The 57671-nt window shown below is 53.3% G+C and carries 47 protein-coding genes (1 of these 47 running past the window's edge); 19 read left to right on the forward strand and 28 right to left on the reverse strand.

The features are described from left to right. Window positions 1-743 precede the first annotated feature (743 nt). The 4 genes from FUA23_RS13435 to FUA23_RS13450 all read right to left on the reverse strand — a co-directional run bounded on the left by FUA23_RS13435 (window position 744) and on the right by FUA23_RS13450 (window position 6192). A complete protein-coding gene (locus tag FUA23_RS13435; protein ID WP_147931266.1) occupies window positions 744-2441 on the reverse strand; it encodes a SulP family inorganic anion transporter in 1698 nt (565 codons plus the stop codon). Between the two features lie 107 nt (window positions 2442-2548). After that, entirely contained in the window at window positions 2549-3931 is a 1383-nt protein-coding gene (locus tag FUA23_RS13440; protein ID WP_147931267.1) for an MBL fold metallo-hydrolase, read from the reverse strand. 168 nt (window positions 3932-4099) lie between these two features. After that, window positions 4100-4888, reverse strand: coding sequence for an MBL fold metallo-hydrolase (locus tag FUA23_RS13445; protein WP_147931268.1), 789 nt, complete (start codon window positions 4886-4888; stop codon window positions 4100-4102). A gap of 311 nt (window positions 4889-5199) precedes the next feature. Further along, on the reverse strand, window positions 5200-6192 hold the full coding sequence (locus FUA23_RS13450) for an AAA family ATPase (protein ID WP_147931269.1): 993 nt from the start codon (window positions 6190-6192) through the stop codon (window positions 5200-5202). Window positions 6193-6501: 309 nt separating this feature from the next. Between FUA23_RS13450 and FUA23_RS13455 the strand changes: the two genes are divergently transcribed. Continuing rightward, complete coding sequence (locus FUA23_RS13455; RefSeq protein WP_147931270.1) at window positions 6502-7611, forward strand: ferredoxin--NADP reductase; 1110 nt, start codon at window positions 6502-6504, stop codon at window positions 7609-7611. Between the two features lie 195 nt (window positions 7612-7806). Next, window positions 7807-9984, forward strand: coding sequence for a PD40 domain-containing protein (locus tag FUA23_RS13460; protein ID WP_147931271.1), 2178 nt, complete (start codon window positions 7807-7809; stop codon window positions 9982-9984). Window positions 9985-10003: 19 nt separating this feature from the next. Here FUA23_RS13460 and FUA23_RS13465 read toward each other — a convergent pair whose 3' ends face one another. Then, entirely contained in the window at window positions 10004-10498 is a 495-nt protein-coding gene (locus FUA23_RS13465; protein ID WP_147931272.1) for a hypothetical protein, read from the reverse strand. A gap of 162 nt (window positions 10499-10660) precedes the next feature. Between FUA23_RS13465 and FUA23_RS13470 the strand changes: the two genes are divergently transcribed. Further along, entirely contained in the window at window positions 10661-10951 is a 291-nt protein-coding gene (locus tag FUA23_RS13470) for a hypothetical protein (protein ID WP_147931273.1), read from the forward strand. Window positions 10952-11083: 132 nt separating this feature from the next. Here the strand turns inward: FUA23_RS13470 and FUA23_RS13475 are convergent, their stop codons facing one another. The 4 genes from FUA23_RS13475 to FUA23_RS13490 form a co-directional block, all read right to left on the reverse strand. Then, complete coding sequence (locus FUA23_RS13475) at window positions 11084-11410, reverse strand: HesB/IscA family protein (protein ID WP_147931345.1); 327 nt, start codon at window positions 11408-11410, stop codon at window positions 11084-11086. Between the two features lie 81 nt (window positions 11411-11491). Next, the gene (gene iscU, locus FUA23_RS13480; protein WP_147931274.1) at window positions 11492-11905 is read right to left on the reverse strand and encodes a Fe-S cluster assembly scaffold IscU; all 414 of its coding nucleotides are present in this window, start codon (window positions 11903-11905) and stop codon (window positions 11492-11494) included. A gap of 73 nt (window positions 11906-11978) precedes the next feature. Then, the gene (locus tag FUA23_RS13485; RefSeq protein ID WP_147931275.1) at window positions 11979-13199 is read right to left on the reverse strand and encodes an IscS subfamily cysteine desulfurase; all 1221 of its coding nucleotides are present in this window, start codon (window positions 13197-13199) and stop codon (window positions 11979-11981) included. Between the two features lie 204 nt (window positions 13200-13403). Further along, the gene (locus FUA23_RS13490; protein WP_147931276.1) at window positions 13404-14156 is read right to left on the reverse strand and encodes a DJ-1/PfpI family protein; all 753 of its coding nucleotides are present in this window, start codon (window positions 14154-14156) and stop codon (window positions 13404-13406) included. Window positions 14157-14381: 225 nt separating this feature from the next. Here FUA23_RS13490 and FUA23_RS13495 point away from each other — a divergent pair, with 225 nt between their 5' ends. Next, window positions 14382-14744 (forward strand): nuclear transport factor 2 family protein, encoded by a 363-nt coding sequence (locus tag FUA23_RS13495; protein WP_147931277.1) that lies wholly within the window; start codon window positions 14382-14384, stop codon window positions 14742-14744. Between the two features lie 83 nt (window positions 14745-14827). Here FUA23_RS13495 and FUA23_RS13500 read toward each other — a convergent pair whose 3' ends face one another. Then, the gene (locus FUA23_RS13500; RefSeq protein WP_147931278.1) at window positions 14828-19672 is read right to left on the reverse strand and encodes a T9SS type B sorting domain-containing protein; all 4845 of its coding nucleotides are present in this window, start codon (window positions 19670-19672) and stop codon (window positions 14828-14830) included. A 642-nt stretch (window positions 19673-20314) separates the two neighbouring features. Continuing rightward, the gene (locus FUA23_RS13505) at window positions 20315-21574 is read right to left on the reverse strand and encodes a 3-phosphoshikimate 1-carboxyvinyltransferase (protein ID WP_147931279.1); all 1260 of its coding nucleotides are present in this window, start codon (window positions 21572-21574) and stop codon (window positions 20315-20317) included. A 201-nt stretch (window positions 21575-21775) separates the two neighbouring features. On the opposite strand from FUA23_RS13505, the gene corA reads away from it, so the two are divergent. From corA to FUA23_RS13535, 6 genes are all read left to right on the forward strand, one after another. Beyond that, window positions 21776-22861 (forward strand): magnesium/cobalt transporter CorA, encoded by a 1086-nt coding sequence (corA, locus tag FUA23_RS13510; RefSeq protein WP_147931280.1) that lies wholly within the window; start codon window positions 21776-21778, stop codon window positions 22859-22861. 158 nt (window positions 22862-23019) lie between these two features. Then, a complete protein-coding gene (locus tag FUA23_RS13515) occupies window positions 23020-23964 on the forward strand; it encodes a hypothetical protein (protein WP_147931281.1) in 945 nt (314 codons plus the stop codon). 129 nt (window positions 23965-24093) lie between these two features. Continuing rightward, window positions 24094-25050, forward strand: a complete 957-nt coding sequence (locus FUA23_RS13520) for an acetyl-CoA carboxylase carboxyltransferase subunit alpha (protein ID WP_147931282.1) — start codon at window positions 24094-24096, stop codon at window positions 25048-25050. Beyond that, complete coding sequence (locus tag FUA23_RS13525) at window positions 25050-25592, forward strand: DUF6913 domain-containing protein (RefSeq protein WP_147931283.1); 543 nt, start codon at window positions 25050-25052, stop codon at window positions 25590-25592. Before FUA23_RS13520 ends, FUA23_RS13525 begins: the two co-directional genes overlap by 1 nt. Further along, window positions 25582-26487 carry a 4-hydroxy-tetrahydrodipicolinate synthase gene (dapA, locus tag FUA23_RS13530; protein ID WP_147931284.1) on the forward strand — a complete coding sequence of 302 codons (906 nt, stop codon included), beginning with the start codon at window positions 25582-25584 and terminating at the stop codon, window positions 26485-26487. The genes FUA23_RS13525 and dapA overlap by 11 nt, the downstream gene beginning before the upstream one ends. Window positions 26488-26750: 263 nt before the next feature. Then, window positions 26751-29282, forward strand: a complete 2532-nt coding sequence (locus tag FUA23_RS13535) for an AsmA-like C-terminal region-containing protein (protein ID WP_147931285.1) — start codon at window positions 26751-26753, stop codon at window positions 29280-29282. 66 nt (window positions 29283-29348) lie between these two features. Here the strand turns inward: FUA23_RS13535 and FUA23_RS13540 are convergent, their stop codons facing one another. The 3 genes from FUA23_RS13540 to porZ form a co-directional block, all read right to left on the reverse strand. Further along, window positions 29349-29621, reverse strand: coding sequence for a hypothetical protein (locus FUA23_RS13540; RefSeq protein WP_147931286.1), 273 nt, complete (start codon window positions 29619-29621; stop codon window positions 29349-29351). Continuing rightward, on the reverse strand, window positions 29618-30100 hold the full coding sequence (locus tag FUA23_RS13545; RefSeq protein WP_147931287.1) for a hypothetical protein: 483 nt from the start codon (window positions 30098-30100) through the stop codon (window positions 29618-29620). The genes FUA23_RS13540 and FUA23_RS13545 overlap by 4 nt, the downstream gene beginning before the upstream one ends. Before the next feature lie 116 nt (window positions 30101-30216). Next, on the reverse strand, window positions 30217-32598 hold the full coding sequence (gene porZ / locus FUA23_RS13550; RefSeq protein ID WP_147931288.1) for a type IX secretion system anionic LPS delivery protein PorZ: 2382 nt from the start codon (window positions 32596-32598) through the stop codon (window positions 30217-30219). A 254-nt stretch (window positions 32599-32852) separates the two neighbouring features. Between porZ and FUA23_RS13555 the strand changes: the two genes are divergently transcribed. After that, the gene (locus FUA23_RS13555; protein ID WP_246144219.1) at window positions 32853-33917 is read left to right on the forward strand and encodes a VWA domain-containing protein; all 1065 of its coding nucleotides are present in this window, start codon (window positions 32853-32855) and stop codon (window positions 33915-33917) included. A gap of 81 nt (window positions 33918-33998) precedes the next feature. On the opposite strand, the gene FUA23_RS13560 is transcribed toward FUA23_RS13555, so the two are convergent. Both FUA23_RS13560 and FUA23_RS13565 read right to left on the reverse strand, forming a co-directional pair. Next, a complete protein-coding gene (locus tag FUA23_RS13560) occupies window positions 33999-34460 on the reverse strand; it encodes a hypothetical protein (protein WP_147931290.1) in 462 nt (153 codons plus the stop codon). Window positions 34461-34755: 295 nt separating this feature from the next. Beyond that, complete coding sequence (locus tag FUA23_RS13565; RefSeq protein ID WP_147931291.1) at window positions 34756-35244, reverse strand: hypothetical protein; 489 nt, start codon at window positions 35242-35244, stop codon at window positions 34756-34758. Window positions 35245-35384: 140 nt separating this feature from the next. On the opposite strand from FUA23_RS13565, the gene FUA23_RS13570 reads away from it, so the two are divergent. From FUA23_RS13570 to FUA23_RS13580, 3 genes are all read left to right on the forward strand, one after another. Further along, a complete protein-coding gene (locus FUA23_RS13570; protein WP_147931292.1) occupies window positions 35385-36731 on the forward strand; it encodes a TrkH family potassium uptake protein in 1347 nt (448 codons plus the stop codon). Window positions 36732-36793: 62 nt separating this feature from the next. Continuing rightward, window positions 36794-38041, forward strand: a complete 1248-nt coding sequence (locus FUA23_RS13575; RefSeq protein ID WP_147931293.1) for a dipeptidase — start codon at window positions 36794-36796, stop codon at window positions 38039-38041. Between the two features lie 102 nt (window positions 38042-38143). Continuing rightward, window positions 38144-38359, forward strand: coding sequence for a hypothetical protein (locus FUA23_RS13580; protein ID WP_147931294.1), 216 nt, complete (start codon window positions 38144-38146; stop codon window positions 38357-38359). A 17-nt stretch (window positions 38360-38376) separates the two neighbouring features. On the opposite strand, the gene FUA23_RS13585 is transcribed toward FUA23_RS13580, so the two are convergent. The 3 genes from FUA23_RS13585 to FUA23_RS22315 are packed head-to-tail and all read right to left on the reverse strand — an operon-like array spanning window position 38377 to window position 40982. After that, window positions 38377-38829, reverse strand: coding sequence for a ribonuclease P protein component (locus FUA23_RS13585; protein ID WP_147931295.1), 453 nt, complete (start codon window positions 38827-38829; stop codon window positions 38377-38379). After that, window positions 38819-40297 (reverse strand): DUF1499 domain-containing protein, encoded by a 1479-nt coding sequence (locus tag FUA23_RS13590; protein ID WP_147931296.1) that lies wholly within the window; start codon window positions 40295-40297, stop codon window positions 38819-38821. The genes FUA23_RS13585 and FUA23_RS13590 overlap by 11 nt, the downstream gene beginning before the upstream one ends. Beyond that, the gene (locus FUA23_RS22315; RefSeq protein ID WP_187271021.1) at window positions 40290-40982 is read right to left on the reverse strand and encodes a hypothetical protein; all 693 of its coding nucleotides are present in this window, start codon (window positions 40980-40982) and stop codon (window positions 40290-40292) included. Before FUA23_RS22315 ends, FUA23_RS13590 begins: the two co-directional genes overlap by 8 nt. Window positions 40983-41153: 171 nt before the next feature. Here FUA23_RS22315 and FUA23_RS13605 point away from each other — a divergent pair, with 171 nt between their 5' ends. Beyond that, window positions 41154-41738, forward strand: coding sequence for a thymidine kinase (locus tag FUA23_RS13605; RefSeq protein WP_147931299.1), 585 nt, complete (start codon window positions 41154-41156; stop codon window positions 41736-41738). A gap of 145 nt (window positions 41739-41883) precedes the next feature. Here the strand turns inward: FUA23_RS13605 and FUA23_RS13610 are convergent, their stop codons facing one another. The 8 genes from FUA23_RS13610 to secA all read right to left on the reverse strand — a co-directional run bounded on the left by FUA23_RS13610 (window position 41884) and on the right by secA (window position 51515). After that, window positions 41884-42378, reverse strand: coding sequence for a hypothetical protein (locus FUA23_RS13610; protein WP_147931300.1), 495 nt, complete (start codon window positions 42376-42378; stop codon window positions 41884-41886). Window positions 42379-42627: 249 nt separating this feature from the next. Next, window positions 42628-43800: a DUF4097 family beta strand repeat-containing protein gene (locus tag FUA23_RS13615; RefSeq protein WP_187271022.1), complete on the reverse strand. Its 1173-nt coding sequence runs from the start codon at window positions 43798-43800 to the stop codon at window positions 42628-42630. Then, window positions 43790-44512, reverse strand: a complete 723-nt coding sequence (locus FUA23_RS22320) for an anti-sigma factor (protein WP_187271023.1) — start codon at window positions 44510-44512, stop codon at window positions 43790-43792. Before FUA23_RS22320 ends, FUA23_RS13615 begins: the two co-directional genes overlap by 11 nt. A 7-nt stretch (window positions 44513-44519) precedes the next feature. After that, entirely contained in the window at window positions 44520-45083 is a 564-nt protein-coding gene (locus FUA23_RS13620) for an RNA polymerase sigma factor (protein ID WP_147931302.1), read from the reverse strand. 173 nt (window positions 45084-45256) lie between these two features. Next, window positions 45257-46663 carry a rod shape-determining protein RodA gene (rodA, locus tag FUA23_RS13625; protein WP_147931303.1) on the reverse strand — a complete coding sequence of 469 codons (1407 nt, stop codon included), beginning with the start codon at window positions 46661-46663 and terminating at the stop codon, window positions 45257-45259. A 90-nt stretch (window positions 46664-46753) separates the two neighbouring features. Next, window positions 46754-47158 carry an SPOR domain-containing protein gene (locus tag FUA23_RS13630; RefSeq protein WP_147931304.1) on the reverse strand — a complete coding sequence of 135 codons (405 nt, stop codon included), beginning with the start codon at window positions 47156-47158 and terminating at the stop codon, window positions 46754-46756. A gap of 17 nt (window positions 47159-47175) precedes the next feature. Then, entirely contained in the window at window positions 47176-47808 is a 633-nt protein-coding gene (gene deoC, locus FUA23_RS13635) for a deoxyribose-phosphate aldolase (protein ID WP_147931305.1), read from the reverse strand. A 389-nt stretch (window positions 47809-48197) separates the two neighbouring features. Further along, window positions 48198-51515: a preprotein translocase subunit SecA gene (secA, locus tag FUA23_RS13640; protein ID WP_147931306.1), complete on the reverse strand. Its 3318-nt coding sequence runs from the start codon at window positions 51513-51515 to the stop codon at window positions 48198-48200. A gap of 690 nt (window positions 51516-52205) precedes the next feature. Here secA and FUA23_RS13645 point away from each other — a divergent pair. Continuing rightward, window positions 52206-53033, forward strand: a complete 828-nt coding sequence (locus FUA23_RS13645; RefSeq protein ID WP_147931307.1) for an NAD(P)-binding domain-containing protein — start codon at window positions 52206-52208, stop codon at window positions 53031-53033. Window positions 53034-53426: 393 nt separating this feature from the next. Continuing rightward, window positions 53427-55637 (forward strand): DUF5916 domain-containing protein, encoded by a 2211-nt coding sequence (locus tag FUA23_RS13650; protein ID WP_147931308.1) that lies wholly within the window; start codon window positions 53427-53429, stop codon window positions 55635-55637. Between the two features lie 126 nt (window positions 55638-55763). Here FUA23_RS13650 and trmB read toward each other — a convergent pair whose 3' ends face one another. Further along, complete coding sequence (gene trmB, locus FUA23_RS13655; RefSeq protein WP_147931309.1) at window positions 55764-56510, reverse strand: tRNA (guanosine(46)-N7)-methyltransferase TrmB; 747 nt, start codon at window positions 56508-56510, stop codon at window positions 55764-55766. Window positions 56511-56632: 122 nt separating this feature from the next. On the opposite strand from trmB, the gene FUA23_RS13660 reads away from it, so the two are divergent. Both FUA23_RS13660 and FUA23_RS13665 read left to right on the forward strand, forming a co-directional pair. Beyond that, window positions 56633-57466: an SDR family oxidoreductase gene (locus FUA23_RS13660; protein WP_147931310.1), complete on the forward strand. Its 834-nt coding sequence runs from the start codon at window positions 56633-56635 to the stop codon at window positions 57464-57466. 145 nt (window positions 57467-57611) lie between these two features. Beyond that, window positions 57612-57671: the beginning of a hypothetical protein gene (locus FUA23_RS13665; RefSeq protein WP_147931311.1), read on the forward strand. Its footprint extends 600 nt past the window's final position; only the first 60 of its 660 coding nucleotides appear in the window; the start codon lies at window positions 57612-57614; its stop codon lies off the right edge, out of view.

Here is a 57671-nt window from a genome sequence, read left to right on the forward strand (position 1 = left end):
TGAGTACCGGTACGCACCAGCCACAGAATGGCATCAAGTACATCCCGGAGTTGATGTTTTGTCTTGCGGTTGATTGGTAGATAATCTTTAACTTCGTTCCACTGGCTGTCAGTCAACCGAGTCCACTGCTTGGTCATATTTGTAGTGTTTAGCGACTTACAAGATACGACTGACAGCCTTTATATCTAAATTTTCATAATTTTAGACACGCTCTTAATAATATTTCTTATCAAGTACCAGAGAGCAATAACTCGCCATTAGATAAAAGAAAGAAGTATCTGACAGGTCGAATAGATGAACTGGTGAGTGACCTTGATGACATAATGCCAAAAGTACGCCCACTTTTTACTTATATGACAATATTTAGAAGTTTAGGACTTTACTCATTTTATCTGGTCATAGTTACTAGTGGAGTCTTTTTTTCGATTAAACTATCAGTATTTTTAATTGGATTGATTGTTATTGGTTATATGATCAAATTTGGAATCCGCCTATTGAGTTCATCGATTATTAAGAACGCTACGACGAAGTATAGCCAAGTTCTAAAAAAATAATACACACAACACTTAAAGCTCAAAGGCAGCCCTGACGCAGTCGGGCCTGCCGTTGCGCTTTTGGACTAACCCGCCATCCCACGATCCGGCCCTATGGGCATTGAACCAGTTGGAGATGGCAGTCTTGTGGGTGTAGCGGCCGAGGTATTCTGCACGCTTTTCCCAAACCACTTTGGTTCAGGTATATCCTCACCCATGCTGCACCGCCGGCAGGTCCCAGCCCCGGTCGTCTCTGTTTCCGGAGATGTGGTTCAGTGCACTCTGGATGGAAAGGAAATGGCGCTCGGCGCCCATTCGCTCCATCAGTCCGCACTGGTAGAGCTTGTCCCGGACCGGGCCGATCATGCCGCAGAAGTACAACTCAACGCCCTGCTTTTCGAGCATATCCAGAAAACCGGTAAGTACGAAGATGCCGGAAGTGTCGATGTCGTTGATGGTGTGCCCATCCAGAATAACAGCCCTGAGGCTGTTCCCTTTTTCCTGCACTTTGACTTCCATCTGATCCCGGAAATATTCGGCGTTACCGAAGTAAAGCTCGGCATCGAAACGGACGATCAGAATCCCCGCTTCCGCCTCAGCTCCTTCAAACCGTTGAATATTGCGGAAAGCATTGGTGCCGGGAATCCGGCCCAACTCCGCCAGGTGCGGCCGCGCCGCACGCCAGAACACGAAGAACAACGAAAGCAAGACTCCCCCGGCGATACCGTACTGCAGTCCGGCAAATAAGGTGAAAAAGAAGGTGATCAATAGTGTGGAAAGCTCCTTCGGCGCGAGGTGGTAAAGCCGCTTCATCTCCGCAAGATCGAAAAGGTTTCGGACGGAGAAAATGATGATCGCCGCCAGTACGGATACCGGGAGGTAGTAGAACCAAGGGGTAAGGAAGAGTAATACCGCAAGCAGCAGTACCACCGCAGTAACGTTGCTCAGGGCAGTTTTACCACCGGCACCTTCCACCACCGCAGAACGGCTGAAACTGGCTGATGTAGGAATGGCAAGAAAGAAACTTCCCGCAATTTTGCTGAGGCCTAAGGCCATCAGTTCCCGGTTCGGGCTCACCCGGTAGTAGCCGTGTTTATGAACGAAAGCCTTGCCGATCGACAAGGTTTCCACGAAGCTGATAAGCGCCATTACCAGCGCCACGGGGGCCAACTGGCGCAGGGTGGCAGCATCTACGCCGGGGAGGGTAAACTGAGGGAGGCCCGGAGGGATATCTTCCAACGTCTTTACACCCCATCCTTTGCCCATAAAGCTGACCAGCAGAGTAGCAAGGATGAGCAGAACCAACATAACGGGGAATTTGGCCGGTAGCCACCGTTTTGCCGCAAAGAGCAACAGCAGTGTACCCAGGCCAAGCATTGCGGAAGGAAGGTGAAATTCAGACAGTCCATCCCAGAGCGAAAGCACGGTTTGGTGAAGGTACCCGCCACCCGCTGTTTCTATTCCCAGTAAAGTATCTACCTGGCTGACAATGATGAGTACCGCTGCGGCAGAGACGAATCCCGAAAGCACCGGTCGGCTGAGTAAACTGACAATCCCGCCCAGCCTAAGCAAACCGAAGGCAAGTTGAAGTACACCCGTTAGCCCGGCCAGAACAATGACGTAGCCGAGGTACTCCGCCGTAAATGGTTCGGCAATGCCACTAATCCCGTTCAGGCACAACAAAGAAGCCAGAGCTGTAGGGCCAACACTGACGTGCGGAGTCGTGGCGAGCAAGGCGTAGACGAGCATCGGAACCAGCGCAGCATATAAACCATAAACAGGGTCAACGCCCGCCAGAAGACCGTAGGCCATCGCCTGCGGAATGAGCAAAATCCCCAGAGTAAGACCAGCGGTAAGGTCCGGCAACAGTCCGGTTTTGACATAATTTGGAGGGGAGGCGAACCACATAGAATCAATGTCCGGGGCAAAGCACAATCGGCCTGCTCTGATGAGTAATGTGCCAGGCACATCTTTAATTAAGTCGTAAGCAGGGAGAAGATACTGCTGATGCCAGACTATTCCGCTTCGAGCGCTAAAATATCAGCCACCTTGTCTTGTACATTCACCACTTTGTCGTAGCCACGCGACTTCAGTAAGCTCGTGGCGATGGTTGACCGGTAGCCACTTCCGCAGTGAATGTAAACGGTTTTGTCTTTGCTTATTTCATCCATCCGTGCGTTGAATTCGGAGAGGGGAAGATTAACGGCGGTGCTGAGGTGTCCATTGGCAAATTCTGTCGGTTTGCGGGCATCAATGATGCTTTTGGCTGCTCCGAAGGAAAGGGCATCGCCAAAGGTGTCGGCCTTGATCGTTGCGATGCTGTCTACTTCGCCGCCGTAAGCTTTCCACGCAGTAATGCCGCCATCGAGGTAGCCCAGTGTATTGTCGTATCCCACCCGACTGAGGCGTTCCACAGCTTCGGCTTCGCGACCAGCATCGGTGACCAGGAGGATGGGCTGACTAAGGTCAGGGATCATTTCTCCCGCCCAGGGAGCGAAGCTCCCGTCGAGACCGATGAAAATACTGTTCGGGACAAAACCCGCAACGAAGTCCTCCTTGCTGCGTACGTCCAGAATCAGCGGGCGTTCGGCGTTGGCGACCCGCTCAAAATCGGCAGGTGACAGGGCAACGTTGCCGGTTTTCATCACTTGGGTAAAAGATTCGTAGCCTTCTTTATTCATCCGCACATTCTCTCCGAAGTAGGCCGGGGGCGGCAGCAGGCCTTCGGTGACCTCCTGGATGAATTCTTCGCGCGTCATGTCGGCGCGCAGGGCGTAGTTGGTTTCCTTTTGGTTGCCAAGGGTGTCCTGTGTTTCGCTGCTCATCTTTTTGCCGCAGGCAGAGCCTGCGCCGTGGGCCGGGTAAACGATAACGTCGTTAGGGAGTACCATGATTTTGCGGCGCAAACTTTCGTAGAGAAGCCCGGCAAGGTCTTCCATTGTCAGGGCTCCTTTCTTCTGGGCAAGGTCTGGCCGGCCAACATCGCCGATGAAAAGCGTGTCGCCGGAGAAAATAGCCTCCGGTGTTCCCTTTTCATCGAGCAAAAGGTAGGTCGTACTCTCCAGCGTATGCCCGGGAGTGTGCAAAGCACGGATAGTGAGTTTACCTACTTTGAATTCCTCGCCGTCGGTGGCCTCGTATTTCTCGTAACCGGTCTTAGCGCCTGGTCCGTAAACGATGGTAGCTCCGGTTTTTTCCGCAAGATCCAGGTGCCCGCTGACGAAGTCGGCGTGAAAGTGGGTCTCAAAGATGTACTTGATGGTCGCTCCGTCTTTAGCAGCTCGTTCCAGGTAAGGAGCCGGGCTGCGCAGAGGGTCTACGATAGCAGCCTCTCCGTCACTTTCAATGTAATAAGCGCCCTGGGCAAGGCATCCGGTATAAATTTGGTCGATGGTCATACAGCGAAGGTAGTGTTATATGATGGTTTGTTCATGTAACGTCGTTGGTAGCGACTGAGTTGAGGCTCTGGCGCATCACTGGATGGTGCTGAAGAAAGTGCATTCTTCGGGTCTGAAGAGAGAACCGCAAGAGGAGACCGTAACTGTACGATAATTCATTAACCGGTTTTACTTATACCAGTCCAGTACTCGCACTTCGATGCTTTTATCGCCTTCGTTTACCATCGCAGCGAATTTTTCGGTATCCATGAAAGTACCGTCTTTATTACGGTAATGGAAAGGGTATACGACGCGAGGCTTGAAGTCGAGCACAGCATCGGCAGCATCCGCCATAGTCATGGTGTAGGGGAGGTTCATACAGACGAACGCAAAGTCGATGTCGTTCAGCGCTCTCATTTCTTTGATCGGGCCGGTATCTCCGCTGAAGTAGTAGCGTTCGTTGCCGAGTTCGATAACGTAACCATTGAAGTCGCCCGGAGGGTGTGGTGCTGATTCTGATTCAGGAAGGTTGTAAGCTGCGAGGGCGTTGATGTTGATATCACCGCGCGCAGCATCGTCTCCGTTGGCGAGGGTGGTTATTTTTGCGAAGCCGAATTCTTCAGCTTGTGAGGTGACGGCCTCGGGGCCAAAGAGCTCCGCTTTGCTCAGGTCGAGTGCAGAAAGAACCTCTTTATTGAAGTGATCGCCGTGGGTATGGGTGATCAGAACCATATCCGGAGCCGGGAAACCATCGAACTTCCCGGGCTTGTCGTACGGGTCGATGAAGATGGTTTTGCCACCGTACTCCAGTACTACAGCGGAGTGGAAAACAGGCGTCATTTTTACCGCCGATTGTTCGGCGGGTTTAGTCATCGGCTCTTTAGCTTCCGTATCCGGAGCTTCAGCGGTCGAAGAAGGGGCTGGCTCTCCACAGGAAAAAAAGGCAAGGGCCAGGAGAAGTAGCAAAAGGTTGCGCATAACTTGTTGGTTTGGTATTGCTGTAACCCGGTGGCTCCCTTCTGGTTCGGACCGGAAAGTTGGGATCGTGTATTTGCAGTGTATCAGCACCCGTTAACATATACCTAAGTCAAATTGGTTGGGTATATCTTCTGCCTCCTGGGGCTCGGTTTTGGCCGAAAGACACGACTCAGCAGCTGCAACAATGTCAAAAAAAAACTTCATTTTGCACCTGCGTGCGCGCCAGAAGTGTTGCTTTGAGAATAGGAGACCAACGAACCAACAAGCAGTAGCCCCCAAAAGACCAACGATCCAACAAACCAATCCCCCCTTTACGGCACCTCCACCACATTCAGGACCCGTGCAATAATATCCTCCTGCCGAATGTTCTCGGCTTCGGCTTCGTACGAAAGGCCGATCCGGTGGCGAAGCACGTCTTCGCAGACGGCGCGGACGTCTTCCGGCGTCACGTAACCACGGCGCTCCAGGAAGGCATTGGCCTTTGCCGCCAGGGCGAGGTTGATGCTTGCACGCGGGCTGCCGCCAAAGGTGATGAGCGGTTTTAGATCGGTCAGGCGGTAGGCTTCGGGTTCGCGGGTGGCGAAGACGATGTCGATGATGTAGCGCTCAATTTTATCGTCCATATAAATCTTACGGACGCTGTCGCGGGCTTTCAGGATCTCGGCGGTGGTCGCTACCGGGGTCACTTTTTCGAAGCCTTTGGCCAGGTTGCGGCGCATGATTTCGCGCTCGTCTTCCCGGGTGGGGTAGCCGATGGTGCACTTGAGCATGAAACGGTCGGTCTGCGCCTCGGGCAGGGGATAAGTGCCTTCCTGCTCGATGGGGTTCTGGGTGGCGAGAACGAGGAAGGGCTCTTCCAGTTTAAAGGTCTCGTCACCAATAGTAACCTGCCGTTCCTGCATCGCTTCCAAAAGCGCCGACTGCACTTTGGCGGGCGCACGGTTGATCTCATCCGCCAACACGAAGTTTGCGAAAACGGGCCCTTTACGCACGGTGAAATCGTTGACGCTCTGATTGTAGATCATCGTACCAACGATGTCGGCCGGCAGCAGGTCGGGCGTGAACTGGATGCGACTGAAGTCGGCCGAAATCGTTTTGGCCAGCGTATTGATCGCCAGCGTCTTCGCCAATCCGGGCAAGCCTTCCAGCAAAATGTGTCCACGGCTCAGCAGGCCCAGCAGCAAGCGGTCGATCATGTACTGCTGCCCCACAATCACCTTCGCGGTTTCCTTGCGGATGCGGTCCACTACTTCGCTGTCAATTCTTATCTGTTCGTTCAGGGCTTCAATGTCGATGCTGGCCATGGGCGGGGTTGTTAGTCTTTAGTTAGTTGGGGGCCGCTAAGATAGGAAAGCTGTTTGGAAGTCCACTGCCTTGCAACCAATTGCCTGATTGATTGTATGACTGCTGAACATTTTCGGGCGCGGACGCAGGTGCCAAAGCGGGTTTCCTGAAGAAGGGACTAAGCACTTCTTTTTAAAAGCCCCGGCGCGAGGCCGGGCAAAAAATGTTCTCTAAGATTCCTATTCCCGTCAAAACACGCGCTTACAACGATCAAAAAAGAGCAAAAGCCCTCCGAATTTACGACTTTTGCGGCCAGTAAAAAATCTATCATGAGTCAACCGACCTTCCACTCCCTGACGATCAGTTCCATTCAGCCGGAAACGGACAAGGCGATCACCGTCTCGTTTAAGCCCGCTGCCGCCGACGCCGGACACTTCAAATTTCTCGCGGGCCAGTACCTGACGCTGAAGTTTGTGGTCCACGGTAAGGAAGAGCGCCGTGCCTACAGCATGTGCTCCGCACCGCAGGACGATGAGATCGCAGTAACGGTAAAGCGCGTGAAAGGAGGGGTGGTAAGTAACCACATCGCCGACAACCTCAAAGTAGGAGATGTGGTCGAAGTTATGCCCCCGCAGGGCCGCTTCCTCGTGAAACCCGATCCCGCTGCCCGGCGTGATTACTACCTCTTTGGCGCGGGTAGCGGAATTACACCGCTGATGTCGATCATCCGCACTTTGCTCGAAGAAGAACCAAAATCCCGCATCCACCTGCTCTACGGCAACCGCGACGAAAAAAATATCATCTTCGAAGAGCAACTGAACGAATTGGCCCGGCGTCACGAAGGTCAGTTCTTTGTACAGCATACCTTATCGCGCCCCGTTAAGCACAAGGCTGGCGGCCTGAGAGGGCTGTTCGGTGGTGGGAAAACCACCTGGCAGGGAGCTAAAGGCCGGGTCGATATCGCTGCTGTGCAGCGCTTCATTCAGGATAATCCCGGTGCTGTTGACGACAAGAACTATTACATCTGCGGTCCTGGTGAGATGATCGATAATGTGGAACAGGCACTACTGGGCCTCGGTATGAAGAAGGCGGATATTCACTCTGAGCGCTTCCTCTCTGCCAACGCTGCCCAGAAAAAAGCTGCTGCAGATACACCGGTTGCCGGTGGTAAGGTTGTAGCGAAGATAAGTGGCAAGGAAGTCACGGTTGATCTGAAACCAGGCCAGACCATTCTCGACGGCCTGCTGGAATCGGGAGCAACTCCTGCTTACAGCTGCCTGGCGGGAGCCTGTAGTACCTGCATGGCAAAGGTGACAAAGGGAGGAGTTAAAATGGAGGTTTGCTTCGCACTCGACGATGATGAAATCGCCGACGGCTACATCCTCGCCTGTCAGGCTCACCCCACTACCGAGGAAGTTTACGTCGAATTCGAGAGCTAATAAGACCGTTGGTGCGAAATTATGGCTACTGAATAACCTCTCGTTATGTCCGGAAACCGGACATAAATGCTAACTTTAATACTACTCTAACTCGCTAAGGGACAACTTAGAACTGAGGTAATACGTAATTAAAATGACCCCGAAAGATGACATTAGTCTCCCGACGGCGTCTAAAGAGTAGCCAGAAGTCATTCCATGCCAAATCTCAACCACACGATATCGCTGATTTTTCTGATTTTTATGACGTGTTCTGGGCTCGGAGCACAGGTAATGATCAGCCAGCAAGGGCTGGAGGCCCCACAGGAAAAAGACCCTGTACTACGTGCCGACGGACAGGTGTTGTTCTTTACCCGCCCGAACTTCGAAAATAATAAGGGAACGGATAATGCGGCAGATATCTGGATCACGAACCGTAATGCTGACGGAAGCTGGGGCCGGGCCCTCAACCCGGGCTCTCCGATAAATTCGTTCGCCCATGATCGTGCTCTGGCTATCAGCCCCGATGGCAACCGCCTGGCTGTGCTTCGGACGGGAGCAGTAAGTTATATCGATTTGCTTGAAACCAGCGGGCGTAACTGGAGGGTGCTGGATACCTGGACCCTTCCTGATGATGTCGCTCCCCGCTATGACCTTACTTTTGACCCTAACGGCCAGCAACTGATCTACAGCGCATATGATCAGGGCAACCTCAATCTCTTTCGCAGAGAAGCTCTGCCAAATGGCCTGTGGGCCAGCCCCGAAGCAATCAAGGAACTGAACGGCCCGGGAAACGAAACGGGCCCGAATCTTGCCGCCGATGGCCGGACGCTGTACTTTCAGCGTGATGGAAACCGGTGGTTCAACCAGACATCGCCGGGCGGGCAGCCCCGGCCCGTAGCCATACCGGGAAGCGTCACCCAGTTTTCTCCTGCTCTGAACGGCCGTCAGATTATAGCCGTCGTCAAAGTGGGTTCTGCCGGTGATCATCTTCAGCTTTTATCTGCCGAGGCCGCTGACCTGCCCCCGGCAGGTGAGGTCGTTCTCGGGCAACTTCACGCGCCGCCTCCACTGGGCGAAGACCTGAGCCGTATTACCCTGAATACCGGAGAATCACTAAGCGTTCGCCCCGACATCCTCCAGCGTTATGCTGTGTTTCTGAGAACTGACGAAAGCCTCGTTGGCGCTGCTGCCGGAGGACAAACCTCTACGGGGGAGTTGGCGACGACCCAGGGTGTTCGCTCTCCTGCTTCCGACCGGAGCCGTATCGAGGCGGGCATCGCCCGCCGTCAGCGGGAACTGGATCGTCTCGATCGTGATCGCAGAAAGTTCGACCTCGTAGCTCCGAAAACGGAGGATCCGGAACTGGCGGCCTTGCGGAGCCAGTACCGGGAGGTTAGCGGAGATACCCTGCCACCGGCAACAACCGCTAAAGGAACCGATACCCGCTACGCTGCGGAGTTGAGCGAGCTGGAACGCATGAAGGCCAAATTCCGTCGCCAGCAAAACGAGAAACTGGAACAGCGCAACAGAGGAAGTCACAACTGGTCGGCGAAAGGAACAACACCTCAACCAGCCACTGCTGCTCCGGAGGTTCCCTCCATTGGCGATAGTTACCGCCCAATCGACCCCGCTGGGGTCGCAGCGGCGCGCGAACGGGCTTATCAGGACAGCTTACGGCTTGCCGCCGAAATACGGGCTGGCCTGCAGCGCGACAAGAGCCCCCGCGTCTACGAACGGGATACCTGGGAAAACGAAGTCCGGCAGGGCTTACCCCGCAAGGAGCCTCTTTCCCCCGCAGAAGTAACACGACTGGACGCTGACTATCAGCGCAAACTCTCGGAACTCGAAGCGCTACGCGCTGAGTTGCACCGGCTGGATGGTACAACGCCCACCAATACGCAACCTGCGGTTTCTGCTCCTCCGACGGGACAGCGCTGGTCCGCTAAGGGAGACCCGTACAACCGCACTGCCACTCCTCAGTCTTACGGACAACCATCGGCAGGAACAACGAGCCAACGTACAGCGCCGAATCAGTACAGTGCTGCCGCGTCAGGCAGCTATAACTCCGGAGCTGCCACCACCAAACCCGGAGGAGCGCCAATGCCGGCTGGTATCAGCTTTATCCCTAATACCGCCTATCCGGATAGCCGCGGCTATACAGGGCTTGATCAGTTAATGGGGCTTATTCAGCAGTCGACCTCGGTACTCGAGATACGCGTACATACGCCACTCGACCTCGATCCGCGGGCCGCTCAACTCCTGAGCGAAGAGCGGGCGACGACCATCCGGAATTTTCTGAACAGTAAAGGAATCCCCGCCGCCAACTATAAAGTAATCGGTTTCGGTAACAACATTACCGGGCAGCAGGGAGAGCGAGTCGAAGTCGTTCGGTAATCAGCAATGTCCGCCTGCTTTAAAGCTCAACAATTTTACCCGAAGGGGTGAGCTGAAAGCGCCGTGCCGTGCTGGAGCTGGCTTTGTATTCGTATTCGCCATCTGCGTTCGCCTGGCCACTGACCTGGTATATCATCAGGCTTTCGTTAAGGACCGCCTGGGTCTGGGTGACCTCTTCACCATCGTAGCTCACGCCGGCAATAACCTTACGATCAATCAACTCCTGAGTCTTAAGATTGAATGTAGCCAGGGTGTAATGGTACTGAAGCAAGTCTGCCCGCCAGTAGACGATCCCCGCATATTCTTTGTTTTCAGGCAGTCGTAAGCAGGCTACAAACTCAGTCAGTTCATCCGCCATTCCCGGTTCGATCGGGAGCAAAAACTCAGCAATCAGCGCAGGAGGTAGCGGTGGGGTTTCCCGGCTGATGGTACGGACGGTATCCTCGCTGAAGGTTAAAGGCAATTCAATATCAGGGAATTGTTCCAGAAAATAGTTGAAAGTTGGCTGAGACATTACTTTATTGGTTTAGGAGAGAACGCTTAAGCAGAGAAAAGGATATATGTTTTCCTCCCGATCGGTTGTTCTTTAGAAACGTCGGGCCGGAAAGTTGAAATCTTCTCAGGATCGGTCATTCGCTTATCTTTACCCTCCAGCTATTTTCAATGTCAACTGTTTATGCTCCACAAAGCCCGCTTCGTCGCTTACGTCAATTTGGTTATCTTCTTCCTGTTGATCATGTTTACCCTCGCTCCGGGAATTTTGCCCACTTTCGTGGGGAATTCATCCGTGAGTATGTTCAGTGGTCTTTTCTTGTTGGTGATGTTGGTGTGGGGAACAATCAATGCCTTCCGGTTTTTCCGGAAGCCGGAACTGAGCGGATGGGATAAGCTTTTTCTGCTGCTGGCACCGGTTAACCTCACCTACCTGCTGGTCGTTTTCGGAGTACTGTATTCGATGTCGTACTGAAAACGTCCGGTGCAATTCCGACCGGATAGCCGTAACGAAGAACGCCTCCGATCAAGCAAACCGAAGGCGTTCTCTGTAGATTTAACTCAGCACTTCTCCGAAGCGGGAAGCAGAGTAAAGTCGGGAGGATTACTATACCGCAAAACTTTCTCCACACCCGCACTCACGGCTGGCGTTGGGGTTGTTGAACGCGAAACCGTTACCATTCAAACCTCCGTTGAACTCCAGGGTAGAGTTGCAGAGGTAAAGGAAAGATTTCAGGTCGCAAACAACAGTTTCTCCGTTGTCTTCGAAAACCTGGTCTTTTTCCTTCAACTCATTGTCGAAGTCAAGTTGGTAAGACAGGCCGGAACAGCCACCACTGGTAATAGTGGCGCGCAGGAAGTAATCCGGCGTGAAGCCTTTTGCTTCACGAATGTTGGCTAATCTTTGTTTAGCGCTGTCAGCAACGTAGAGCATAGTATTATCGTCTTGTGGTTGGGTAATTCCTGCGAGCCGATAGTCTGCGACCGTCGACTTGCAGGAATACACGACCAGTGATTAGTGTGCTTCGAGTACCGCTGTAACTTCCAGGCCGTTCTTTTCCTGGTAGTCCTTGATGGCGCTTTTAATGGCGTCTTCAGCAAGTACAGAGCAGTGAATTTTTACGGGGGGAAGAGCGAGTTCCTCAACGATGGCCATGTTGTCGATAGCTAATGCTTCGTCAACACTTTTGCCCTTGAGCCACTCAGTAGCGAGGCTTGAACTGGCGATTGCAGAACCACAACCGAAGGTCTTGAACTTGGCGTCCGTGATCTTCTGTGTTTCGGGGTCTACCTGGATCTGGAGACGCATTACGTCGCCACACTCAGGAGCACCAACGAGACCGGTTCCTACACCAGCATTAGCTTTGTCAAGGGTACCGACGTTACGAGGGTTCTTGAAGTGATCGAGGAGTTTTTCGCTGTAAGCCATGGCTTTGTATTTTTCTTAGTTGTGATTTGTTAGTTTGATAACACCTTGAGGGTTAAGGTGGTTGCAAGCTGTATTAATGCTCAGACCATTCGATGGCGTCGATGTCCACACCTTCCTTGTACATTTCCCAGATGGGGCTGAGTTCACGCATGTGGTTAACTCCCTCTGCGACCTGCTTGATGGTCTCGTCAATGTCTTCTTCTGTCGTGAACCGACCAAGAGAGAAACGGAGGCTGGAGTGAGCAAGGTCATCACCAAGGCCAAGGGCTACCAGTACGTAGCTGGGCTCGAGGCTGGCCGAGGTACAGGCAGATCCGGAACTCAGGGCGATGTTCTGGTTGAAGGTCATCATCAGTCCTTCACCTTCAACGTGCTTGAAGCTGATGTTGGTAACGTGTGGCATCCGGTGCTCCTGGCTACCATTGACGTAAGATTCTTCGAGAACGTCCATCAGACCTTTCTGCAACTTGTCGCGCAGTTTGCTCAGGCGGGCGGCATCTTCGTGCATTTCCTCTTTAGCGATGGCTGCGGCCTTGCCGAAGCCAACAATACCGGGAACGTTAAGCGTACCTGAACGCATGCCGCGTTCGTGTCCGCCACCGTCCATCTGGCTGGTAACCTTTACCCGTGGGTTCTTGCGGTTCACAAACAGTGCACCAACACCTTTGGGGCCGTACATCTTGTGGCTCGTGAAGGCCATCAGGTGAACACCGGTTGCTTTGGGGTCTACCGGAATCTTACCTACCGCCTGGGTAGCATCGGACATGAAGAGTACACCGTGCTTCGCACAGATTTCACCAATCTCTTTCATCGGCTGAATTACGCCGGTCTCGTTGTTGGCCCACATGATGGAAACGAGGATCGTCTTATCGGTGATGGCCGCCTCAAGTGCTTCGAGGCTGATGAGTCCTTCGCTGTCAACTTCGAGGTAAGTAACCTCTCCGCCCTTCTTTTCTACCTTCTTACAAGCATCGAGTACAGCTTTGTGCTCGGTGGTTGCAGTGATGATGTGATTGCCTTTGCGGGCGTACATCTCGAAAACACCTTTGATGGCCAGGTTGTCGGATTCAGTAGCACCAGAGGTGAAAATGATCTCACGGGGGTCAACGTTGATGAGGTCCGCAATCTGCTCACGAGCAGTATCCACGGCGCCTTCAGCGACCCAACCCGCAGGGTGGTTACGGCTGGCGGCGTTGCCGGGGTTCTCGTAGAAATATGGGATCATCGTCTCTACAACCCGGGGGTCCGTTGGTGTAGTAGCGTTGTTGTCGAGGTAAATGAGGCGTTGGCTCATGCTTGGATATATTTTCGTCTTACTTTAAGAGGCGCAAAGATAACACTTCGGTGTCGCTTTAGTTTTCGTCTAAACAACTGAGTTCGTGAGTAGCTGAACCACATACCGGAACAGCAAGAAGGGGATACACCCGGTAAGAAGAATAACTAAAGGACTAAAACGGCAGACACGAGCCGTAATGCTCTTGCTCCCCGGTATTTCTATTTACTGTTTTATGACCGTGTGGGGAACATCCGCCAGGTTCCAGTCGATCACCAGCCCGCCCGCCAGAGAGCGGGCAATGCTGTCTCCGTAAAGGTGCTCGGCCAGGTAAAGGGCCGCTTCAAATGATTTGGCTCCGCCAGCACTAGTGATGTACTTGCCGTCGTGTACGAACAGCACATCTTTACGGACGTCGAGGTGGGGGAACTTTGCGCGCATAGCATCGATGTCGCTGGGGAAAGTGGTGCTCACTCTACCGTCCAGAAGCCCGGCGGCAGCCAGTACGAAAGCCCCGTCGCAATGGCTGGTCACAAACTGTGCCTGCTTATCCGTCTGCCGGACGAAGTCAAGAAGTTCTTCGTTTTCCAAATCGGTGTCGAGGTGATGCTCGGCGCTGGGAACTACCAGTATGTCAATTCGGGGCAGGCTGTCCGTCAGGTATGCCACGTCAGGGAGAATTCGTAAACCCTCGAAAGTAGTAACTACGTCATGAGTGGCAGCAACCGTAAATGTCCGCATCGGACGAATACCATCACGAAAAATAGTGTGCTGGAAGATGTCATAAGGGGCCGTAAGTTCCGTGTTGTAGACGCCATCCATAATCAGTAGGGCAACGTTGTACACTTTTTCGTCCGGATCACTCAACTCCGAAGCAATACCCACCGGGGGTAACGCCGCGTGCTGTTTTTCTTCGGCCGGTTCTCCTGATCCGCAAGCTGTAATAAATAAAAAGGTAAGGAGTATAGTGTAGCGCATACCGCAAAGGTCGGGTAAAAAGCGGGCTTTGCCGTTCAACCGTTCATTGTACCTGCGCCAGCGCCCGGTAAATACTCACCCGGAACTAACAGGGCGCGAACGCAGGTGCAGGCAAGGTCGAAATGCTGTGTTTTAAAGTTTGAATAAAGTAAATTTTTTAAATAAAATGTTTTGTGTTTTAACATCGTATAGCTTAACTTTGGTGACACATAAAACACACCCATTATGACTACCCAGCAAGTTGCCGACCGTTTGGTCGAATTGTGCCGCAGCGGCCAGTTCGATCAGTGTTACCACGAATTGTTTGCCCCCGATGCTGACGCTTACGAGATGCCCGGTTTCCCTATGAATGCTCACACCAAAGGCGTTGAAGCCCTGCTCGCAAAGTCAAAAAGCTTTGCCGAGCAAACCGTGGAAATGCACGGCTTCTCTGTCTCCGATCCTCTCGTACAGGGAAATACCTTTGCCGTTGGCATGACGATCGACCGGACGGACAAAGAGCGGGGGCGCAGCAAAGAAGAAGAAATCTGCGCCTATGTCGTGAAAGACGGCAAAATCACCAGCGAGCATTTCATCTACGCGATGTAACGTAACCGTTCCGTGATAAAAGAGAATGGCCCGGACTGCAAAGTCCGGGCCATTCTCTTTTATCACTTTTTGGTGTCTGGGTTTTAACGCAACACCGTCACGTCTCCCCGGTAAGTCAGGGTAACATCATCCAGAAACTCTACCTCGATAACGTAGACGAACACCGCCGGGTTAACGGGTTTCCCGTTTTGCCCAGTTCCGTCCCATAGCTGGATTCCATCCAGGCAGTTGGGTTCAAAGCCGTCGTTGGAGTAAACGACACCTCCCCACCGGTCAAATATCTGTACGGAGTTTACCCTCTGTACACCCTGACAGGCGAAGATGCGGAAGTCTTCGTTTCGGCCGTCACGGTTAGGGCTGAATACGTTCGGGATGTAGACATTCCGGTTGGCGTCTACTTCGACGAAAATGTCTGCGAAGGCCTGGCAACCATTAGCGTTGGTGGCGAAGAAACGGTAGTCACGGCTTTCAAGCGGATAGATTAGTGGGCTGCGGACCGTATCGGAACTCAGGAACTCACCCGGTGTCCAGAGGTAATCGTACACATCACCAGCGGGGCTGATGAGCGGGTTAAGACGCGTGAGACTGTCTCCCAGCTCAATCACAATTTCGTCCTGCAGGTCGATCAGGATCTGAGGGGGCTGGTTAACGCTGAAGGTTTGTTCTGCGGAGCAGCCGACACTGTCGAAAACGGTCACTACCACTTCGCCGGCAAAGGCTGTTCCCGTTAAGCCTACGGGCACCCGGAAACCGTCGTTGTTAACGGAGAAGGTGAAATCATCGATGCTGTTGGATGTGCCTCCAAAAGCAGTGTCGATCAGTACCGGAGTGGTTTCCCCGAAACATAAAGGCTCTTCGATGGGTAATACCGTGAAAATGATAGCTTCGGGCTCACCGATAATGTAGGTGAGGCTGTCCTGACAGCCTTCCACGTCGGTTACCGTCACGCTGTAAGCGCCGGGAGAGAGGTCACTCGCTACAAATTCATCAGGACCAGCTACGTTGCCCGACCAGCTGTAAGGGTTTACTGCCAGGTCGTTATTGTTGACGCTACTCACAAAAACGCTGATCTGGCCGTTCATATCTCCTGCACAGCGTACTGTCTCCGTGGTGGTCACGGGATCTACGGAAAGAGTGAGTGGGTCAGGTTGGGCGATGCTGAAGGTCTGAACTCCGGGAGAACATCCGTTGGCATCCATTACGTCTACCGTGTAGGCGGTGCCCGCAGCGAGGCCGTCAACCATGTTGTCGGTATCGGTGGATACCGACCAGTCATATGTGTAGCCCGGCGTACCGCCCGTAACGTTCAGGGTTGCGGCGCCATCGGTAAGGCCATTACAGCTTACGGCATCGGTCAGTAATTCAACTTCAAATTCATCGGGGCTGCGGATGGTGTCAGTGAACGATTCGGTACACACCAGATCGGTAACCCGAACGGTAACTGGCCCGCGGGGCAGGCCGGTTTCTGTCGCCATCGTGGTCTGGAAGGCCGCGGTACCGCTGGTGAAGAGGAAGTCGAAATCACCCGTTGTACCGTCCTCGTACATCGCGGTAAAGGTGGCCGTTCCGTCCATAATCATATCGTCAGGGCAGCTTACGGGGGTAAGGTCCCACTGTCCGGTAATCCGTGGTGGATCAACGAGGGTAAAGGTTGTATCAAAAGGAGGCTGACAGCCATTACCGTCGGTAATGGTTACGGTGTAGGTCCCGGCGGTTAAGTTGGTGAAGGCTGGGTTGGTGGTTGGCGCTCCGAAAGGATCGGTAGACCAAACGTAATTGTAGGTGCCATCGGCGTTGGCTGTGCCTCCGCCGGGGGTGAGGAAGATGCTGCCGTTGGCGTCATCCGGACATTGGGGGTTGTTGACGGTGAAGGCATCGAGGAAAACTTCCCCGGGGCTGACTACACTTCCGATGGCCTGCGCGATACAACTGTTGGAGGTGATCACTTCCACTACGTAGTCTCCCACGGGCAGGTTGTTCTGGGTAGACAAGCCTGAGGCCACGGGAGTACCCAGGGTGCCGTCAGGGTTGAGGTTGTACCAGGTGATGGATGTGATAGTCTCTCCGGTGGGGGGAGTTGCCATCACGGTCAGCATTCCGTCGTTGTCGCCCGGACAGGAGATAAAGCTCGTGTCGATCACGCTCAGTTCTGCGCCGGCCGGAGCATTGATGCGGAAGTCTATCGTATCCATACATCCGTTGGCATCGGTAACGAAAAGGACGTAGTTGGTATCGGCACTCAGGCCGCCAAGTGAATTGCCGGGGGTAATGGTGTCCAGCGGCATATCAAGGCTGTCGTTTACGAAGCGGTACTCGTAGGGCATGGTGCCGCCGGAAACGGAAGCCATTACGGTACCGTCGCTACCGGTAGTACAGGTTTCGTTGGTAATGGTAAGGTTCTCGTCGATCTCTAGCTCAAGAGGCTGGAATACATCGAAAGTATCGATCGCTTCACAACCCAGGGCTGGGTCCTGATCATCGAGTACTACTACATAACGTCCTTCGGCGAGGCCGGTAAATTCGAAAGGAACCGTGTTGTCAACGATGGTTTGGGTAGCAACAACTACCGTTCCGAATTCGTCCAGCAAGGTTACTTCGTAGGGGAGAATCGGGGCGGAACCGGTAGCTGTGCCATTTACGCGGATAACACCGTCGTCGGCGTTGAAACAGGTGATGGAGTCTACTTCGGATACGATGATCAACTCTTTTTGAGCATCGACGACAAAGTTGGCAGTGTCCCGGCATCCACGCGCATCTTCTACGATAACGGCGTATTCGTCGGGGATAAGTGTGTTGCGGGTAGATGTCGTAGCGTCATCGTCAGTCCCTAGTGCTCCGCCCCACATAAAGTCGTAGGGCCCCGTGCCGCCGTCGGCACTGATGGTGATGATACCGTCAGGAGTATTGGTACAGGTCGCACTGCTTACGGCGTCGTCCGGGTTGTCTGGGCGTACCCGGACGTCAGAAGGTTGGTTGAGGTTGCCCCGGTCATCACTCGTGCAGCCATTGGGAGAAGTAACCGTTACGGAATATTGGCCAGAAACAAGCCCCATGCGGACATCGCCGGTTTCCGGGCTGTTTTCCCATACAAATTCGTAGCCGTCAGCTATTGGGTCCGTTATTTCAACGCCGTTGTTGAAAACTGCGGCGCGAACTGAGCCATCGGAAAAGCCATTACAACTCGGGGTCGATTCTACTACTACATTGACGGTAATGGCAAGGCCGGCCTCTACCTCGATTGTGTCAATTACAACGGAGCCATCAGCTGCTTCCACCATTATGGCGTATTCCGCATCCTGAAGGCCGTTGAATTCTGCGGTAGCAGGGTTGCCGGTCCGTGTCTGCGCGCCGCTGAAAAGCGCCTCGGGTACCGGAGCAATACGACGAATAGAGAAAATGTAAGGGTCGTCTCCGCCCAGAGCTTCGGCGATAATGCTGCCGTCGTTGAAGCCATCACAGTTTTCGTTATCTCGGGTAAGGCTAACCAGAAAAGCCTTATCGGTCACCACAATGCTTCCGGAGTTTACGATGAGGTCTCCGTTCTCCGAAGGAGCTCGGGTGTATTCTGCAGCCGGGTCAATGTTGGTCAGGGTACTGCGGTCACCGAGATTTCCGGTGATGGTAAAGCAGGCTGTAAACACAACTTCTCCGGCCGGAATGGTTGCTCCCGTTCCCGTGAAATCGGAATACACAATCTGCACTTCACCCGCTGGCTGAACCGGAGGTCCAGTAAACGCAATTGCCGAAGGCAGGTTGGGGTGGAAGTTGCTGAGGTTGTCGAACTGAAGAACTGCAGGGTCGAAGCCCATTCTGAACTGGAAGCCCGCAATGTCAACAAAGTTTTCGGCGGTAACATCTACACAAACCTGCTGGCCGGGGAGTCCCTGCTCCTGGCCGATGTTGAACACGAGGGGAAGCGGACAACCCATTGGGTGGTCTACGTTTACGTTGCTCACCAGGCTGCAGCCAACGCCGTCGTCGTCGATAGAAATCCGGTAGATGCCCGCAGTAGGAACCTGGTAAGTGATGGGTTCGTTGTGGCGAATCTGGCTGGGAGGTGTAAGTACCACACCCCGCTCGCCGGTAGCAGCGTGTACAATGCTGATATTGTAGCCCGTTCCGCCACGGAGCTCCGGAGCGCCGCCACGAATCTCAAACGTACCGATACAGCCCGACGGCGAAGCGTCGAGGTTAGAAAGGGTGATGGGGTTGAGGTAGGCAACGGTGAAGGCCTGATCGGTGGAAACATTAACGCATGATCCTACGGGGCTTCCTTCGTAGACGGCTTCGCCGGTAGTAGCGTTTACGTCGTCAAACGTGATGGGGGCCAACGTAAGAACCTGAGGTGTAGGCTCGGCCATCGCGTTGGGGAAAAGGCCGGGGATGGTGAACCCTCCCACATTGTCGTTGGCAACGGTAAGGGTGTAGTTGCCGGTTTGGTAGCCCGCTGGAACCGCAATGGCCAGGTCGTCGAATGGGTTGAGGCCGTTGTCTGCCACACACGCGTCATCACGAATGTCGGTGAGGAGGGGACCGGTGACGGAGGGGGCACAGTTGTAGAAAGCGTAGCCCACACCCGGAGTAGTTGCAGTGTTGGGGTCTCCGGTAAGATCTTGTGAGCCACCAACAAGGCTTACGGTGAACTGATCGTCAGCACAAAGGAAAATGGTGTCGGGCCGTGCTGAATAGGGGCGGACATCAGAAGTGGTGAGGTTATCTCCAAAACTGGTGCTTTGCATCATGAAGCCCGAGAACTGATTGATGTCTCCTGCGTCATTGCAGTCCATCTTTTGCCAGGAGGGCCGGAGGTCATCCACTTTAGGCGCCGTAATGCTAACCGGTCGTTGGGCCAGCAGGCCGAGCGGTGCCAGCAGGCAGGCAATGAAACAGACTACAAGAAAAGAACGGAGCGAGGAACCGTGATGCATACCAGGACAAATTCTAAGCGAAACGCCTCATGGGTGAGAGGCAGGGAGACATGTTAACGAAAGGGCTTTTTGGTAGCAACCAAAAAGGACCGCAAAGGTACAACCACTAAGGAACGTAAGGAACAAGGTAGAAAGTGCGGAAAGGACCTGTTAAAAAAAAAGGTCCGTGACGTTGCACCGTCCGGACCTTATATTGTAGCTTTCTAACTACTTTGTAATAACTGGAATCTAGGGCGCTGAGCGCCGTAATAAAAACCTTTCAGGAGGCGGCGAAAAACCAACAATTCGCAGGCCTCAATATAGAACACGCTTTTTGGAAAAACACGAGGGAGAAAGTTGCACCTTTCCCCTTCGGTATGTCAAAGGTAGGGTGGGGTGGGGGGGAGGTCCTACCCCATATTTATGGGGTGGGGCCAAAAAGCGAGTAACTACGGGGCTTTTTTTGCAAAACACATCCCGAAAGGCAGTAAACATGAGCCACCATCTGGCGCTGGCGCAGGTGCAGGCATCGTTTTTTGAGGAAGCAGCCCAGGAGCCACCCGGTAACCGGGGGCCGGAGCACAAAGGCATCGATACTCCGGCCGGGAACGAAACAGGACGAGTGCCGCCAGCACTCTGCCACGGTTTAGGTTGGACAGACCACTACACTTCCTCGACAACAAATCCCAGCTTGGCGAAGTCAGTGTAAAAATCGGGGTAGCTCTTGCCTACTACTTCGGGATCTTCGATCCGGATGGGGTGCAGCAGCGCCAGCGGAGCCAGGGCCATCGCCATGCGGTGATCGTGGTAAGTCATGAAGGTGGGTGTTCCCGCTGCGGAGAAATCTGCTTTGCCTTCCTGGCCGAAGAACTGCTGGCCTTCGGTAGCTCCGCTGAGATGGGCGGGGATCTTGTAGAGCGCAATGGTGAGTTTGCCCATTTCGGTTTGCATCGCTTTCACCCGGTCGGTTTCCTTGATGAACAGTGTTTGCAGGCCGCTGTACAGTCCCTGGACGCCAAGTCCGGCACAAGTGGCCATCAGCGTCTGGGCAATGTCTGGGCACTCCACGAAGTCCTGTTCGAAAAAAGGAGGTACCGCTGCGTCCGCCGGCTTCGTGATCCGGAGGCCGGTATCGTTGTAGGTTGTTGTTACCCCGAAGCGTTCGTAAAGGCTGGCCACCACCGAGTCGCCCTGGACACTCTCGGCAAAAAGGCCGTCGATCTGGAGGTCTGCTTCGCCGGCAAGGGCCGCAAGACCATAATAGTAACTGGCCGCAGACCAGTCGGCCTCGACGGTGAATTCGCGGGCCTGGTAGGCCTGGGGAGCAACCACGATGGTTTGGCCTTCCCAGCTACTGGTTACGCCGAAGTGCGCCATCAGGGAAAGGGTCATCTTGATGTACGGAACCGAAACGATGTTGCCCTCGAGGCTGAGCCGCAGCCCGTTGGGCAGCGTGGGGGCCAGCATAAGAAGGCAGGAGATGTACTGGCTGCTGGTATCGGCAGCAATGGTAAGTTCGCTTGCCTGGTCGAGTTCAGAGTAACCGATGCGCAGTGGTGGATAGCCTTCTTTTTCGGTGTATTCGATATCGGCCCCCAGTTGACGAAGCGCATCAACAAGGATGCCGATGGGGCGCTCCTTCATTCTTTTACTGCCGGTGAGGACCTGATGGCCAGGGCGCCGGCTGAGGTAGCCGGTAAGGAACCGGAAGGTGGTACCCGCCGGTCCGGCATCGAGTACTTCTTCTTCGCTGGCGAGTAATCTTTCCAGCCGGACGGTGTCGTCTGCGGCGGCAAGCCGGTGAATAGGAAAAGACGTTCCGGTAAGCGCCCTGATGATGAGCGCGCGGTTGGCGATAGATTTGGAGCCAGTAAGTTCGATGTGGCCTTTGAGCGGGGTGCCTGGGTGGCTTAGTTGGTACATGCTGTATATATTAGGTTCAAAGGTAGCCAGAGCGAACCTCTTGGTGGTATTCCAACTTATCAGTTAACGACGACGCCCAACCCGTTTTGCTTTCCCAAAAGCCTTACTTTGCACCCGCGTCCGCGCCGGAATGAAGGACGTTAAAGGAACTTTTGCCGGTACCTTTATTCTTTCCCCTTTCATTCATTACCCCTCTGAGTCATGCGAATAGCAAAAGTTCTCCGTTCCCAGACCGATAAAATCGGCTTCACCCGCAGGACCGCCGGTGCCGCCCCCGGAACGCTGGTGTACACCGGCCGGCAGGAAATGGAAGAGGTACACGTGCATCTGACGCATTACGACAGTGATGTTTTCAATTTCGTCACCTCAGTAGATTCGATTCCAGAGGACAACGCTCCGGGTAAGGTGACCTGGTTCGATGTGCGGGGGCTCCACCGCGTGGAGCTTATCGAAAAGCTGGGGACTGCTTACGGTATGCACCCACTCTCGCTGGAAGATGTACTGGATGTGAACCAGCGCCCTCAGATGGAGGGCTACAAAGATGGAATCCTGCTGCAGCTGAAAGCCTTCGCTTTTGAAAAAGAAACCAGAGAACTGAGCATCGAACAAGTCTCTATTTACCTGACCGACGAGACGGTAATCACTTTCCAGGAAGATGCCGGCGACCTTTTTGAACCCGTACGGAAACGGCTGGAGATGGGTAATGGCCGCATTCGTAGCAAAGGACCCGATTACCTTACCTACGCCCTAGTGGATAACATTGTTGATAAATACTTCACGGTGCTGGACCAGATTGAGGAGACGCTGGACGAACTGGAAGATATCATCATCAAAGATCCTCAGATAGAAACCAAATCGAAAATACACGACCTGCGGCTTGCGCTGTTGACCATGCGTAAGTCTACCAGCCCGACCCGGGAGTTGGCCGGCCGGCTCGGTGACACAGAGCACCGGTTGGTAAGCGAGGATACTCAGTTCTACGTAAGGGACCTAAAAGATCACATAATTCAGATCACCGATCTGGTGGAAACTTACCGGGATGTAACCAACGGCCTTTACGACCTCTACGTCAGTGAAATTAGTTTCCGAATGAACAGCGTGATGCAAACGCTTACGGTCGTTTCTACTATTTTTATTCCGTTAGGATTTCTGGCTGGCATATTCGGGATGAACTTTGTCTACATCCCCGGCCTGGACAACCCCTACGGCTATTACATTCTCTGGGGGGTGATGGGCCTCATTACCGGGGCGGCATTGATGTGGTTCCGGAGCAAAAAATGGATTTAGAAAGCAAATAGCCTGGTCGTTTCACCGAGCAAAGAAATGCGGGTAATCCTCCTCAAATTGACCCCAGTAGACCCCATTGTGCATTTTGCAGCCCGTAGTGGAGCGATCATTTCTCGCATAAATGCGTTCTTTACCACGAAAACCAACAATAAGCGAAAATGAATAAGAAGTCCTTAACGATCGTAGCCGTTCTCTTAGCCCTCCTTTTTCTGGGCTCTCTGGCCTGGGGAATCAGCCGTAACAGCGCAGCCGGCGACCTGACGGTAGCGAACGAAAAGATATCTGCCGAAGCCGAACAACTCAGCATCCTCCGGGCTAAGCTCGAAGCAGAGGTAGATAGCCTGGGAACAGCTTACGAATCTGCCGTAGCCGATAAGGAAAGCCTGCAGGGCCAGCTGACCGAAGCTCAGGCGACGGCAAAAGCCGCACTCTACGATATGCGCAAAGCGCAAAAATCACGTAAGAACGACAATGATGTCGCTTACCAGATGCGTCTTCAGATCGAAGACCTCATCAATGCCCGTGCCAACCTGGAAACCAGACTGGCCGAAGTCGAGCAGGAACTGACGACCCTTCGTAAAGAGAACGTGACCCTCCGTCAGGACCTTTCCACAACCAAAACCGAAGCATATAACTACGCCAAAAAAAGTGAAAACCTGGAGTCTATGACTCAAAGCATGGAAAAGCAAATCAACGCTATGACTCTGGGGGCTTTCAAAGCAACAGCAATTCAGGTAGATATGTACCGGGGCAATAAAGGAACAAAAGTTACCGCCGATGCAAGTCGCGTAAAACGACTGGCCGTAAGTTTCGATCTCACCGATGTGCCGGACAAATACCTCGGTGTGCGCCCGATCTATCTCGTTTTATCTGACCAATCCGGAACACCGGTTACTTCAGAAAACCCCGTTCGGGCCAAAGCCATCGTTAATGGCGCGGCCATGGACATCATCGCGCTGGAAGGCCGTGATGTAAACCTCGAAAAGAACCAACGCCTCAGCTTTACCCACGATCTGGACGTAAAACTCGACGCAGGAGCTTACCGCGCGCAATTGTTTACGGACATCGGATTGTTGGGAGCAGCGAGTGTTAATCTCCGCTAACACCCAAGACGTAGATCGCTAAAAACCAGGGAGCTGCAATTTTATATGCTGCTTCCTGGTTTTTGGTTTCCGGGCGTGTGGTTTCTAGTTTCTATCTTTGCCCCCCGTCTCTCAAAAACCAAGCACTAAATGGTATTTCTAGAATTTGAGCGCCCATTAGAGGAACTCTACGACAAGCTGGAGAAAGTTCGCGAAGTAGCGGAAGACGGGGTGGTGGACATGTCGGAGACGATCCTGGATTTGGAATCGCGCATTAAGCAGACCCGTAAAGACATATATGGCAACCTCACTGGTTGGCAACGTGTACAACTTAGTCGCCACCCGGAACGCCCCTACAGCCTTTACTACATCGAGCAAATGTGCCGCAAGTTTGTGGAGCTTCACGGAGACCGCTACTACGGCGACGACAAAGCCATCGTTGGTGGCATCGGTAACATGGACGGGCAAACCGTCGTGATTATCGGCCACCAAAAGGGCGTTAACACTAAAATGAGGCAGTACCGTAATTTCGGTATGGCCAACCCGGAAGGCTACCGCAAGGCGCTTCGCCTGATGAAGATTGCGGAACGCTTCAACTTCCCCGTCGTTTGTCTTATCGACACCCCGGGCGCTTACCCGGGTATCGAGGCCGAAGAACGTGGGCAGGCCGAGGCCATCGCGCGCAATCTCTTCGAGATGGCGCAACTGCGGGTTCCGATCGTGTGCGCGGTTATCGGTGAAGGAGCATCCGGCGGTGCCATCGGCATTGGCCTGGGTGACCACGTGATGATGCTCGAAAATACCTGGTATTCCGTCATCAGCCCCGAAAGCTGCAGCTCTATCCTTTGGCGCAGCTGGGATTACAAAGAACAGGCCGCCGATGCACTGAAACTGACGGCAGAAGATATGCTCGGGTTCGGTATCATCGACGAAATAGTCAAAGAGCCGCAGGGCGGCGCACATTCCGGCCGCAAGGAAATGGCCAAGAGCCTGAAAAAGCAACTTAAAAAGGCTATCGCAGCTCTTCAGGCCAAGGACATTGATCAGGTCATCGAAGAACGAATCGACAAGTACTCCAGGATCGGCCAGGTCGAAAGAGCCAAATAATGGGTTTTCTCTCCGACATAAAGGATCGTTTTTTTGACCGTCGCCTGCAGGCCGAAGCAAAGAAACCACGTAAAGATTCTGCTGGTGGAACGGTTCATCCTTCTTCTGCCAAAGACATTACTGTACTCTTCCTGGCCGATTCGGCCGAAGACCGAAAGGCCGTGGATAAGTGGAGAGATGCCAACGCAAAGTCTGGCCGTAAAATCAAAGTCGTCGGCTATTTCGACCTCGAGGTCGGCTCTACCAGTTTCGATTTTACCACCATCTCCGTCAAAGACCTTAACTGGTACGGTGTCCCCCGTGGCGAAGAAGTGACACGTTTCCAGGCCGAACCAACCGAGTTGTTGCTGCGCCTTGGTCCTACCGAACACAAAATTCTCGACTTCCTGGCCGCAACAAAGTCTGCGGGCCTGAAAGTAGGACCCTTCTCCGGAGGGGACCACCATCCATACCAATTGCAGTACGATGCACGAAACAGCCCCAAACTGAGGGATCAGTTCGAGGCCATCGCGCAAATTTTTAGCTATACGAATGCTCACTAATCTTCCCCAATTCAGCGGTACGGGCGTTGCGCTCATCACTCCCTTCACGGCCGATCTGTCAGTCGACTATCCGGCACTTGGCGATATCATCGACTACGTCATTACTGGCGGAGTAGACTACGTTGTCTGCCTCGGTACCACCGGAGAGGCCATTACCCTGAGCGCTAAAGAGTGCCGTGAAATTCTCGACTTCACGATCCGCCACGTAGACGGACGCGTCCCGATCGTAGCGGGCTTTTTCGGAGGCAACTACACCGAAAAACTGGAGGAAAGGATTAAAGGCTATAATTTCGACGGGGTCGCGGGCATCATGTCCAGCAGCCCGGCTTACAGCAAGCCCCCGCAGTCGGGGATTTACCAGCACTTCATGCGGGTCGCCGACGCAAGCGACCTGCCGGTTATTATTTATAACGTACCGGGACGGACCAGCAGCAATGTTCTGCCCGAGACTATCCTCAAACTGGCCGAAAACCACGAAAACTTTGCCGCGGTAAAAGAGGCTAGTGGCAAGATTGAACAGTCGGTAGAAATACTGAAGCACTGCCGCAAAGACTTCGGTGTACTCTCCGGAGACGACCCGATTACGGCTCCTATCATCGCGATGGGCGGTCACGGCGGCATCAGCGTCATCGCCAACGCACTGCCCGCGCACTTCAGCGGGATGGTGAAGGCTGCGCTTGCGAGCGATTTCCCAAGGGCGCGTAAACTCAACTTCGACATGCTGGAAGTCCATCCGCTACTTTACGTGGAGGGCAATCCTGTGGGCATCAAAGCCGCCGTTTCTATGCTCGGCCTTTGCCGCAATCACCTTCGGGTACCGCTCGTTCCCCTGTCTGAGCCCAACCGGGAACGGTTGCGGAAACTGCTCAGCCAGGTGCCGGACTTCAATGTGTAAGTGTATGGGCGCGGCCGCAGGATGCAATGCCGGTTAAGGTTATCCGGTTGAATCCTTCCGGCGGAGGCTTTTATGATTATTGCGCCGATTCGTTTCAGTTGAAGGTTTCCAGGCCGGCAGGTAAATGAGTAACAGCGTTTTTTTAGGGCCGGGCCGCCGCGGCTCTCCGCCTGAAAGGTATTAACGGGCAGGAGTTTCAGTCGCCGGTTTCGCGAACCTCAGCCCTGCACCTGCGTTCTCGCCACCATAAACCAACACTACCCATGCGCGCTCTGAAGATCACTGGCATACTATTGCTCGTCCTTATTCTGATTCCGGTTATCGCCGTTTCCTTTTTTGGAGGCCCCATCGCAAAAGCGGTGGTGAATTCGTTAAACAACCGGTTGCAGACAGAAATTAAAGTTGCAGACTACGATGTGTCTTTCTGGTCTAATTTTCCGGACCTTTCGGTAAACCTGACCGACGTCGAAGTGGCCGGCAGCGACGGCAGCGACCTGCTGATGGCCGAAACACTGAGTTGCCTGCTGGATATGGGGAGCCTGTTCGGTAAAATCCGGGTCGATGAAATCATTGTCTCCGATGGCAGCCTGAACCTGATCGTGGATGTAGACGGTAACTCCAATTACCAGCTCACCGGCTATACGCCGATCGGCGAAGAAGTGCCGGCAGACCCCGACGCGGAGGCCACCGAGTTCGCCATTGCCGATGCCCGCTTCAAAAACATGGAGATCAGTTACCGCGACGCTCAGCTTCAGGTGTACCTCAACGGAAGCATCAAGCAGCTTAGTTTTAACGGCGATTTTGGCGCCGATGAGTACCTGCTCGGTACCGATGGCCTTATTGATATTTACCACCTCGACCAGGAAGGCGTCCGGTACCTGAACCAGCAAAGCCTGAGCCTTGAGGCGCAGACAAAGGTCGATAACGTCAGGAACGCTTACACCTTTGCTCCCCTCCGGGTGGAAACCGGAGACCTGGAGCTCAGCATCGTGGGTGAGCTTACTCCTACTCAGGACGGACTACTAACTGATTTACGAATAGAAAGTCAGTCCGGAAGCCTCGAAGATGTGATCGGGCTTATCCCGCCCGCCTACGCAGGAAACCTCGGCGAGCTGGAAACCCGCGGAGAACTGGAGCTGACCGGAAGCCTGAGCGGCGAATGGACGGGCCGGAAATACCCGAAGATGGACGGTCAGCTGATCTTCAGTGATGGTCGGGTGGGGAGCCCCCGGATGAACGTGGGCGCCAAAGACCTGAACCTGCGGGCGCGCTTTGTTTACCTGGACGGGCCTTCCGGTGGCGTCCAATCTTTCGCTATTGAAGAACTCACCGGCCTGTTCCGGGGAGAGCCGTTCGCCATGCGCCTTAGCGTGGAAGACCTGAATGATCCGAAAATAGAACTTTCCGCCAACGGATCGTTTCCGCTGGGGAGCCTGCCGGCCATCATCGGTGAAGGGCCAATAACGGCAGGCGAGGGGTTCATGCGCATCAAAGACCTCCGCGTTGCCGGATTGTACGAAGATATGTTGCGCCCCCGAAGGATGGGTAAAGTCGCAGCCGGAGGAAGTATCACGTTCGAAGACGGGGAAATAACCCTGAACGAAAACAAACTTCGCTTCCCTTCCGGAACCCTGGAACTACGGAACAACGAAATGGAATTGACCGATTTTGTTTTCGAAGGTCCCGGAACCGAAATAAGCTTCACCGGTAAAGCCACCAACCTCATTCCGGTGCTCTTCGCCGATAGCCTGAATACGAATGATGCCGAATTGATCTTCGATGCACGCCTGACGGGAGAATCCTTCGATATCGATGAACTGATCAAGCTAAGCGGCCCCACCGAAGCAGAAGAGGAGCAAGCTGCCGCCGAAGGGAAAACGGACAGCCTCCGGGCAAAAACCGTAGCCAGGCGTGTCCTGATTACTGATCTTCTCCGGGGGCGGTTCGATGCCGTAGTGGAAGAATGGAATTACGAAAAGGTAGAGGGAGAAAATTTCAGGGGACAGCTGATTTTCAGCCCGCAACGCCTCGAAGTAACGGGAATCACCGATGCAATGAAAGGGCGGCTTGAAGTAGACGGAGAAGTTTACTTTCAGGAGTTACTCCGCGTAGAAGGCCGGGTAAAAGCACTCAGCATCGATGCCGAGGAATTCTTCGAGCAGGGCGAGAATTTTGGTCAGGAGGTACTAACGAGCGACAACATAGAAGGCAAAATGAACGCCAACCTGTGGATCCAGACTTACTTCACACCCGAGAATGAAATGGATTACGAGAAGTTGCACGTGCTCGCCGGAGTAGATATCGCCAACGGAGAACTCAATGATTTTAAGATGCTGGAAAACTTCGCTTTCGCCCTCAAGGCGGGCGATCTCGAACGGGTACGCTTCACCCGGCTACGGAACTTTTTTGAAATTGTGGACGAGACGATCTACATCCCCCGGATGTTCATCCAGTCCAGCGCAGCCAACCTGGAAATCAGCGGCAGCCACAGCTTTAATCAATACCTGGATTATTTCATCAAGGTGAACGCCGGACAGGCGATCAGCAATAAGATCAAGAAGCACGATGATGAGCTGGAGATTCTCCCGGCTCGTCGTAACGGATTCTTTAACCTTTACTACACCGTTAAAGGGCCGCTGGAAACGTTTGAAGTGGAAAGCAACAAGAGGGCCGTTAAGGATGATTTCTCGCGGAGCGAATACCGCAAAGAGCGTGTACGCAAACAGTTGGAGGAATTGTTCTCGGAGCCGATAGAGTTGCTGGAAGCTGCAGCGGAAACAGAAGACGAAGGATAGCCGAGCAAAGCACACTCCGTGTGCTGGATAGGGTGTTGTACACAGTGGGCTTCAGCGGCGAAGGAATCAGTCGATCAGATCTTCGTCCATGAACGGAGCACATATCTCCCAGGCCCTTTCCGTTGCGTTTGCGGACGCTTCTAGCTTGCTTGCGGTGGTGTAGAGTTCTTCGGACAGTTTGTGCCGGCCCCGACCGGCATCGGCGTCGGCGTCTTTGGCCAGTTTTTTACTGAGTTCGGAGAGGAAGTCTGCCAGTACGTCATAACGGAGGTCGCCCAGTGCTTCTGCGAGGGTAGACCAGTCTTTTCCGTAGTGCGGTATTTTGTCGTCGTGAATCATAAAGTGCTTCGGATCGCTTCCATCAGCTCCTCCTGTTTTCCTTCGCTGGCGATGAGGAAAATCGGGAGAATGACGTTCTCCCCGTTTTTGAGTGTAACCCTGAGGTCACGGATATTGGTGCGCTCGATGGCAGCAATGTCGGCAAGCGCTACGCTTGCTTCGTCGATCTTTTGGGTAAGGCTCCAGCGGAGGTGGGTTTCGTCGATGCGGACGTAGCGATCGGTCGCTCCCCGGCTGGCGTGTTCGTGGCGGTAACCGATGTAAGCCAGAACCGCCCCGATGACGAGGTAAACGATACCAAGCCCAAGGTGCCACAGGCTGTGTTCCTGGTCTGAGGCGTGCCAATCGGTAAAGTACATGAACCACTGCTGGCCAGCGGCCAGCAACAACAGGAATGCCCCCAGAAAGAGCAGGAAGTGTATCCAACGGTCTTTCGGTTCGGCGTGGTGCTCGGAATGGTAAGTGTAGCGTAGTTTCATCTTGTGGTGTGAAGATACGCAATTGCTGTTCAATCCTCTGCTCCTTCAACCCGTTGTGCACCTGCGCCTGCGCCCGAATGGAAGTAATTGCCGGGACTGTTCGGGTAAGAGAGGATTTACCTGATAAATACGATTTTGCCCACTTCGCTGTTGCCGTTGGTGAGGCCAAAGCGTCCGTTGCTGGACGCAAAAACGAGGTAGACGCCGGTTGTGACCCGCCGCCCGTTGTAGTCGTTGCCCGACCAGACGTACTGCCCGCCGGTAGCGGTGCCTTCATCGACAAGTTTGCCGGAAAGATCGGTGATCTTGATGCGCGCATCGCGCGCAAGCCCGTTGATGGAAATGGGGCCGGAATAGGCCGGTTCCACGGGATTGGGGAAGATGACGAGTTCGCTGGCAAAAGTCGTTTCCCTGGCAGAAGTCACTCCTTCACGGTAACTGATGATGCCTAACTCAGTACCAAAATACACCACTCCGTTGGTCGGATTGATGGCAATGTCGCGTACAATGTTATCGAGCAAAGGGCTATTGCCCTGATCGAAAAAGAGGAGTTGTTCCTCCCCGTCGGAAGACAACAGGTAAGCGCCACCACTGGTGCCGATCCATTTGCGGTTACCACCATCAACGGTGATGGAACGGATTTCTTCTGTTTCGAGGAGGAAGCCCCCAAAGTCATCAGCTTCTACAATCGGTAGGCGGCCGGTGCAAATCTCGGTGTCGAACACCCTGTCTCCGCACTCGAAGAGTGCGATGCCCTGGCTGGTGCCGACCCATACGTTGCCGTCCAGGTCGGTCGTGATGCTGCGTACATTATTATTGGGCAACTCGCTGTTGTTAGCCGTAATTCTGCGGCAACGATCGTCGCTTGGGTCCAGGGGAGTGCCCATCGGATCGGTTACGGTAATGCCGCTGCCGGCATTGGTGGAGTGCGCCACCCAGATGTAACCTGCTTCGTCGATTTCAATCAGGATGGCTTCGTTTACGCCGCAGTCACCGCCCAGGGCAGCCCATTCACCATCCGGACTACGAACACTGAGGAAATTACCATCGGCCGAAAGACCGTTGGCGAAGTAAGTGAAGCCCTGCTCGTCGGTTACCGCTCCGGTTACCCGGACGCGGCCGGGGCCTGCATCGGGACTGAGGCGGAGGCTGCTGTTCGTCTCGTCGAAAAGGGTACCCGTTTCTGTTTCTTCGTCCCAAAGCACGACTCCTTCGAAGGCGGAGCAGAACCAATGGCGGTCGTTCACGTGATCGTAATGAACATCGATTATGGCGGCGACATCGTCATCGCCTCCTGTCTCTCCGTCGGGGCCGCGAAAGACTACGTTATTCTCCCTGTTGTAGAAGGCCCATTCGTCGTTTTCGAACCGGAAAGCTCCTCCGAAATTGAACTGGGCGCTGAAGTTGTCATCCATTACACTGGGGGCAACCCAGAGAGCTTTCCCATCGTGCAGAAGCCGGTAATTGTCATCGTTTAGTGGTCCGCTGTATTCGATTTCGTTACAGTCTCCGTCGTTCCGGTCGTCGAGGTAGCGGATGCGTGGTGTGTCTTCGTTTTCGCCGAACCAAATGCGTCCTGTTTCGTCCTCGATTACGTAGTTAGTGTTGATGATACATTCGCCGAAAATCCGGCGTTCGACGCCTTCTTCGGTGAGCAGCATTAGCTGTCGGTTGTTACAGTTGTCATCGGTGCAGCGATAGCCGGCCAGTAAAAGCTCAGGGCCTACGCTGAGGAATTGGAGGCGCCAGTCGCGGGTGTCGTCGGTATCGAAAAACAGCGTGGCAACGGAGCCGTCGAGGCGGTAAACGTCTTTGTCTACACCAAAATAGAGTTTGTTTTTGTAGACGTTCATGGCCGTGCTTTCGTAATCACCGGGCAGGCCAAATTCGGCTCCCATCAGGTTCCAGTTACCGAAGTCGTTGAGGTTCACGTTCTGGCTTTGGGCGCGGTAAACGCCTTCTTCGGTAGCAGCGTAGATGAACCCGTCGTGAATGGCTGTTCCTTCTACTCTGACACCGGTAAAGGTGGTGAACATGAAGGTCTCATCTTCGAGGCTCAGGGCCGATAGGCCATACCCCGCGGCGAGGTAAACGATGTTGTCGTCTCCGAAAAACATATCGTAAATCTGCTTATCGCCGCTGAAGTTGAAGTTGTCGATCTGCCGCAGCGTGGAAAACCGGCCGTTGCGCAGTAGGTCGATCACGCTGTTTTCGTAGACGATGATGAGCGTTTCGGTAGGTTCGTGGTAGCGGATGAGGCGAACGCGGGCTTCGGCCAGTCCGTCCTCTCTGGCCAGGCGGGTGATGCTCAGATCTTCTTTGTCGAGATAAAAGAGTGCTTTGCCCGTAGTGTAGATGATGGAGTTTTCGCTTTCCGTAACGTAGGTTCCGAAACGGTAAGACTGAAGCGTTCTCCATTCGCCGAGGCTGTCGGCCTGAGCTCCGAGACCACTACATGCGAAGAGAAGAAGAAATAGGAAGTAGTTTCTGAAGGGCATAGTTACAAAGGTAGCAAGGGGCGGTAGGAAAGGGGAGTGGGCAGTTTTGGAAAAATGTTACTCTCCTTCAATAGATACGCTGAAAGGTTAGTTTGTAGTCTGTAAGGGGCACATTAGTCGGGAGGGTTACACTGATTCGCCTGTATCTTGCGCTTTCTTTCTCTCCGGGGAAGTTAAAACGAAAATAAATCATCGCGAACCAGGATCAAAATACTACCGACGACGCCGAGCACCTCCGCAAGTGGCGCCTCATATTGGGCCAGAAGGCCGAGCAACCAGGTGATGCACCTATCGATTTGCCGGGGCCACTGGCGGGCATGGATGCAACGCTGGAAGCACTCTATGCCGAGCAGGACCGAAAGGGCGGCCTTGGCCACTCCAGCCCCAACGTAAACCGTTGGCTGGGCGATATCCGTAAGTATTTCCCGACCGATACCGTCCAGCTTCTGCAGCGTGATGCGCTCGACCGGCTCGGCCTCAAACAAATGCTGCTGGAGCCCGAGTTGTTGGATACGATTGAACCCGACGTTCACCTGATCGGAACCCTGTTGAGCCTGAAGAACCTGCTGCCCGATCGCAGCCGGGAATCGGCCCGGGCCGTAGTAATGAAGGTGGTGAAACAGATCGAAAAGCAACTCAAGCGGCCCATCGAGCAGGCCATCTCGGGGCGTAAGCGGCAACACAACCGCAACCGCCGGCCCCGCCCGCAAGACATCGACTGGAACCAGACCATCCGGGTAAACATGAAGCACTACCAGCCGGAGTACAAAACGGTATTACCGGTAAACCTGCGCGGGCTCTCCCGCTCGAAAACAGGCCTGAAGCACGTCATTCTGCTGATCGATCAATCGGGGTCGATGGCTGCCTCGGTGGTCTACGCCGGGGTGCTGTCGTGCATTTTAGCAAGCATTCCTGCGCTGAAAACCCACATCATTGCCTTTGATACGAGCGTGGTAGACCTGACCGACCAATTGCCCGACCCGATGGAACTGCTCTTCGCTATCCAGCTGGGGGGAGGCACCGACATTGGCCGGGCCCTGCGCTACGCCGAGCAACTCAATTCTGCGCCGCAGGATACCGTGATGGTGTTGTTGAGTGACTTGTTTGAAGGGGGCTCGGTAGACGGAATGCTGGCCAGTGTGCGCCGCCTGCAACAGAGCGGCCTTACGTTTTTGCCCCTGCTGGCTTTGAGCGATGAGGGCGCGCCGGCGTACGATAAAGAGGTGGCGGCTCAGCTTTCGGAAATGGGGCTTACGCCGTTTGCGAGTACGCCGGGGGCATTTGCTGAGGTGCTGGCTAAGGCGCTGTACGGAGGCTGAAAATTTAAACGCCCCATAAAGAGAAGTCTCTACGGGGCGTTCCAAATCAGCGGGTTCTAAAGCTGTGATGAGGTGAGTTTATCAGTCACAGCATTCTCCGTAAATGGTTACATCCCCGCCAGCAATAATCGTCCGGGTGTCGATACAACTACAGTCTCCAAAAGTACTTGCCAGCCACGCTGCGGCACGCGCCTTTTTTTCTGCACCGGAAAAGGTTTTATGCTCTTCCCATTCTTTTCCTTTAGGACCTGTAGATTCATCGGCGTTGGAATCAGAGCTCCACTCATTGAGGTCAATGTCGTCAACGGAACGAACTTCAATATCCATATCACCTTCCGTTGAGGTGGTGCGCCAACTGATCAAAACTCCTTCTGACTCAGCGGGGTCAAAAGCGCCCAACACGTCCATATACTCGGCCAGGTAATACATCGGGCTCTCGGCTTGTACTTCGGGAAGTAACGCAACTTCATCCGTAGGAAGAGCTGTGTTCTTTTCACAGGCCAGGACGGCAAAAAGGGAAAAGAAAAGAATTAGGTTTTTCATGATGCTATAAACAAAAAGGGTTATTCGCCAGTGTAAACCCATTTAAAGGGGGAGTGAAATGGCTGTAATATTACTTTAGTCACATTACTATTACTTCACTAAGTTAGTGTGTGTGTGTGTGTAATGGCAAAATAAATCGCGCTTTTCTTTCCCGAAAACATTTGAAATCAGGAAGGTTTATCTACCGTGAGTAGAAGTTCTTTTACAACGATTTTACCCGCAAATGGACCGCAAACGTTACTCCGTCTGCACAGCTAAAAAGCGTTTGGTGTATATGCTCTAAAGTACGGAGACATCAAAAACTAGTATCAATCACCCGCAGGCGCTTGTACTTCCCGGTCTTATATTTTCGTTGGCCGAGAAGCTTGTTGATCAGGAAGCCGGTACCGACGGAGGTGAGGGTGATCATCAGGTCCCGGTTTTCGTATTTGGTCAGTGGGTTACCGTCGGTATAATTGCCCGCCAGGCTCCAGAACGACCAGCCTACCCCAAAAGTCATCAGGCCGTAGCCAACGGCTGCGCCGGCCGTCGCCCCTCGGTGAACCGTGTCGATCTCGTCAAGCATAACAAAGCGGTCGTTGATGATGAGTGCCTGAATGTCGGGGCGCATCTCCCGGATGGGGCCTTCCTGCCAGAACTTATCGCCTTTCATCTTGAATTTGAGGTATTCACCTTCGTAGACCCGGTCTGATTTAGAGGCGGTGAGTTTTTCGAATATGAGTACACGCTGGGCGCTGACGCAGGTGCCAAAGGATAGAATAAGGAGCAAGGTGATCAATCTCATAACGGAAAGATAGCTTACTGGCGGAATTGGTTGGTAATGTCGGTATTTACACAATTCTGTTTTACTGGGGCTCATCCTTCCGAACACCGACTACTTTTCTTCGTTAAAGACGGCATTATTTTATCAAATTCCAGTCGTTGATGAAAAAGATCTACCGGCGCTTATCAGTTGCCTACCACCGTTTTCAGATTAGCAAGTCACCTCAGTTGAATCTGGTGTGGGGGTTCTTCCTCTATACCCTGATCGGATGGCTTATGCTATCGATTCCTGTTTTTCATAACACAGATATATCTATTCTCGACAACCTGTTTACGGCCACTTCCGCCGTTTCTACAACTGGCCTGGTAACTGCAGGGATGTCTGAGTATAACTTGGCCGGGCAAATAATCGTCGCAGGGTTGATCCAGCTCGGAGGTATCGGCTACATGACCCTGACTACCTACTTCTTACTCTTTACGACCCGAAAGATGACAGCCTGGCATCAAAAAATAATCGGTGCGGAGTTTACCATGCCCAATACAATCAAGGTTAAGGATTTTATCAGGAGTGCCATCGCCTTTACGCTAATCATGGAAGTGCTGGGCGCCATTTGTTTTTATATTGCCTTTACGCAGTCAGGTATGGCGGCAGGTCAAGCGGTTTGGTATAGTATTTTTCATAGCATTTCTGCCTTCTGTACTGCTGGGTTCGGGCTTTTTGAGGACAGCTTCGTGACCTATCAGGACAACGCATTAATGAATGGAATCATCTCCGTACTTGCCATCGCGGGTTCATTGGGCTTCATCGTGATCACGGATGTCTGGTATCGGCTTACGGGGCGGTCGAAAAAGATTTCCTTCACGACGAAAATTGTCGTCTATGGCTTCGCGCTATTGCTCATCCTGGGGACTGCGCTCGTTTACCTGACAGAACCATTGGTTCAGGAAACATCCAACCCGGCAATGAGCGCCTTTTTTCAGGCCATGACGGCTATGACTACCGTGGGCTTTAATACTATCTCTACGGGGGCACTCACCCTTCCTATGTTGCTGTTCGTTACTTTCCTGATGTACATCGGGGCCTCTCCTTCCGGCACGGCCGGAGGTATGAAGATCACAACTCTGACGGCAATACTCGCCATTATCAAAAGTCGGCTGACCGGTAACAAAAAAATAACTTTCCTTAGCCGTAGAATACCATTCGAACGCCTCTACGTAGCGACTTCCACTTTCATTCTTTACACTTCGCTTATCTTCTTCTTCACGTTCCTGCTTTCGTTTTCGGAAGAAGCATCACTTGATTATATCCTGTTTGAAGTGGCTTCTGCTTTGGGGACGGTAGGCCTGAGCGCTGGCCTTACCAGCGAGCTGAGCACGGTAGGGAAGCTCATGTTTATCCTCATTATGTTCATCGGGAGGGTAGGCGTTCTGACCTTCGGGTTTGCGCTGTTGGAGCGTAAAGGTGAGGAGCAGGAAGAGCAGTATTCCGAAGGGGACATCGCCGTGTAAGCCCCATCTGGCTGAGTACATTTTCATTACCTTGTGTAGATCTTACAAAACACACTCACCAAATGAAATTCACGCACCTACCTCTCCTGGCTCTCCTGGGACTTTTCCTCTGCACCTGCGGCAGCGCCCCGGAAAACACTTCCAATGCCGATGCTGAAATGCGCGCCCATGCCAACGAGCTGGCCCAGAAATACCTGATCACCGACGGCCACGTAGACCTGCCCTACCGCCTCAAAGTCAGAAACTTCAAACTCGACAAAGAGTACCTGGGGATACCCATCGAAACCGACGCCGGAGACTTCGACTACGTACGCGCAAAAGAGGGCGGCCTGGATGCTCCCTTTATGTCTATCTACATCCCCAGCAGACTGCAGGAAGAACCGGGCGAAAGCCCCAAACTGGCAGATAGCCTCATCACGATGGTAAAGGGAATCGCCGATGCCCATCCCGATAAATTCCGTGTTACCTACACCCCCGACGAAATGGTCGCCAACTTCGAAGCGGGCATCGTGAGCCTGCCGATGGGTATGGAAAACGGATCTCCGATCGAGGATAAAATCGAACGCGTGAAGGAGTACAAAGACAAAGGCATCAGCTACATCACCCTCACCCACGCCAAGGACAACCTGATCTGCGACTCGAGCTACGATACCACCGCTACCCACGGAGGATTGAGCGATTTTGGTCGTGATGTAGTGAAAGAAATGAACCGGGTCGGCATCATGGTCGACATCAGCCACGTCAGCGACAAAACCTTCTGGCAGGTAGTGGAAATGACCGACGTGCCGATGATCGCAAGCCACTCGAGTGTACGCCATTTCACGCCCGGTTTCGAACGCAATATGGACGATGAGATGATCAAACGCCTCGGCGAAGAAGGTGGCATCATCCAGATCAACTTCGGCTCAACTTTCCTGGATGGTGCATTACGGACCCGCCAGGACAGTCTCCGCGGCGTTTTCATGGAACGCCTCGCCGCAAAAGATATGAAGTACGGGGACGAAGGCACCGACGAGATGCAGGAGGCCTTCGAGAAAGAATTTCCTACCCTTTACTCCGACCTTGAAATGGTCGCCGATCACATCGACCGTGTAGTGAAACTCGCAGGCATCGATCACGTAGGCTTAGGCTCCGACTTCGACGGTGTGGGAGACTCCCTTCCTACCGGCCTGAAAGACGTATCTGATTTCCCTAACCTGATCTACACGCTGCTGAAGCGTGGTTATGCGGATGAGGATATCGAGAAAATCTGCTCGGGCAACGTTATCCGCGTCTGGAAAGCGGTCGAGGCCGCAGCTAAGGCGAAGTAAGGTAACGGGCGGGGAGCTGTGCTTCAGGCTTTCACTTGTCGGGAGGCAGCCCCTCGCCCGTTCTCCTTGTTTAGCCCATCTGAAATTCAACCCCCTGTTAACATGCAAGAAAAATTATGTCCACCAATGAAGAAGCGACAGCTCCTCGGTTTAGGTCTGTTATTTACCGGTGTTGGTTTATTGGTTGTTTTCAGTGTTGAACTGGAGATGCTTTCTTCTGTCCCGAAGTCTCGCTTTTGGAAAAGCTTTGGGTGGACGCTGACGGTACCTGGTTTGCTGGCCTGCCTTTACGCCATGATCTTCATGAAAGAAAAGTGAACCTGCCGGGAATATCGCTATACCTGCTTTGCGAATTTCTCCAGGACTTTGATCATCTTTCTTTCCACATATTTATAGGGCATCTCTTCTTTGCCCGTGTAAATAAACATCAGTGCAAACTGGCGTTCAGGAATTATCCCCGGTTCGGTGTGCGCCCCGATCAAATGCTTATTCAATCGGTAGGCTTCCCGCATCAAACGTTTGATCCGGTTGCGGGCTGCCGCTTTTTTGAAGCGGCGTTTCGGGACCACAAAGCCGGCCTGGAACGGGAAGGTTCCGCGTACTTCTTCTGTTTCTCCGAAGGCAACCCGAATAGGATAAGCCGTAGCCGAGCGTGCGCCTTTCCCAAAGAGCCGACCGATCTCCTTGCGAGACTTAAGCCGCTCCTGACTATAAAATTTATAAGACAAAATAGGTGCCGGTTTATTGTTCTGGTACGGGCCGGAACGAAGGATTGTTTTATTCAGCATTGAAGGCTTTCACTACTTTGTCCATACGTTTGGCGTTTGCTCCGAGGTCGCTGTGTCCAACCCGGCTGGCACTGCGGTAGTGAATGAGCTTTGCCTCTTCGTCGAAGAGGAACTCAACGTCGTCGATGAAAGGGATGGGCCACGTTTTGAAAGTGTAGTGGAGGTAATTGTCGGTTTCTGTTTTGAGGCGGGTACGCTTCATGCCGTCGATGGCTTTCATCAGGCGCAACTTGGCGTCGGAAGTAGAGCCGATGTAAGGGATCGGGTCGCGCTTTTTAGCTTCCTGATCGGTTTGGGTAGAAACGCAATTGGGGCTTTGTGGGCAGGGCTTCAGTTCGGTTGGCATACTGGAATTAGCGTAAATTGTTTTAGACAGGGCTTCTTTGTCGGCGGCGGCAAGGTCCTGATTCAGGCTGAGGGTAGCCAGTAGCTTGTCGTCATCAATACCTCTTACTTCGGCCAGGAGTTCCGGGCCTTCGTCAGACCAAACGTAATGCAACAGTCCGTAGTTCTTTACCCCGATGAGTGGACTGATCCTGTACGCATTTTCCTCCTTCGCTGCTTCGTAGGAATGGGTAAGCCCGCTTGAGGTTACTTCGTAAACGGGGTAGTCCCCTACGTTTACCTGGCTGATTTCCGCGATGTGGCGGTCTCCGCTGATCAGAAGGGGAAGGTTGGGGCGGGTGGTATTGAGAAGAGCAAGAATACGTTTGCGTGCGGCGGGGAAATTGGCCCATTTTTCGTAGCCGTGCTCCTCGGGTAATACCTGGATACTGCTGGCGATGATGTGAGCGGAGGCGTCGTTGCTGCGCAACTCGTTTTCGAACCAGGCCCATTGAGCTTCGCCCAGGATGTCACCCGTTTTATTCTGGCCGTAACGGTGGCCATCCTCGGTTGGCGCCACCACGGCGTCGCGGAAGTAACGACTATCGAGCAGAATCACTTTAACGGTGCGGTCACCTTCTCCTACGATGTAGCTCTGGTAGCCACCTTCGCGCTGACGGACCGCCGCATCGGCGGGTACGTCGAGGAACTCGAGCAAATGGTCGCGGGCAGCAGCACGGTGTTCGTACTCTTTGCCCCCATCGTTCATCCCGTAGTCGTGATCGTCGTAGATACCGTAAACGAGTTCAGTGTTACCGATAAAACTGGCGTATTCCGGAGCTTTTTTCTGGATGTCGTACTGTTCCGGGATACCTTCGATGCCGTAACGGTCGGCGTAGATGATGTCTCCAAGCCAGAGCCATACATCGGGCTTATGTGCACCAATCACGGGCCAGTAATCCTGGGGGAGGTCCTGACGGTTACAACTGCCAAATGCAATGGTGGTTACGTCGGCTTCGTCGGCCTCGGCTTCTGTTTGCAGAACGGCGGGGCTTACGGATTTTGAAGTTTCGGCTTGCCAGAAGAGGTAGGCGATGAAGGCCAGAGCAAGGGCGAGAACAATTTTCAGGCTGGTCTTAAGCATAACGGCGGCGGACTAATTCGATGAACTCACGAGCGGTTTCTTTTTTGTCTTCTTCCATCCAGTTGAACCGGCGGGCGAGGCTTTCGAGCACGGGCTGTGCGGCGGGCATCGATCCGGAAACGTTCAGTGTGCGCAGGGTGGTATTAAGCAATTCGTTGTCGCCGCCAAAGAGGTCTCTGGTAAACAAGACCCGGTTGTTGATGGTGAGTGATTTGGTGAGGTCCTTCAGTGGCTGGCGGCCAAACGGGTTGGCATGAGGATCTTCCGCAAAAAGTTCTTTGACGGGACCGGAAGGGGTCGTGTTTACCACTGGCTCAGGAGCTGGAACGGGGCGGGGGATTTGCTCGACCGGAGCTGGCGGAGGAGTGGGCGCGGGCGCAGGTGCCGGGGCTGGTTTCGGGGCTGGTGGAGGAACGACAACCGGTTTTTCGACCTTTACAACGGGCGGCGGCGCGGGCGCCGGAGCCGGAGGAGTGGCGTCGGGCACAGGTGGTGTTACTGTTTTTGGGGTTGGGGGCGTTGTTCTTCCCGTACCCTGATCGGCGTACAATTCGTAGAGCTCCCGCAAGTAGCCGAGCATTAAGTCGCGCTCCATAGCGGAGAGTTTACCCCCATCGTCGAGCTGGAGACTTTTGTGCAACGCAGTAATGCGGCTTATCAGACGGTCGGCGGAAGACTGGGACATGGGAAGGTTGTATTTTAGTTCGTTGGTATTTGGGTACGTTGGAGCGGCCGGAGGTTGTTACTTTTGGGCGAAGATAAAATTACGTGCCGATTTAAAGGGTATTCTGGTTGCCATTACTCCGCGTGAACATATCTGAAGAATCAAAGTACCAACGAACCAAAATACCAATTCATGTTTCTGGAGCCTCATTTTAGCGGTCAACGCAGCGGATGGATAGAAGTTATCTGCGGAAGTATGTTTTCCGGAAAAACAGAAGAATTAATCCGTCGGCTGAAGCGCGCACGCATAGCCGGGCAAAAAGTAGAAATCTTCAAGCCTAAAATCGATACCCGCTACGGCGAATCGAAAGTCGTATCTCACGACAGTAATTCTTTGCTGGCTACCCCTATTTCTGATACAAGCAAATTGCTCGGGGTCTCCGAAGACGTTACCGTTGTCGGCCTCGATGAGGCACAGTTTTTTGAAGATGCTGTAGTCGATCACGTCATCGAACTTGCTAACCGGGGCAAGCGCATCGTGATCGCCGGTCTCGACATGGATTTCAGGGGAAAGCCCTTCGGCCCCATCTGCCAGTTACTGGCAGTAGCCGAATACATCACTAAGGTACACGCCATTTGCTCGCACTGCGGAGCACTGGCCACCCATTCTTACCGTAAAACCCAGAGCCAGGATACGGTTGTTTTGGGTGAAACGGACCTTTATGAAGCCCGCTGCCGGAGGTGCTACGGAATGGGGAATATCCTGGACCTTAAGTAGGAAAGATTGTAGGTAGTTGGTAGAAAACAAGGTGTTATACTGTCTTGCTATGCGCTACGCACCATATGATGCGAGCGGCTATCCCGGCAGCATTATCTTCTACCAACTACCCACTACTTTCTGTGCTTGACAAGGGACTAGTGGGCTAGTGTTTATGCCCGTGATCGTCTCCGTCACTGTGGCTGTGTCCGGCGTGGTCGCCCAACAGCTCAGCGGCAGCGCCCAGCGCTGCGTTAGTGGCCGTTTCTACTTTGGCAATGTCAGCAGCCTCCTGCTTGATGTAAGTGATGATGGCTTCGTTGTCCATGCTGCCACGGAGGTCATCCAGAGATTTGAGGTTGCCCATCCATTCCATCATACCGTCGTTGGTATCTTCGAGTTGCTCGTAAGTGGCCTCCAGCAGGTCTTTTTTGCCGGGGTCCAGATCAGGAGCTTCGAGCTGGGCGGTGATGGCTTTCTGGGCGGCGGTGATTTTGCCCATCATGGGCATTACCCGGTCGTGGCCTGCCATCATGGCGTCATAGGCCGTCTGTTGAGATGCATGAGCAGCTTCGGTAGCTGCTTTTTCTGCAGCTGCGGTGTCTTCTCCGCAGGAGGTGAAAGCGAGGGTGAAAACGAAAAGTAATGTGAGGTAACGCATAGGTTGGTTTGTTTACCTTTAAGAAAGCTTTTGCCGGGCCAAGGGTTCATTGCCTGAGCATGAATACTTGCGCCCTGACCCGGCTCTTCTTAAAACCTCTGTTTGCACCTGCGGACGCGCCAGAAAATGAGTTGCTGGAAAGCGCTCACGTTACGGGCACGAAGAAATCGCCCGTTTGTATCAGGTTCGGTCCTCTCAGCATTTTTTTGCCTTTGGTAACCGGGCCCAATCCCGATTATTTCCTGCGGTTTAGTGGATGTCGATATCTCCGTAGCTCGTTGAGATGTCCACCCGGCCGGATCCCGTGCCTTTCTTGTGTCCGGTCAGGCTTTGGGAGCTTCCGCTTTTATCGCGGTCGAAAGTTGCATTGCGGCCACTGAAGTCGATGCTCCCGTAGCGGGTACGCAGGTCGAGTTCGTAGCCGGCGTCGTCATCGATGTCGAGGTCTACGTCGATGTAGTTTACCCGGATGTAAACCCGTTCGAAGCCCGCGGCCAACTCGTCAATTTCCAGGTCGCCGTAAGAGGCATCTACTTCGAGCTCTTTGGTTACTTCGTTGATCTCTACGTCGGAGTAATTACCATCGAGAAAGATGCGTTCCACCCGCTCGACCACAAGGTCGTTGTAGTTTCCGTCGAAGCGGATTTCTCTGGCCTGCCGAACCTCCATGTCCTCGTAGCCAGCATCGACGCGGAGGCGGTCCACGGTTCCGATTTCGGTTTCGCTGTAACGGCCATCATAGCGCAGGTCTGCTGCTCTCCGGATGGTGTTGCCATCGCAATAGCGGACCCGGAAGGAACTGTTTTCGCCCAACTCGTCTATTCTTGCGGAGCCGTAGCTGACGCTGATTTCATTGCTGCCGGTGAGGTCTCCGGCTACGAGATCTCCGTAGCCGACGGTCAGGCGGGTATTACCACTCAGGTCGGGTAGCATCACATCACAGTATTTGGCGTCGGTTTCCAGGCTGGTCGAAGCTGGCATCTTCACGGTGTAATGAACTTTGAAATCGTTGGAGCCGCCGGAGTTGCTCCAGGATGGCCATTCTCCGTCGATGATGGAACGGATGATGCCCTTACTGCTGGTTTTTCCGTTGCTGATGCTGGTGATGGCCGTCGCGGTATTTGCCCCGCCGGAAAAACTGATTTCGATCCGGTCGAATGTACGGTCGGCGTCTTCGCGATCGTTAGCGGAAACTTTTACCCGGACGTCGATTTTGACTTCGTTGCGGTCCCAGGTTTCCACCCGGATGTCGCCGTAGCGATTGGTAAGGCGTACGTCTCCGCTGCCGTTCACTGAAAATGTTTCCGAGAAGGTTTTTTCGAAGTCCTGATCCGGAGTCGGAGGGTGGCCGGCTGCGCCCAGGCTTACCGGTAGCACAAAGGCAAGCACCGGCAAGAGAAAGGTTAGAAAATTAAAGTTCATTGTTTTGTTGTTGAGTAGTAGAAGCTGGAGCGCTGGAAGAAGGAAGATGCTCCTGAATTCGTAGTAAAATATTAAGTTTGGTACGGTATGTCTCGATGAGCTTATCAACGAGAGCGGCACGCTGAGAGACGGGTACTTCGAGCAAATTAGCCCGGATTTCGTTGGTTGCCGCATCAATCGCGGCAAGGTCTTTGCGCAGCTGAGGGTCATCGTTCATCATGTCCACCTTAGTAAACTGGGCGGCGATTTCCGAGCGGTAGTAAGTTTCTGTTTCGACCAGTTCAGGGCTGATCTGACGAAGTTCTGTCGCAAGTGCTTCCTCTTCGGCGGTCCGGTACCCCTGTTGGCTGCCAATCGTGAACGCTGCAAATATCAGCACCAGGAAAGAGGCTGCGATGCCGAGCAAACGCAGGGTTTGCCGGCGGCCGCGGACGGCTTTCAGGCGGGGAGCGGCTGGCTCCGAAGCCGGGGCCATCGGGGTCGCGCCGGCCTGATCCATGCTTGCGAAGATGCGGCCTTCGAGGCGAGGGGGAGGCGTTACGTCATCAAAGGCATCCCGGTTGGTGGCGATGAAGCTTTCGAGCGGGTCGGTCTCGTCGCCGCCTGAGTTCAGAGCGTCGTCAATACGGCTCCAAAGATCTGCGGGTGGGTTTTCGTCGTCGAAATGTTCGCGGTTGTTGAGGATGAAATCCTCGAGCTTATCGGTAGGCATGGGAGGATTAATTTTGATCGTTTAATAAGGCTGCCAGGCGCTTGCGGGCGCGGGAATACTGGCTTTTGCTCGTCCCGACACTGATGCCGAGAATTTGCGATATTTCTTCGTGGTCGTAACCTTCGAAAAGGTAGAGAGACAAAACAACGCGATAGCCTTCGCTCAGTTGCCTTGTGGCTTTTTTGATTTGTTCTACCGACGTTTTCTGGGCGCTGAACGCAGGTGCAGGGTCGCATTCTTCGACGGCCGAGTCGTGACGGTTGGTGTCCAGGTCTGTGGTAAGGAGCCTTCTCTTCTTCAGGTGGTCGATACACCGGTTGATCACGATGCGTTTGATCCATGCGGAGATGGAAGCATCGAAGTTGAAGGTGTCGATCTTCCCGAAAATGTCTACAAATGCGACCTGAAGTACATCTTCGGCGTCATGAGCGTGACGCAACATCCGCAGGCAGACGTTATACATCGGCTTGGCGTAATGACCGTAAAGCTTCCGCTGGGAAGTTCGGTCTTTACGCTGGCAGCCCAGGACGAGTTCGCGGTGTGTGTCGCGGTAGTCGGCGGCGGTTGGCATGGTTAATATGATTGGCTGTGCTCCCACGGGGACTTGTTCGTTGCTTGATTCATGGGTAGAGACGAAGCCGTTATGGCAGGGTTGCACACCCCTCTCAAAACTTTCTTTGCACCAGTGTTCGCGCCCCGGTCAACCTGCCGGATGCCGATGGCCGTATCGCCGGCAGTTCATGCTTATACATCTACCCGGTGCCGGTCGAGTTTAACGAGCACCGCAATCATGACCGTAAAACTAAGCAAAGATGAACCTCCCTTGGAAATGAAGGGTAACGGGATGCCGATGACGGGCATGAGGCCCATCGTCATACCTATGTTGACAAGCATGTGGATAAGGATAATGCCCGCGACACCGTAGGCATAAGCCCGGGCGAACGTCCGTTTTTGCCGCTCGGCGATGACGCTGATGCGCCAGAGCAAAGCCATAAAGGCAAGGATGATGACTGCCGAACCGATGAACCCCTGAGACTCGCCCACCGCGCTGAAGATAAAGTCTGTCTCTTGTTCCGGGACGTAGTCGTACTTGGTGATCGTCCCGTCCTCCAGCCCTCTGCCGGAAAGCCCTCCTGCGGCAATGGCAAGCTTAGACTGGGTTATGTTGTAGAGAGCACCCTGCTCGCTCATGCCCGTCGGCCTCAGCCAGGCATCGATACGGTCCTGCTGGTGTGGCCTCAGTACGTTATTGAAGGTGAAGTTGGCCGCAAATGCAATCAACACTCCCCAGAATAAGGCTCCGAAAGACAGCATAACCAACCGTATGTTCTGGCGTAAAACATGGTAGGTGGAGGCCGCGCAAAAAGCAAGGAAAAGCGCCAAAAGCACGAGCCAGCCTACCCCGATGGTGTAAGCATAGACCGAGGCGGCAAGGAGCACGATGGTCCCCGCCAGCCAGAGGCGCAACCTGCGGGGAACGGATAGTGCCATGATGATGAGCAGCAGGCCCAATAGTCCTCCGGCCAGTAGGGTAGTGGGAAACAGAATACCGATCAGGAACATAGTGGCCGTAAAAATTCCCAGCATCAGGATGAGGGGAGAGAGTCCCTCGCGGTACATCACCAGCAGGAAAGAACCGAATACGAGGGCTGATCCGGGGTCGGGCTGCAGCATGATCAGTCCGGCAGGAAGCGCCATGATGAGCAATCCGCTGCCTACAGACCCGATACTGTTGAGTTTTTCGCTCCACTGGCTGAGAAAGGCCGCCATGGCAAGGGCAGCTCCGAATTTGGCAAGTTCACTTGGCTGAAAGGTGAAACCAGCAATGCTGAACCAGGAGCGGGCGTTGTTGATTTCTTTGCCGAAAATAAGGACCAGCAAAAGCATCAAAAGGGTAATCCCGTAAATAGGATATGAGCCTTTGACCCATATATCGCGGTCTATGAAATGATGGACAATAAACCAGGCCGCTACGGATATGAGGAGCCAGATGAATTGCTTGCCCATGAAAGAACCCAGCATTTCCGGAATGTCCCAGTTGTATCCATCGGGCGGACGGCCTACGGAATACAGCATCAGCATTCCCGCCGTAACGAGAAAGATATACAAAACCACCGTAGGGAAATCGTTCCGGACTATTTTTAGGGACATGGAGCTGGAATGCAGAAAACAGAACGCAGGCAGATGGTGACAGATTGCAGCGACACAGGGTACGCTCTGCAATCAGGAATCCGGCCTGTCTTAGTACATCCGCAGTAGCTCGTTCTTGCCGACTTTGTCTTTCACCAGGTAAACGCCTTCAAACTGCCGCCCCAGGGTGTATTTGAGGCGTTCAGCTTCCTGCTTGGTTTGGAATGCTCCGGCCCGCAATTTATAGTAAGGCTTGGTGTGGACCCAGTCTACGGGAACACTTGGGTAGTTTACCTTGAATTCGCTTTCTACGGTGTTTAGCCGGTTGCGGTCGGTAGTGGCAAGAATCTGTACGCGCCAGCCATCGACTTTGGTCTCCGACTCATTCTCGGTTTGGAACAGTTCCATTAGTGCATCGATGCCCGGTTCCGTTTTTACGGTAATGTTCTGGGCAGAAAGGCTGCCTGCGTAACAGAAGATCAGGGTGTAGAGCAAAAGAGCGGAGAAGCGCTGCATAGCAGATTGTATTTTGTTTAAATAATCGACAAGCCGGAAGAGGTACCAATACGGTCAGCTCCTGCTTCAATCAACGCCTGAGCACTCTGCTTGTTCCGAATACCACCGCTGGCCTTTATTTTGATGTCAGGGTGCAAGTTAGCACGAAGGTAGCGAACATCCTCTACTGTGGCTCCGCCTTTGGTTCCCGTGGAGGTCTTCACAAAGGTCGGCTTGATGTCGTTACAGATAGCGATGATGCGGTCTTTCTCGACTGCCGTCAGTTCGCTCATCTCGATGATGATTTTGCTCACCTTGCCCTTGAGCCTGGCGGTAGTTGCTACCGCCGTCAGGTCTTGAGTGACGTAGGCCCAGTCCTGAGATTTAACCGCAGCGATGTTAATTACGATGTCGAGTTCGTCGGCTCCTTCTTCCATCGCTCTGCGAATTTCCTGGACCTTTATCGCAGTTTCGGCGTAACCGTAGGGAAACGCTACAACGGTTGCCAATTTCACGCCGGTTCCGGACAGTGCTCTGGCAGCCTGACCAACGAAGAAAGGTGGTATGCAGACAGCGTAGAAGCCACTGGCTACAGCTTCTGCACATATTCGGTCTACAGTAGCTGAGGTACAGTCGGGAGCCAGGTAGGTGTGGTCAATAAACTTATTCAAGGGTAAGATCTTGCAGCCCAGAAGCAGTTCCAAAAATAACAAAGTTCAGGTCTTCTAAAAATGAGATTTTTATCGGAGAGACTTAATAAATATACGATCACAAATTCGTTCGTCGGGAAGGAACATGACAACTGGGGGGATTAAAACCCCGGCGAACGGCTGCAATATACAGCAAGCTATGAGCTTTAGCCCTTATATTTTTTTCATATCGCCGTCGGCAGACTGCTTTGCTCCGAAATAACAGGCCAAAGAAAGAAGGCGAAAGGTAAACGAGGTCTGTCAGAATGTGCTTAACGTACTTGTGGTGCATGAAACGGCAGCCGGATACGCAATCGGGGCTGGTCGTATTCCGACCAGCCCCGATTAACAGAACAGTGCCTAAGTAGCGATTACTTACCGTGACAGTGCTTGAATTTTTTGCCGCTACCACAAGGACACATATCGTTTCGTTTGGTTTTGGCTCCGTCACGCTGGAAGGTTTCTACCTTTTGCGGCTTGCTTACGCCTTCAGCTGCCCGGCGGGCAGCTTGCTCTTCCTGGCTACGGTTCGTCGAAGTGGGGGGAGCCTGAACCTTTTTCGGTGCACGGGCTTCCTGTACGTCTTCTGGTTCGGCCAGTACCAAATCACCGGTGGCGAGGTACGTTGTGGTCTTTTCGTTCGTCATCCGGATAAGGCCTTCGAATAGCTTGTAAGCCTCCATCTTGTAAACGACCAGAGGGTCTTTCTGCTCGAAAGAGGCGAGCGAAGTAGCGGTCTTCAGTTCGTCCATAGAACGGAGGTGCTCCTTCCAGTGATCATCGATGATGGCAAGTGTAACCGTTTTCTCGATGTCAGAGATGATACTGCGACCGTTGCTTTCGAGGGCCTTTTCGATGTCGGCTGTGATAACGAAAGGATGTGTGCTACCATCGGTAAATGGAATGATGATGCGCTTGTAGCGACCGGGCTGTTCTTCGTGAACCCGACGAATTGTCGGCATAACACGATCGACCAGCAGCAGCATTTTGCGTTGGTAGAAACCCTGGAACTCTTCGAGAAGACGATCCGCAAGGCTGTTCACATCCCTGGTTTCGTTGAAGTCAGGGGCCTGGATGCTGGTGTCGAAACCGAGGAGACGTTGTACTTCGAAGCGGAAATTGTCGTAATCGTTATTCTGCTTGGAGACGTAAACGATGTCGTCGATCAAACCTTCGAACATCGTATTGAGGTCCAGACTGAGACGCTCACCGCTAAGTGCATTGTTGCGTTTGCGGTAGATGGCTTCACGCTGGATGTTCATTACGTCATCATACTCCAGAAGGCGCTTACGGGTTCCGAAAGCGTTCTCTTCCACTTTTTTCTGGGCATTCTCGATAGACTTGGTAACGATACCCGCCTGGATGACGTCGCCTTCCTGGTGGCCGGCGCGGTCCATCCATTTAGCGATTCGCTCGCTCTGGAAGTAACGCATCAGTTTGTCTTCGAGAGATACATAGAACTGGCTGGATCCGGGGTCTCCCTGGCGGCCGGCACGGCCGCGCAACTGGCGGTCTACCCTCCGGCTATCGTGCCGTTCGGTACCGATGATGGCGAGTCCGCCGGCATCGATGACTTCCTTAGACAGTTTGATATCCGTACCACGACCGGCCATGTTGGTGGCGATGGTGACTTTACCCGGGCGACCGGCTTCGGCAACGATGTCGGCCTCGCGCTGGTGCTGCTTGGCGTTGAGGACATTGTGGTCGATGCCGCTTGCTTGCAGTACGCGGCTTAGTTTTTCACTGATTTCAACGGTGGTGGTACCGACCAGTACAGGACGGCCCTGCGCAACGAGCTTTTTGACATCTTCGATTACAGCGTTGTACTTCTCCCGCTCGGTTTTGTAGATGAGGTCGTTGCGGTCGTCGCGTTGGATAGGACGGTTGGTAGGAATAACTACTACGTCGAGTTTGTAGATATCCCAGAATTCTCCGGCTTCCGTTTCTGCCGTACCGGTCATGCCGGCCAGCTTGTGGTACATCCGGAAGAAGTTTTGCAGGGTCACCGTCGCGTAGGTCTGGGTGATCTCGCCAACCTTCACGTTTTCTTTGGCTTCCAGGGCCTGGTGGAGACCATCGGAGTAGCGGCGGCCTTCCATCATCCGGCCGGTTTGTTCGTCTACGATCTTTACCTGACCTTCCATCACGACGTATTCGCTTTCGCGCTCGAAGAGGGTGTACGCCTTGAGGAGTTGGTGGATGGCATGAAGGCGTTTCGACTTGACGCTGAAGTCCTGACTGATTTTGTTTTTGGCCAGTACTTTTTCCTCGTCCGAAAGGTTGGGGTCTTTATCTACCGCGGCCATATCATCAGCCAGGCTGTTCATGACGAAGAAGTTAGGGTCGTCGTTGTATTTGCTGAGAAAGGCTACGCCACGATCGGTAAGGTCTACCTGGCGGTTCTTTTCATCGATGGTGAAGAGCAATTCTGCGTCGACTTCTCCCATCCGTTTATTGTTCTCGGCCATGTAGGTGTTGTCGGCCTTCTGAAGCATCACCTTTGTTCCTTCTTCGGAGAGGAACTTGATGAGGGGACGACTTTTGGGCATCGCACGATGCGCACGGAGAAGAGGAAGCCCTGCTTCGCCTTCCTCTACACCAACGTAGCCTTCTTTGAAAAGCTTTTTGGCCTCGGTGAGGAATTTGTTGGCAAGTTTTTGCTGCGCAGCAACGAGGGTTTCGATGGTAGGCTTGAGCTCTTCGTAGTCTTTATCGTCGGCATTGCCGGTTACCGGGCCGGAGATTATGAGTGGCGTACGGGCATCGTCGATCAGGACAGAGTCTACCTCATCGATCATGGCGTAGTGGTGCTTGCCCTGAACTTTGTCGTCCTGGCTGCGCACCATATTATCGCGCAGGTAATCGAAGCCAAATTCATTGTTGGTTCCGTAGGTGATGTCAGACTTGTAAGCGAGCTTCCGTTCCGGACTGTGGGGACGGAAGTAATCGATACAGCTAATGCTGAGCTGGAGAAACTCCATAAGAGGGCCGATCCATTCAGCATCCCGCCGGGCGAGGTAGTCATTGACGGTAATAACGTGGACACCCTGGCCACTCAGTCCGTTAAGGTAAGCGGGCAGCGTGGCAACCAGGGTTTTACCCTCACCGGTCTGCATCTCGGATATTTTACCTTCGTGGAGCGCAATACCACCGATGAGCTGTACATCGTAGTGAACCATCTTCCAGACGATTTCGCCGCCGGCCGCCGTCCATGTATTGGAGTAGACGGCTTCGTCGCCATCAATGGTGATATGGTCTTTTTTAGGATTTGCGGCAAGGTCGCGGTCGGCCTGCGTAGCGGTTACCCTTAGTTCGCCCTGTTCGGTAAGGCGGCGGGCCGCTTCTTTGACGGTAGCAAAGGCTTCGGGCAGAATTTCTTTGAGAACAACCTCAAGCTCTTTATCGCGCTGTTCCTTAAGGCTGTCAATCTCTTTATAAATATTATCTACCTCTCGGAAGCTGTCCTCGGTTTGAGCTTCTTCCTTCAAGCGCGCGATGGACGCATCTATTTCGGACAGATGCTCAGCAATCCGGGTGCGGAAAGTATGGGTCCGGTTGCGGAGTTCATCGTTCGAAATCGCCGACAGCGTGGCGTAAACTCTATTGATCTCTTCAACAATAGGCATGTAGTTGGCGACATCACGGTCCTGCTTATTGCCGAAAATTTTGCCGAGCATCTTCTTAAACATAGCTTGCTATTTAAAACGAATCCTTTGCACCTGCGTCCGCGCCACAAATTCCCGAGAAGGAATAAGGTGGTTCCAAAACTGATTCGGAACCTCGAAAAAATAACGTCCTGATGTATACTGGCCGCTTCAGATTTCGCGAAATCACCGGGCGGAAAAGTTCCGCGTCGATTTTTTTAAGACTGCAAAGATACCGCAGCCAACGCAAGATGCGCTAATATCGGGCCGGAGGCTAAGTGTAGACAATATGTCATGCTTTTGTCGCCAAACCTGACAACTTGGAGCGCAAGGTCATTAACAGGTGAAACGAAGCGACAGTTTTGTGCGCAGCCAAAAGAAAACCCCTGACCGTCTCAGGCCAGGGGGCCCCCTAGAAGGTTGCAAAAATGGAATACAACTTTAAAGGCTTCGTCGTCAGGAAGTGGTGTAAGCGAAAAGGCGGAGGAGCATGCCCGCTCCTCCGCTGATGACTAAAAACTCACTCAAAACATGTACAGAATAAAAGGGTCAGATCTTTATTAGCTGAGAAATTATGGAGTGTTTGCTATCAATTGTTTGCTACACAAAGATAGTTTTTAATTGAAAAGCAAACAACTTATTTGATTATTATTTTCTCCGTTTGGCTATTTGTCATTTTTTTGCGTTTAGATGCTGTCGGGTGTTCTCTTTTTAGCCTGTGCCTAACTTTGCTGGATGAAGAAGCTGAATATATCTGTCCTCGGTTGTGGCTGGCTAGGCCTGCCGTTATTGAAGTCGCTCGTTTCCGACGGGCATCACGTAAAAGGCAGTTCCCGAAACGAGAAGACCTTATCTGATATCCGCGACGCTGGCGCGGAGGCTTTTGCCATTGATTTACCGCAGTCTGTTCCGCAAGGATTTATGGAACGCTGTGAAGTTTTGATTATCACCCTTCCACCCGGAGGGCGGAAACTGGGCCCCGATGCCGAAAGCATTTATCTGCAGCGTCTGGAGTCGTTGTCTCCCTGGCTGAGTTCCCCCCATGGGCCAGCGATTATCTACACCAGTTCGACCGGCGTTTACGGAGAGCAGACGGGAGTGGTTGCGGAAAGCGCTTTGACGAAGCCGGAAACGTTTTCTGCCCAAGCAGTTTGCAGGGCCGAGGAATGGCTGGCTGGTACGGGGTGTCCGCTTATTGTACTCCGGTTGGCAGGGCTGGTGGCTTCAGATCGTCATCCGGGCCGCTTTTATGGCGGCAGGAACCGGAAAATCCCGCAGGCCGACTCTCCCGTTAATCTGGTGCACCGCAAGGATGTCATCTCTGCGGTAAAACTTTGTCTGAGCAACAACGAGAAATTCCCGGTGGTATATAACGTTTGTTCCGGCAGTCATCCCGCTAAAGGAGATTTCTATACCGCTGCCGCTGAATTACTGGGGTTGGAGGTAGCAGGAAGCACTCCCGGCGGTGCCGAGGGTAAAATTGTCGACTCCTCTAAACTGAGGGCTCGTGGGTGGGAACCAGGCTGGGATGATTTGGATATTAAGGCCTTAAGCCTTTCTTAACGATACAGGGATGTTACCTTTTTTCAGGAGTGCCGTCATAAGTGTGTATTCAACAAAGATTCAGGCTACAAACAAACACAGTCTTAAAAAGGAAACTGAAAGAGATAATCCCACAAGCAACACTTGCACAGGTTTTCAGCGTAATCCCACGAACAGATTTTAGATTTTACAGCGTGTCCAGAAATAACTACGAACCAAAGTGATCCCCCCAATAACAGTGTGTTAGAATTATTTGTGTCGCTCCCCACTCCGGGGGGCGACACTTTTTTTTGAGGCGTACTCTGCGTTTAAACAGGTTTTTGGCCGGGGGGCGGTCCGATATTAGGCCGTCAGCAATTTTTGTTGCTAACTTTCACGCTTTGTATTACGCCCGCTACCAAAGAATTTTTAACTGTGAGACTTACCCTGATACTGATTGCAATGTTCCCGATTTTGCTCTCAGCCCAGCTTAATTCCGGTGATCCAACCATCGCACCTTCATCTACTGCTGTCCGAATACCCAACGGTATTACGTTAGATGGTAACCCCGACGAGTCGGTCTGGAAAGCGAGCAAACCCGCAACGGGGTTTTGGGAAACCTTCCCCTCCGATACGTCCCTGGCTCAAGACCAGACCGAAATCTACTTCGGCTACGACGACGATAATCTTTACGTTGCCGCCAAATGCTACGTTCGGGGCAAAGACTTCGTCATCCCCAGTCTGCGCCGGGATTACAGCGCCGGTGGCAACGACAACCTGACCTTTCTTTTTAATCCGTTCAAAGACAAAACCAACGCCATCGTCTTTGGAATGAATCCCCTGGGCGTAACCCGCGAAGCACTCATTTACAACGGTGGCGAAAGCGGTGGCGACTTCCGGGATGAATGGGACAATAAGTGGAGAGGCGAGAGCTACATCGGAGACAACTACTGGTCGGCCGAGCTCATTATCCCGTTCACGAGCCTGCGGTTTCCGGACGGTGACCCGCAGTGGTATTTCAACTCTTATCGCTTCGATACCCAGTCGAATACCCGCTCTACCTGGCACCATATTCCGCAGAATCAGATCATCATGAGCCTGGCTTACATGGGGACGATCGACTTTATCGGGGGCGCGCCTAAGGCGCGCGGAGGCAACCTGACGGTGATCCCTTACGTTGGCGGTAATTTCGTAAAAGATTACGAGGCGGGGACGCAGGTGCAATGGGACGGTGACGTGGGCGGAGACGCGAAAGTCGGCATCGGATCGGGCCTCAACCTCGACCTTACCGTCAACCCCGACTTCAGCCAGGTCGAGGTCGATGCGCAGGTGATTAATACCACCCGCTTCGAAGTGTTTTTCCCGGAACGCCGGCAATTCTTCCTGGAGAATGCAGACTTGTTCAGCTCCTTCGGCTTCGAAGATACGAACCCTTTCTTCAGCCGCAGAATAGGAGTTACGCGGGATACGACCACCGGCGTTGCGATTCAAAATCCTATCTACTACGGTGCCCGCCTGAGCGGCAAGGCCAACGACGATTACCGCATCGGCCTGCTCAATATGCAGACGGCTCCTAACTTCGATCAGGGGTTACCGAGCTACAACTATACTGTAGCGGCTACTCAACGTAAAGTCGGAGCACGTTCCGCCCTTGGCGGAATCTTCGTCAACAAGCAGAATTTTGGCAAATTCACGGATTCTACTGAGACCAACTCTAATTTTAACCGGGTAGCGGGCATCGATTTCAACCTGGCGACAAAAGACAATAAATGGAACGGGAAGACCTTCCTGCACCGAAGCTTCTCCGACAAGGACAACGGCGACGACTACGTCCACGGCCTCTCGCTGGAGTTCCGGGAGCGCCACTGGAACGTTGGTTATACCCATGCTTACGTAGGGGAGGAGTATAAAGCCGAAGTCGGTTTCGTTCCGCGCAAAGGCTTTTTCACCGCAGCGGTTGAAGCTGAACGCATCGATTATCCCGATAACCCTAATGTGGTCCAGAAAGGCCCCTCCATCGAGGTGCGTGCTTTTTCTCAGCCGGGAGACGGAATCACCGATTACAATTACGATATCAGCTACGGCTGGCAGTACGCCAACACCAGAAGGCTATCCTTCGGAGCCGGTTTTCAGAACATTTACCTGTTCGATGCATTTGACCCCACCCGAACGAGCGCGACCCCGTTACCTGGTCGCCGCGATTACGGTTACTGGCGGGTTGGTGTGGATTACGAAAGCGATGAGCGTAAGAAATTCAGCTCCAGTTTCGGGGCCGATGTCGGAGAGTTCTTCAACGGTTACAGTTATGGTGTTGGCGGCGGACTGGTCTACCGTTATCAGCCGTTCGGGGCAATCAACCTGCGTTTCAACTACCAGTACATCGACTTGCCGGAGCCTTACGCCAGTACGGCTCTTTTTCTCGTTGGCCCGCGCATCGACCTCACCTTCAGCAAGTCTGTTTTCCTGACCACTTTCCTACAATACAACGAACAGCTGAACAACTTCAACCTGAACGCTCGTTTGCAGTGGCGCTTTGCGCCGGTATCCGATTTCTTTCTGGTTTATACCGACAATTACGATACCCTCGGCTGGACGGCACGGAACCGGTCACTCGTCGCTAAGGCTACTTACTGGCTGAATATTTAACGGTGGAGGAGCTGTCCTCCGAACGGAGCACAAATAGTTCATTCCGCCTCCCTCATCTAAAATGAGCAAGCGAAGCGCCGTAAATAGTGCCTGCGGCAGCACTATCAGCTACGAACTACCTTCTCTCTACTTCAACTCCTGCCCGGGTACCCCTTTACCACCGATAATTTCTACGTCTTCGGGACCGAACCGGAACTGAGTGTAGGTAATCGTTTTACCCAGGCCTTTGTGTAATTTCTCGTAGTACGTTTCCGTGCTCAGTTCAGGGATGGGAAGTGGCTTGCTGTAGATGTCGTGATCGTGGTAAAGCACTTCAACGGCGGGTTGCTCGGCGAAGGTTTCCTGGGTCCATTCGTAGAGTTCACGACTATCTGTTTTCAGGTGGACGAGGCCGCCGGGCTTCAGAATGTGACGGTATTGCTTCAGGTAGCGCGCAGCGGTGAGGCGGCGGTTCTCTTTACCCTTCTTGAGGAAGGGATCGGGGAAGGTGATCCATATCTCATCCACCTCGCCGGGGGCGAAGAAGGTGGAGATGATCTCGATACGAGTACGGAGGAAAGCGGCGTTTTCCAGCTTACGTTCAATGGCAATTTTGGCACCTTTCCAGATGCGGGCTCCTTTGATGTCTACACCAATGAAGCTCCGGTCAGGGTACTGGCCGGCAAGGTCTACGGTGTATTCTCCGCGGCCACAGGCGAGTTCGAGTGTGATCGGGTTGTCGTTGCCGAAGTGCCCCTGGGCCCAGTTGCCTTTGCGGTCGACGGGGAGTCCTCCCTCGCCAACCAGTTCCGGGTTGCGGGGGTCGAAATTTTCGTAGACGTTGGGGAGTTGGAGAATCTCCGCGAATTTCTGCAGTTTGTTGCGGGTGGCCATGGAATTGTAGCTTTGGGGGCGCAAAGTTAGTTCGTTGATGCGTTAGTTTGTTGGCTTAGCGCAAAAACAAGCTGACGGATCAAATTACCGACGACCCAAAATACGAACGAATCCACCAGCTAATGAATATTCTAATCACCGGCGTATCCTCCGGCATCGGAGCCACCACCGCAGAACTCTTACTGAAGTCTGGCCACCACGTTTACGGCACGGTTCGGAAGGCGGGCGATGCCGGTCAACTCACCCGGCATCCTGCGTTCAGCGCCCTGGTCATGGACGTCACGGACCGGCCAGCGATTGTAGAGGCAATGGCGACCATCAAAGCCACCGGACAACCGCTCCACGCCGTAATCAATAATGCTGGAATTGCCGTCTCCGGCCCGCTGGAAACCATCGCAGAGGAGGATTATCGCAAACAATTCGATGTGAATGTATTTGGTAATCTCGCCGTAAGTCAGGAAGCCCTGCCGCTGCTGCATGCCGCCCGCGAAGCCGGAGAAACGAACGTGAAAATCATTAACGTCGGTAGTGTGTCGGGCTACGTGACTGCGCCGTTTACCAGTCTTTACTCGGCCAGTAAATTTGCTGTGGAAGCGCTCACCGATGGCATGCGCCGCGAACTCATTCCCTTCGGCATCGATGTCCTCAGCGTAGCTCCCGGCCCCGTTAAAACACCTATCTGGAAGAAAGGAAAAACCCAGACGAAAGCTTTTGAGGGAAACCGTTACTCGCATATTCTCAGCAAACTCGCGGCTTACACCGAAGGTGCCGAAGCCGGTGGCGTAGAGCCGGAACTGGTAGCCGGTATCATCCGGGATATGCTGGAAAGTGACCGCCCGCGCCCGGACCGACTCGTCATGAAAAGGAACTGGGTTATCCGGCTGCTTATGTTGGCTCCGAAGCGCTGGCAGGACAAATTATTCCTGAAAAATATGGAATCCAATAAACGCTACTGATCGGGTGCAAATGGCGGTTTCCGGGATAAGACTCCGGGAGGTTTCCTGCCTGGAATACGCTCTGAGTTCCCGGGGGCAGTAGTGGCCGTGTAGAGATTTTTGTGATCCGCAAAACCAGAACAGAAGAAACCCGTTCATATTTGAAATGACTTCCCGCCACTACTCCCAACTTTACCGGCAGCTACGCGACCTGGATCCTCACGAT

Origin of the sequence: Neolewinella aurantiaca (assembly GCF_008014675.1) — a bacterium.
In the GTDB taxonomy this organism is placed as follows: domain Bacteria; phylum Bacteroidota; class Bacteroidia; order Chitinophagales; family Saprospiraceae; genus Neolewinella; species Neolewinella aurantiaca.

What these genes read in the sequence shown, in the direction of transcription:
- FUA23_RS22320 (WP_187271023.1), bottom strand. Translation starts at nt 44,512, where the DNA reads ATGCCTACCGATAAGCTCGAGGATTTCATCCTCAACAACCGCGAACAT.
- FUA23_RS13435 (WP_147931266.1), bottom strand. Translation starts at nt 2,441, where the DNA reads ATGTGGTTCGCCTCCCCTCCAAATTATGTCAAAACCGGACTGTTGCCG.
- iscU (WP_147931274.1), bottom strand. Translation starts at nt 11,905, where the DNA reads ATGGCTTACAGCGAAAAACTCCTCGATCACTTCAAGAACCCTCGTAAC.
- FUA23_RS13630 (WP_147931304.1), bottom strand. Translation starts at nt 47,158, where the DNA reads ATGCAGCGCTTCTCCGCTCTTTTGCTCTACACCCTGATCTTCTGTTAC.
- FUA23_RS13455 (WP_147931270.1), top strand. Translation starts at nt 6,502, where the DNA reads ATGAGTCAACCGACCTTCCACTCCCTGACGATCAGTTCCATTCAGCCG.
- FUA23_RS13490 (WP_147931276.1), bottom strand. Translation starts at nt 14,156, where the DNA reads ATGCGCTACACTATACTCCTTACCTTTTTATTTATTACAGCTTGCGGA.
- FUA23_RS13545 (WP_147931287.1), bottom strand. Translation starts at nt 30,100, where the DNA reads ATGAAACTACGCTACACTTACCATTCCGAGCACCACGCCGAACCGAAA.
- FUA23_RS13520 (WP_147931282.1), top strand. Translation starts at nt 24,094, where the DNA reads ATGGTATTTCTAGAATTTGAGCGCCCATTAGAGGAACTCTACGACAAG.
- FUA23_RS13605 (WP_147931299.1), top strand. Translation starts at nt 41,154, where the DNA reads ATGTTTCTGGAGCCTCATTTTAGCGGTCAACGCAGCGGATGGATAGAA.
- FUA23_RS13465 (WP_147931272.1), bottom strand. Translation starts at nt 10,498, where the DNA reads ATGTCTCAGCCAACTTTCAACTATTTTCTGGAACAATTCCCTGATATT.
- FUA23_RS13475 (WP_147931345.1), bottom strand. Translation starts at nt 11,410, where the DNA reads ATGCTCTACGTTGCTGACAGCGCTAAACAAAGATTAGCCAACATTCGT.
- FUA23_RS13535 (WP_147931285.1), top strand. Translation starts at nt 26,751, where the DNA reads ATGCGCGCTCTGAAGATCACTGGCATACTATTGCTCGTCCTTATTCTG.
- FUA23_RS13575 (WP_147931293.1), top strand. Translation starts at nt 36,794, where the DNA reads ATGAAATTCACGCACCTACCTCTCCTGGCTCTCCTGGGACTTTTCCTC.
- FUA23_RS13580 (WP_147931294.1), top strand. Translation starts at nt 38,144, where the DNA reads ATGCAAGAAAAATTATGTCCACCAATGAAGAAGCGACAGCTCCTCGGT.
- FUA23_RS13615 (WP_187271022.1), bottom strand. Translation starts at nt 43,800, where the DNA reads ATGAACTTTAATTTTCTAACCTTTCTCTTGCCGGTGCTTGCCTTTGTG.
- FUA23_RS13470 (WP_147931273.1), top strand. Translation starts at nt 10,661, where the DNA reads ATGCTCCACAAAGCCCGCTTCGTCGCTTACGTCAATTTGGTTATCTTC.
- FUA23_RS13450 (WP_147931269.1), bottom strand. Translation starts at nt 6,192, where the DNA reads ATGGCCAGCATCGACATTGAAGCCCTGAACGAACAGATAAGAATTGAC.
- FUA23_RS13590 (WP_147931296.1), bottom strand. Translation starts at nt 40,297, where the DNA reads ATGCTTAAGACCAGCCTGAAAATTGTTCTCGCCCTTGCTCTGGCCTTC.
- FUA23_RS13585 (WP_147931295.1), bottom strand. Translation starts at nt 38,829, where the DNA reads ATGCTGAATAAAACAATCCTTCGTTCCGGCCCGTACCAGAACAATAAA.
- FUA23_RS13660 (WP_147931310.1), top strand. Translation starts at nt 56,633, where the DNA reads ATGAATATTCTAATCACCGGCGTATCCTCCGGCATCGGAGCCACCACC.
- rodA (WP_147931303.1), bottom strand. Translation starts at nt 46,663, where the DNA reads ATGTCCCTAAAAATAGTCCGGAACGATTTCCCTACGGTGGTTTTGTAT.
- FUA23_RS13560 (WP_147931290.1), bottom strand. Translation starts at nt 34,460, where the DNA reads ATGAAAAACCTAATTCTTTTCTTTTCCCTTTTTGCCGTCCTGGCCTGT.
- trmB (WP_147931309.1), bottom strand. Translation starts at nt 56,510, where the DNA reads ATGGCCACCCGCAACAAACTGCAGAAATTCGCGGAGATTCTCCAACTC.
- FUA23_RS13440 (WP_147931267.1), bottom strand. Translation starts at nt 3,931, where the DNA reads ATGACCATCGACCAAATTTATACCGGATGCCTTGCCCAGGGCGCTTAT.
- FUA23_RS13460 (WP_147931271.1), top strand. Translation starts at nt 7,807, where the DNA reads ATGCCAAATCTCAACCACACGATATCGCTGATTTTTCTGATTTTTATG.
- FUA23_RS13620 (WP_147931302.1), bottom strand. Translation starts at nt 45,083, where the DNA reads ATGCCAACCGCCGCCGACTACCGCGACACACACCGCGAACTCGTCCTG.
- corA (WP_147931280.1), top strand. Translation starts at nt 21,776, where the DNA reads ATGCGAATAGCAAAAGTTCTCCGTTCCCAGACCGATAAAATCGGCTTC.
- FUA23_RS13495 (WP_147931277.1), top strand. Translation starts at nt 14,382, where the DNA reads ATGACTACCCAGCAAGTTGCCGACCGTTTGGTCGAATTGTGCCGCAGC.
- FUA23_RS13485 (WP_147931275.1), bottom strand. Translation starts at nt 13,199, where the DNA reads ATGAGCCAACGCCTCATTTACCTCGACAACAACGCTACTACACCAACG.
- FUA23_RS13565 (WP_147931291.1), bottom strand. Translation starts at nt 35,244, where the DNA reads ATGAGATTGATCACCTTGCTCCTTATTCTATCCTTTGGCACCTGCGTC.
- secA (WP_147931306.1), bottom strand. Translation starts at nt 51,515, where the DNA reads ATGTTTAAGAAGATGCTCGGCAAAATTTTCGGCAATAAGCAGGACCGT.
- FUA23_RS13515 (WP_147931281.1), top strand. Translation starts at nt 23,020, where the DNA reads ATGAATAAGAAGTCCTTAACGATCGTAGCCGTTCTCTTAGCCCTCCTT.
- FUA23_RS13525 (WP_147931283.1), top strand. Translation starts at nt 25,050, where the DNA reads ATGGGTTTTCTCTCCGACATAAAGGATCGTTTTTTTGACCGTCGCCTG.
- FUA23_RS22315 (WP_187271021.1), bottom strand. Translation starts at nt 40,982, where the DNA reads ATGTCCCAGTCTTCCGCCGACCGTCTGATAAGCCGCATTACTGCGTTG.
- dapA (WP_147931284.1), top strand. Translation starts at nt 25,582, where the DNA reads ATGCTCACTAATCTTCCCCAATTCAGCGGTACGGGCGTTGCGCTCATC.
- FUA23_RS13540 (WP_147931286.1), bottom strand. Translation starts at nt 29,621, where the DNA reads ATGATTCACGACGACAAAATACCGCACTACGGAAAAGACTGGTCTACC.
- FUA23_RS13500 (WP_147931278.1), bottom strand. Translation starts at nt 19,672, where the DNA reads ATGCATCACGGTTCCTCGCTCCGTTCTTTTCTTGTAGTCTGTTTCATT.
- FUA23_RS13645 (WP_147931307.1), top strand. Translation starts at nt 52,206, where the DNA reads ATGAAGAAGCTGAATATATCTGTCCTCGGTTGTGGCTGGCTAGGCCTG.
- FUA23_RS13505 (WP_147931279.1), bottom strand. Translation starts at nt 21,574, where the DNA reads ATGTACCAACTAAGCCACCCAGGCACCCCGCTCAAAGGCCACATCGAA.
- FUA23_RS13445 (WP_147931268.1), bottom strand. Translation starts at nt 4,888, where the DNA reads ATGCGCAACCTTTTGCTACTTCTCCTGGCCCTTGCCTTTTTTTCCTGT.
- FUA23_RS13570 (WP_147931292.1), top strand. Translation starts at nt 35,385, where the DNA reads ATGAAAAAGATCTACCGGCGCTTATCAGTTGCCTACCACCGTTTTCAG.
- FUA23_RS13610 (WP_147931300.1), bottom strand. Translation starts at nt 42,378, where the DNA reads ATGCGTTACCTCACATTACTTTTCGTTTTCACCCTCGCTTTCACCTCC.
- porZ (WP_147931288.1), bottom strand. Translation starts at nt 32,598, where the DNA reads ATGCCCTTCAGAAACTACTTCCTATTTCTTCTTCTCTTCGCATGTAGT.